56 protein-coding genes and 1 pseudogene (2 of these 57 running past the window's edge) are annotated in these 55,540 nt (G+C 64.2%); 37 read left to right on the top strand and 20 right to left on the bottom strand.

The window, feature by feature from the left end:
- The 4 genes in view from dprA to ASC75_RS15420 are tightly spaced (at most 28 nt apart) and all read right to left on the bottom strand, a layout consistent with a single transcriptional unit that may run on beyond the window.
- Positions 1–396 carry the beginning of a DNA-processing protein DprA gene (gene dprA, locus ASC75_RS15435; RefSeq protein ID WP_055977139.1) on the bottom strand. The gene continues 738 nt to the left of window position 1, outside the view, so 396 of the gene's 1,134 nt are visible here — the first part of the coding sequence; the start codon lies at positions 394–396; the stop codon falls past the left edge of the window.
- Positions 393–1,004 (bottom strand): glycerol-3-phosphate 1-O-acyltransferase PlsY, encoded by a 612-nt coding sequence (gene plsY, locus ASC75_RS15430; RefSeq protein ID WP_055977135.1) that lies wholly within the window; start codon positions 1,002–1,004, stop codon positions 393–395. The genes dprA and plsY overlap by 4 nt, the downstream gene beginning before the upstream one ends.
- A 28-nt stretch (positions 1,005–1,032) precedes the next feature.
- On the bottom strand, positions 1,033–2,319 hold the full coding sequence (locus ASC75_RS15425; protein ID WP_055977131.1) for a dihydroorotase: 1,287 nt from the start codon (positions 2,317–2,319) through the stop codon (positions 1,033–1,035).
- On the bottom strand, positions 2,316–3,281 hold the full coding sequence (locus tag ASC75_RS15420) for an aspartate carbamoyltransferase catalytic subunit (protein ID WP_055977128.1): 966 nt from the start codon (positions 3,279–3,281) through the stop codon (positions 2,316–2,318). Before ASC75_RS15420 ends, ASC75_RS15425 begins: the two co-directional genes overlap by 4 nt.
- A 185-nt stretch (positions 3,282–3,466) precedes the next feature.
- On the opposite strand from ASC75_RS15420, the gene ASC75_RS15415 reads away from it, so the two are divergent.
- A complete protein-coding gene (locus tag ASC75_RS15415) occupies positions 3,467–5,095 on the top strand; it encodes an acyl-CoA dehydrogenase family protein (RefSeq protein ID WP_055977702.1) in 1,629 nt (542 codons plus the stop codon).
- Positions 5,096–5,294: 199 nt separating this feature from the next.
- Positions 5,295–5,606 (top strand): DUF6105 family protein, encoded by a 312-nt coding sequence (locus ASC75_RS15410; protein ID WP_055977699.1) that lies wholly within the window; start codon positions 5,295–5,297, stop codon positions 5,604–5,606.
- Here the strand turns inward: ASC75_RS15410 and ruvX are convergent.
- Complete coding sequence (gene ruvX, locus ASC75_RS15405) at positions 5,573–6,058, bottom strand: Holliday junction resolvase RuvX (protein ID WP_055977126.1); 486 nt, start codon at positions 6,056–6,058, stop codon at positions 5,573–5,575. The two genes, ASC75_RS15410 and ruvX, sit on opposite strands and share 34 nt — an antisense overlap.
- A 132-nt stretch (positions 6,059–6,190) precedes the next feature.
- Between ruvX and ASC75_RS15400 the strand changes: the two genes are divergently transcribed.
- The 6 genes from ASC75_RS15400 to ASC75_RS15375 all read left to right on the top strand — a co-directional run bounded on the left by ASC75_RS15400 (position 6,191) and on the right by ASC75_RS15375 (position 10,988).
- Complete coding sequence (locus ASC75_RS15400; RefSeq protein WP_055977122.1) at positions 6,191–6,898, top strand: metal-dependent hydrolase; 708 nt, start codon at positions 6,191–6,193, stop codon at positions 6,896–6,898.
- A 27-nt stretch (positions 6,899–6,925) separates the two neighbouring features.
- Complete coding sequence (locus ASC75_RS15395; protein WP_055977119.1) at positions 6,926–7,345, top strand: hypothetical protein; 420 nt, start codon at positions 6,926–6,928, stop codon at positions 7,343–7,345.
- Positions 7,346–7,428: 83 nt separating this feature from the next.
- A complete protein-coding gene (gene gatC / locus ASC75_RS15390; RefSeq protein ID WP_055977116.1) occupies positions 7,429–7,716 on the top strand; it encodes an Asp-tRNA(Asn)/Glu-tRNA(Gln) amidotransferase subunit GatC in 288 nt (95 codons plus the stop codon).
- A gap of 69 nt (positions 7,717–7,785) precedes the next feature.
- Positions 7,786–9,351, top strand: a complete 1,566-nt coding sequence (locus ASC75_RS15385) for an amidase family protein (RefSeq protein ID WP_055977113.1) — start codon at positions 7,786–7,788, stop codon at positions 9,349–9,351.
- Between the two features lie 80 nt (positions 9,352–9,431).
- A complete protein-coding gene (locus tag ASC75_RS15380; protein ID WP_055977110.1) occupies positions 9,432–10,148 on the top strand; it encodes a YEATS-associated helix-containing protein in 717 nt (238 codons plus the stop codon).
- A 42-nt stretch (positions 10,149–10,190) separates the two neighbouring features.
- On the top strand, positions 10,191–10,988 hold the full coding sequence (locus ASC75_RS15375; RefSeq protein WP_055977107.1) for a YdcF family protein: 798 nt from the start codon (positions 10,191–10,193) through the stop codon (positions 10,986–10,988).
- On the opposite strand, the gene ASC75_RS15370 is transcribed toward ASC75_RS15375, so the two are convergent.
- Positions 10,937–11,674: a DUF599 family protein gene (locus tag ASC75_RS15370; protein WP_244487848.1), complete on the bottom strand. Its 738-nt coding sequence runs from the start codon at positions 11,672–11,674 to the stop codon at positions 10,937–10,939. The two genes, ASC75_RS15375 and ASC75_RS15370, sit on opposite strands and share 52 nt — an antisense overlap.
- 308 nt (positions 11,675–11,982) lie before the next feature.
- On the opposite strand from ASC75_RS15370, the gene ASC75_RS26890 reads away from it, so the two are divergent.
- From ASC75_RS26890 to ASC75_RS15350, 5 genes are all read left to right on the top strand, one after another.
- On the top strand, positions 11,983–12,114 hold the full coding sequence (locus ASC75_RS26890; protein WP_256371676.1) for a hypothetical protein: 132 nt from the start codon (positions 11,983–11,985) through the stop codon (positions 12,112–12,114).
- Positions 12,115–12,311: 197 nt separating this feature from the next.
- Positions 12,312–13,715: an L-serine ammonia-lyase gene (locus tag ASC75_RS15365; RefSeq protein WP_055977104.1), complete on the top strand. Its 1,404-nt coding sequence runs from the start codon at positions 12,312–12,314 to the stop codon at positions 13,713–13,715.
- Between the two features lie 59 nt (positions 13,716–13,774).
- On the top strand, positions 13,775–14,212 hold the full coding sequence (locus tag ASC75_RS15360) for a DUF1489 family protein (protein WP_055977101.1): 438 nt from the start codon (positions 13,775–13,777) through the stop codon (positions 14,210–14,212).
- A gap of 66 nt (positions 14,213–14,278) precedes the next feature.
- On the top strand, positions 14,279–15,010 hold the full coding sequence (locus ASC75_RS15355; protein WP_055977099.1) for a hypothetical protein: 732 nt from the start codon (positions 14,279–14,281) through the stop codon (positions 15,008–15,010).
- Positions 15,007–15,702, top strand: a complete 696-nt coding sequence (locus tag ASC75_RS15350; protein WP_055977097.1) for a DnaJ domain-containing protein — start codon at positions 15,007–15,009, stop codon at positions 15,700–15,702. Before ASC75_RS15355 ends, ASC75_RS15350 begins: the two co-directional genes overlap by 4 nt.
- Before the next feature lie 43 nt (positions 15,703–15,745).
- Here the strand turns inward: ASC75_RS15350 and ASC75_RS15345 are convergent, their stop codons facing one another.
- Positions 15,746–17,179, bottom strand: coding sequence for a D-alanyl-D-alanine carboxypeptidase (locus ASC75_RS15345; RefSeq protein WP_082496629.1), 1,434 nt, complete (start codon positions 17,177–17,179; stop codon positions 15,746–15,748).
- Between the two features lie 326 nt (positions 17,180–17,505).
- Here ASC75_RS15345 and ASC75_RS15340 point away from each other — a divergent pair, with 326 nt between their 5' ends.
- From ASC75_RS15340 to clpA, 3 genes are all read left to right on the top strand, one after another.
- Positions 17,506–17,835, top strand: coding sequence for a phasin family protein (locus ASC75_RS15340; RefSeq protein WP_055977092.1), 330 nt, complete (start codon positions 17,506–17,508; stop codon positions 17,833–17,835).
- Positions 17,836–18,110: 275 nt separating this feature from the next.
- Positions 18,111–18,440, top strand: a complete 330-nt coding sequence (gene clpS, locus ASC75_RS15335; protein ID WP_055977693.1) for an ATP-dependent Clp protease adapter ClpS — start codon at positions 18,111–18,113, stop codon at positions 18,438–18,440.
- A gap of 8 nt (positions 18,441–18,448) precedes the next feature.
- Complete coding sequence (clpA, locus tag ASC75_RS15330; protein WP_055977083.1) at positions 18,449–20,920, top strand: ATP-dependent Clp protease ATP-binding subunit ClpA; 2,472 nt, start codon at positions 18,449–18,451, stop codon at positions 20,918–20,920.
- A 39-nt stretch (positions 20,921–20,959) separates the two neighbouring features.
- Here the strand turns inward: clpA and ASC75_RS15325 are convergent, their stop codons facing one another.
- Entirely contained in the window at positions 20,960–22,210 is a 1,251-nt protein-coding gene (locus ASC75_RS15325) for a GGDEF domain-containing protein (RefSeq protein ID WP_055977081.1), read from the bottom strand.
- A gap of 173 nt (positions 22,211–22,383) precedes the next feature.
- On the opposite strand from ASC75_RS15325, the gene ASC75_RS15320 reads away from it, so the two are divergent.
- From ASC75_RS15320 to ASC75_RS25595, 4 genes are all read left to right on the top strand, one after another.
- Positions 22,384–23,130: an AzlC family ABC transporter permease gene (locus tag ASC75_RS15320; protein ID WP_055977079.1), complete on the top strand. Its 747-nt coding sequence runs from the start codon at positions 22,384–22,386 to the stop codon at positions 23,128–23,130.
- On the top strand, positions 23,127–23,477 hold the full coding sequence (locus tag ASC75_RS15315) for an AzlD domain-containing protein (RefSeq protein WP_055977076.1): 351 nt from the start codon (positions 23,127–23,129) through the stop codon (positions 23,475–23,477). Before ASC75_RS15320 ends, ASC75_RS15315 begins: the two co-directional genes overlap by 4 nt.
- A gap of 119 nt (positions 23,478–23,596) precedes the next feature.
- A complete protein-coding gene (locus tag ASC75_RS15310) occupies positions 23,597–24,568 on the top strand; it encodes a phosphatase PAP2 family protein (RefSeq protein WP_082496614.1) in 972 nt (323 codons plus the stop codon).
- A gap of 23 nt (positions 24,569–24,591) precedes the next feature.
- The gene (locus tag ASC75_RS25595) at positions 24,592–25,701 is read left to right on the top strand and encodes a phosphatase PAP2 family protein (protein ID WP_162244933.1); all 1,110 of its coding nucleotides are present in this window, start codon (positions 24,592–24,594) and stop codon (positions 25,699–25,701) included.
- A gap of 6 nt (positions 25,702–25,707) precedes the next feature.
- On the opposite strand, the gene ASC75_RS15300 is transcribed toward ASC75_RS25595, so the two are convergent.
- A complete protein-coding gene (locus tag ASC75_RS15300) occupies positions 25,708–26,142 on the bottom strand; it encodes an HIT family protein (RefSeq protein ID WP_055977070.1) in 435 nt (144 codons plus the stop codon).
- 88 nt (positions 26,143–26,230) lie between these two features.
- On the opposite strand from ASC75_RS15300, the gene ASC75_RS15295 reads away from it, so the two are divergent.
- Positions 26,231–26,560: a multidrug efflux SMR transporter gene (locus ASC75_RS15295; protein WP_055977068.1), complete on the top strand. Its 330-nt coding sequence runs from the start codon at positions 26,231–26,233 to the stop codon at positions 26,558–26,560.
- 3 nt (positions 26,561–26,563) lie between these two features.
- Here ASC75_RS15295 and ASC75_RS15290 read toward each other — a convergent pair whose 3' ends face one another.
- The 3 genes from ASC75_RS15290 to ASC75_RS15280 are packed head-to-tail and all read right to left on the bottom strand — an operon-like array spanning position 26,564 to position 29,011.
- A complete protein-coding gene (locus ASC75_RS15290; protein ID WP_055977066.1) occupies positions 26,564–27,769 on the bottom strand; it encodes a GNAT family N-acetyltransferase in 1,206 nt (401 codons plus the stop codon).
- A gap of 40 nt (positions 27,770–27,809) precedes the next feature.
- Entirely contained in the window at positions 27,810–28,538 is a 729-nt protein-coding gene (locus tag ASC75_RS15285; protein ID WP_055977064.1) for a glycerophosphodiester phosphodiesterase, read from the bottom strand.
- Positions 28,539–28,546: 8 nt separating this feature from the next.
- Positions 28,547–29,011 (bottom strand): RidA family protein, encoded by a 465-nt coding sequence (locus ASC75_RS15280; RefSeq protein ID WP_055977061.1) that lies wholly within the window; start codon positions 29,009–29,011, stop codon positions 28,547–28,549.
- 143 nt (positions 29,012–29,154) lie between these two features.
- Between ASC75_RS15280 and ASC75_RS15275 the strand changes: the two genes are divergently transcribed.
- From ASC75_RS15275 to lpxB, 15 genes and pseudogenes are all read left to right on the top strand, one after another.
- Complete coding sequence (locus tag ASC75_RS15275) at positions 29,155–29,982, top strand: cell envelope integrity EipB family protein (RefSeq protein ID WP_055977058.1); 828 nt, start codon at positions 29,155–29,157, stop codon at positions 29,980–29,982.
- 10 nt (positions 29,983–29,992) lie between these two features.
- Positions 29,993–30,265, top strand: a pseudogene (locus ASC75_RS15270) (DUF4031 domain-containing protein); the annotation flags it as partial.
- Positions 30,266–30,635: 370 nt separating this feature from the next.
- Positions 30,636–31,418, top strand: a complete 783-nt coding sequence (gene rpsB, locus ASC75_RS15265; RefSeq protein WP_055977053.1) for a 30S ribosomal protein S2 — start codon at positions 30,636–30,638, stop codon at positions 31,416–31,418.
- Positions 31,419–31,539: 121 nt separating this feature from the next.
- The gene (tsf, locus tag ASC75_RS15260) at positions 31,540–32,460 is read left to right on the top strand and encodes a translation elongation factor Ts (RefSeq protein ID WP_055977051.1); all 921 of its coding nucleotides are present in this window, start codon (positions 31,540–31,542) and stop codon (positions 32,458–32,460) included.
- Between the two features lie 110 nt (positions 32,461–32,570).
- On the top strand, positions 32,571–33,293 hold the full coding sequence (pyrH, locus tag ASC75_RS15255; RefSeq protein WP_055977048.1) for a UMP kinase: 723 nt from the start codon (positions 32,571–32,573) through the stop codon (positions 33,291–33,293).
- Between the two features lie 43 nt (positions 33,294–33,336).
- Positions 33,337–33,891, top strand: coding sequence for a ribosome recycling factor (frr, locus tag ASC75_RS15250; RefSeq protein ID WP_055977045.1), 555 nt, complete (start codon positions 33,337–33,339; stop codon positions 33,889–33,891).
- Positions 33,892–33,903: 12 nt separating this feature from the next.
- Positions 33,904–34,641 carry an isoprenyl transferase gene (locus ASC75_RS15245; RefSeq protein WP_280137969.1) on the top strand — a complete coding sequence of 246 codons (738 nt, stop codon included), beginning with the start codon at positions 33,904–33,906 and terminating at the stop codon, positions 34,639–34,641.
- Between the two features lie 11 nt (positions 34,642–34,652).
- Positions 34,653–35,483, top strand: a complete 831-nt coding sequence (locus ASC75_RS15240) for a phosphatidate cytidylyltransferase (protein WP_055977042.1) — start codon at positions 34,653–34,655, stop codon at positions 35,481–35,483.
- A gap of 77 nt (positions 35,484–35,560) precedes the next feature.
- Positions 35,561–36,700, top strand: a complete 1,140-nt coding sequence (gene rseP / locus ASC75_RS15235; protein ID WP_055977039.1) for an RIP metalloprotease RseP — start codon at positions 35,561–35,563, stop codon at positions 36,698–36,700.
- A gap of 220 nt (positions 36,701–36,920) precedes the next feature.
- Positions 36,921–39,287 carry an outer membrane protein assembly factor BamA gene (bamA, locus tag ASC75_RS15230; protein ID WP_055977036.1) on the top strand — a complete coding sequence of 789 codons (2,367 nt, stop codon included), beginning with the start codon at positions 36,921–36,923 and terminating at the stop codon, positions 39,285–39,287.
- Between the two features lie 67 nt (positions 39,288–39,354).
- Positions 39,355–40,410 (top strand): UDP-3-O-(3-hydroxymyristoyl)glucosamine N-acyltransferase, encoded by a 1,056-nt coding sequence (lpxD, locus tag ASC75_RS15225; RefSeq protein WP_055977033.1) that lies wholly within the window; start codon positions 39,355–39,357, stop codon positions 40,408–40,410.
- A complete protein-coding gene (gene fabZ, locus ASC75_RS15220; RefSeq protein ID WP_055977031.1) occupies positions 40,403–40,867 on the top strand; it encodes a 3-hydroxyacyl-ACP dehydratase FabZ in 465 nt (154 codons plus the stop codon). The genes lpxD and fabZ overlap by 8 nt, the downstream gene beginning before the upstream one ends.
- A 10-nt stretch (positions 40,868–40,877) precedes the next feature.
- Positions 40,878–41,714: an acyl-ACP--UDP-N-acetylglucosamine O-acyltransferase gene (lpxA, locus tag ASC75_RS15215; protein ID WP_055977028.1), complete on the top strand. Its 837-nt coding sequence runs from the start codon at positions 40,878–40,880 to the stop codon at positions 41,712–41,714.
- Positions 41,701–42,594, top strand: a complete 894-nt coding sequence (lpxI, locus tag ASC75_RS15210; RefSeq protein ID WP_055977025.1) for a UDP-2,3-diacylglucosamine diphosphatase LpxI — start codon at positions 41,701–41,703, stop codon at positions 42,592–42,594. The genes lpxA and lpxI overlap by 14 nt, the downstream gene beginning before the upstream one ends.
- Positions 42,591–43,754 carry a lipid-A-disaccharide synthase gene (lpxB, locus tag ASC75_RS15205; RefSeq protein ID WP_055977022.1) on the top strand — a complete coding sequence of 388 codons (1,164 nt, stop codon included), beginning with the start codon at positions 42,591–42,593 and terminating at the stop codon, positions 43,752–43,754. The genes lpxI and lpxB overlap by 4 nt, the downstream gene beginning before the upstream one ends.
- Positions 43,755–43,808: 54 nt before the next feature.
- On the opposite strand, the gene gltA is transcribed toward lpxB, so the two are convergent.
- Together gltA and gltX are read right to left on the bottom strand one after the other, a co-directional pair.
- Positions 43,809–45,098 (bottom strand): citrate synthase, encoded by a 1,290-nt coding sequence (gltA, locus tag ASC75_RS15200; RefSeq protein WP_055977019.1) that lies wholly within the window; start codon positions 45,096–45,098, stop codon positions 43,809–43,811.
- A gap of 179 nt (positions 45,099–45,277) precedes the next feature.
- The gene (gltX, locus tag ASC75_RS15195; protein WP_055977688.1) at positions 45,278–46,702 is read right to left on the bottom strand and encodes a glutamate--tRNA ligase; all 1,425 of its coding nucleotides are present in this window, start codon (positions 46,700–46,702) and stop codon (positions 45,278–45,280) included.
- Positions 46,703–46,804: 102 nt separating this feature from the next.
- On the opposite strand from gltX, the gene ASC75_RS15190 reads away from it, so the two are divergent.
- Positions 46,805–49,282 carry a ComEC/Rec2 family competence protein gene (locus ASC75_RS15190; protein ID WP_082496611.1) on the top strand — a complete coding sequence of 826 codons (2,478 nt, stop codon included), beginning with the start codon at positions 46,805–46,807 and terminating at the stop codon, positions 49,280–49,282.
- A 34-nt stretch (positions 49,283–49,316) separates the two neighbouring features.
- Here the strand turns inward: ASC75_RS15190 and lexA are convergent, their stop codons facing one another.
- From lexA to ASC75_RS15160, 6 genes are all read right to left on the bottom strand, one after another.
- Positions 49,317–50,033 (bottom strand): transcriptional repressor LexA, encoded by a 717-nt coding sequence (gene lexA, locus ASC75_RS15185; protein ID WP_055977011.1) that lies wholly within the window; start codon positions 50,031–50,033, stop codon positions 49,317–49,319.
- A gap of 104 nt (positions 50,034–50,137) precedes the next feature.
- A complete protein-coding gene (gene glp / locus ASC75_RS15180) occupies positions 50,138–51,343 on the bottom strand; it encodes a gephyrin-like molybdotransferase Glp (RefSeq protein WP_055977008.1) in 1,206 nt (401 codons plus the stop codon).
- A gap of 2 nt (positions 51,344–51,345) precedes the next feature.
- A complete protein-coding gene (moaC, locus tag ASC75_RS15175) occupies positions 51,346–51,828 on the bottom strand; it encodes a cyclic pyranopterin monophosphate synthase MoaC (RefSeq protein ID WP_055977005.1) in 483 nt (160 codons plus the stop codon).
- Position 51,829: 1 nt separating this feature from the next.
- Positions 51,830–52,642 (bottom strand): indole-3-glycerol phosphate synthase TrpC, encoded by an 813-nt coding sequence (gene trpC / locus ASC75_RS15170; RefSeq protein WP_055977002.1) that lies wholly within the window; start codon positions 52,640–52,642, stop codon positions 51,830–51,832.
- Between the two features lie 4 nt (positions 52,643–52,646).
- Positions 52,647–53,657 carry an anthranilate phosphoribosyltransferase gene (gene trpD, locus ASC75_RS15165; RefSeq protein ID WP_055977000.1) on the bottom strand — a complete coding sequence of 337 codons (1,011 nt, stop codon included), beginning with the start codon at positions 53,655–53,657 and terminating at the stop codon, positions 52,647–52,649.
- On the bottom strand, positions 53,654–55,540 hold the 3' portion of the coding sequence (locus ASC75_RS15160; RefSeq protein WP_055976997.1) for a SurA N-terminal domain-containing protein. It continues 12 nt past the right edge of the window; only the last 1,887 of its 1,899 coding nucleotides appear in the window; its start codon lies off the right edge, out of view; the stop codon is at positions 53,654–53,656. Before ASC75_RS15160 ends, trpD begins: the two co-directional genes overlap by 4 nt.

Here is a 55,540-nt window from a genome sequence, read left to right as displayed (position 1 = left end):
GCCGGCGAGAGAGGCGTTGCGTGCGCCGACGATCGCCACCGGCGGCAGGCCGAACACCGCGCCAGTGCCCTTGATGGCGAGCAGCGGCGGGGGATGGTCCATGCGCTTGAGGATCTGGGGATAGTCCGGCTCGCCGAGCGCCACGAAACGCGCGCCGCATCGGCGCGCCGACGCCATTTCGGCTTCGGCCTCGGCGAGGGAAGGTATCTTGACCAGCCGGTTGGCGCCGCCCGCCATCATGATCTCGGGCAGCATCTCGATCGCGGTTTCGGCCGATCCGAAGCGGTTGATCAGGTCGCGAAAACTGGCCGGGCCGACATTCGGCGTGCGGATCAGGCGCAGCCAGTGGAGCCGCTGCCGGTCGCTGAGATGCGGCCCGGCGGCGGGTTGGTTCATCCCTTGGATCCGATCCGCGATTCCGTGCCGGCGAGCAGGCGCGAGATGTTGGCGCGGTGGCGGATGAAGACGATGACGCTCATCAGCGCCAGCAGGCCTGCCGCCTTGGGCATGTCGGTCATGTAAAGCACGATCGGCACCACAACCGCTGCCGTCAGGGCAGCAAGCGACGAATAGCGGCTGACGAAAGCGATAAGCAGCCAGGTGACGGCGAAGGCCAGGGCGCCGAGCCCCGACAGGCCGAACAGGACGCCGAGATAGGTGGCAACGCCCTTGCCGCCCTTGAAGCCGAGCCAGATCGGGTAGAGGTGCCCGATGAAGGCGCCCAGGCCTGCGGCAAGCGCTGCGTCGTGGCTCCAGCGCGCGGCGATGACCACGGCCACCGTGCCCTTGAGCGCGTCGAGCAGCAGGGTTGCCGCGGCCAGTTTCTTGTTGCCCGTGCGCAGCACATTGGTGGCGCCGATGTTGCCCGAGCCGATCTTGCGCACGTCGCCCAGGCCGGCTGCGCGCGTCAGCAACAGCCCGAACGGAATCGAACCCAGGAGATAGCCGAATACGGCGGCTGCAACGAGCACGTGTAGAGCCGTCGGAAAAATGTCATCCGGCATCAAGGTATTGCTTCTCCCCCCGTGGCCGTCAGGCCGAGAACACTGTGCGTCCGGCGACCAAGGTTTTCAAGACCTTGCCCTGAAGGCGCGCGCCCTCGAAGCAGGTGTTCTTGGAACGCGAGCGGATATCGGCCTCGCGCACCACCCACGGCTCGCCGAGGTCGACGAGCGCCAGATCCGCAACCGCGCCCGGTTTCAGCGTGCCGCCGGACAGGCCGAACAGCCGTGCCGGAGCGGTCGAAAGCGTATCGACGATGCGCAGCAGCGGGACGTCGTCATTGTGATGCAGGCGCAAGGCGACGGCGAGCAGCGTCTCCAGCCCGATGGCGCCGGCGGCGGCGTCGGCGAAGGGCAGGCGCTTGGTGTCGACGTCCTGAGGATCATGCGACGACACGATCACGTCGATGGTGCCGTCCTTCAGCGCCTCGACCATGGCGACGCGATCTTCCTCGGCGCGCAGCGGCGGCGCCAGCCGGAAGAACGTGCGGTATTCGCCGACGTCGTTTTCGTTGAGCGACAGGCTGTTGATCGAAACGCCTGCCGTCACCCTGGCGCCGTCCGCCTTGGCGCGCGAAACGGCACTGGCTGCCATGGCGGTCGAGATCTTGGCGGCGTGATAGCGGCCGCGCGTCAGGCGTGCGAGCGCCAGGTCGCGTTCGAGCGGAATGGTCTCGGCCTCGCGCGGGATGCCCGACAGCCCCAGCCAGCTGGCGTAGAGCCCTTCGTTCATGACCCCGGACGAGGCGAGATCGGCATCCTGCGTCTCATGCGCAATCACGGCATCGAAATCGCGGGCGTAGGTGAGCGCCCGGCGCATCATGAGCGAATTGGCGATGGTGTGGCGGCCGTCGGTGAAGGCGACGGCGCCCGCTTCGCGCAGCAGGCCGAACTCGGTCATCTCGTGGCCTTCAAGGCCCCTGGTGATGGCAGCGGCAGGAAAGACGTTGACGGATGCGGTTTCCTTGGCCGTGCGCAGCACGAATTCGACAAGGGCGACGTTGTCGATCACCGGATCGGTGTCGGGCATCATGACGATCGAGGTGACGCCGCCGGCAGCCGCCGCAACGCTTGCCGAGGCGATCGTTTCGCGATGCTCGCCGCCGGGTTCGCCGATGAAGACACGGCCGTCGATCAGGCCGGGGATGATCGTCTGGCCGGCACAGTCGACGACTTCGGCGCCGCCGGGAATGCCCTGGTTGAGCGCGTCGGCACCGGCAGCGACGATCTTCTTGCCGTCGACGATCACCGAGCCGGTCTCATCGATGCCGCGCGAGGGGTCGACGATGCGGGCGCGCTGGAAAACCGTGATGCTCATGCGTTCTGTCCATCGCGGTTGCGGCGCGGGTCGAGCAGCGCTTCCATCACCGCCATGCGCACGGCGACGCCCATCTCCACCTGTTCCTGGATGACGCTTTGCGGCCCGTCGGCGATCTCCGAGGCGATCTCGACGCCGCGGTTCATCGGGCCGGGATGCATCACCAGCGCGTCGGGCTTGGCCGCCTTCAGCTTTTCGGCATCGAGGCCGTAGTAGCGGAAATATTCGCGCACCGAGGGCACGAAAGCGCCGGCCATGCGCTCGCGCTGCAGGCGCAGCATCATGACGACGTCGGCATCCTTGAGGCCATCGGCCATCGACTGCGTTACCTCGACGCCCATCTGGGCGATGCCCGAGGGAAGCAGGGTCGAAGGTGCCACGACACGGACGCGCGCGCCGAGCGCGTTGAGCAGCAGGATGTTGGAGCGCGCAACACGCGAGTGCAGGATGTCGCCGCAGATCGCCACCGTCAGCCGGGCGATGCTGCCCTTGGCGCGGCGGATCGTCAGGGCGTCGAGCAGCGCCTGCGTGGGGTGCTCATGCGCACCGTCGCCGGCATTGACCACCGAGCAACCGACCTTCTGCGCGAGCAGAGCGGCGGCACCCGCCGACTGGTGACGGATGATCAGGATGTCGGGCCGCATGGCATTCAGCGTCATCGCCGTGTCGATCAGCGTTTCGCCCTTCTTCACGGAAGAGCTCGCCACCGACATGTTCATGACGTCGGCGCCGAGGCGCTTGCCGGCGAGCTCGAACGACGACTGCGTACGCGTCGAGGCTTCGTAGAACAGGTTGATCTGGGTGCGTCCGCGCAGCCTCGACGTCTTTTTCTCCGGCTGACGCGAGATCGACACTGCTGCATCGGCCCGGTCGAGTAGCAATTCGATGTCAAACGGAGAAAGGTCGCGGATGCCAAGAAGATGGCGGTGCGGGTAGGGCGGCAGGGACGAAAGGTCTGTCATCTCAAGGCGCTGCTATAGGCTGTGCTTAAGTGGCCCGCAAGCCGGCAATTCGATCATGAAAGTTCTCCCACGGGATTTTCGTCGTCTGCAAGCTGGGTCATAAGCTATCGATAAGCATTTCGGCTATAAAGCCGGCCAATGGCTGCGGATTCGTGCCCGTCGCCCACACCGATGAAGGACAAGGCGTGACGCAGGACGTGCCGAACCAGCCCCCTCCGCTGACGGGCAGCAATGCCTGGCGCGGCGACCCGCTGCTGATCCAGATTGCGGAGAGCTTTTCCGAGCCGGTCCGGCGCGACCTCGACGGCCTCGGCCGTTTCGTGCTGACCCATGAGGCGCAGGACCTGGCGCGGCTCGCCAACAGCGAGGTGCCGAAGCTCAGGACACATGACCGCCAGGGCCGCCGCATCGACCAGGTCGAGTTTCATCCGGCCTATCATGCACTGATGCGCCGCTCGGTCGCGGGCGGGCTGCATTCGTCCGTCTGGGAAAACGGTGGCACGGAAGTCGGCCGGCGCCACCAGGTCCGGGCCGCGCGCTTCTACCTGACCGCGCAACTGGAATGCGGGCATCTGTGCCCGATCACGATGACCAACGCGTCGCTGGCAGCGCTGATGGCGAGCCCGAAGCTGTTCCGCGAATGGGCACCGCGCGTCACCACCCGCAAATACGACCAGGCGCAGAAGCCGCCTGTCGAAAAGGCCGGGCTGACGCTGGGCATGGGGATGACCGAGCGGCAGGGCGGCACCGATGTGCGCGCCAACACCACCAGGGCAGAACGCGCCGGCGGCAGCTTCTATCGTCTCAACGGCCACAAGTGGTTCATGTCGGCGCCGATGTCGGACGCCTTCCTGATGCTGGCGCAAGCGCCGGAAGGGCTGTCGTGCTTTCTGGTTCCGCGCATCCTGAGCGACGGTTCGGCCAACGGGCTGCAGTTCCAGCGGCTCAAGGACAAGCTCGGCAACCGTTCCAATGCCTCGTCCGAGGTCGAGATCCAGGGTGCCCTCGGCGATCTGGTCGGCGAACCCGGCGGCGGCGTCAAGACGATCATGGACATGGTGACGCTGACGCGCCTCGATTGTGCGGTCGCGTCGTCGGCGATCATGCGGGCAGGGCTCGCGGAAGCGGTCCACCATACCCGCCACCGCCAGGTGTTCGGTGCCAATCTCGTCGACCAGCCGCTGATGCAGCGCGTGCTGGCCGACATGGCACTCGATGTCGCCGGGGCGACGGCACTTGCTTTCCGCCTCGCGCGCTCCTTCGACGAAGCGGCTTCCGACCGCGGCGAGGCGGCTTTTGCACGCGCCATGACCCCGGTCGTCAAATACTGGGTCTGCAAGATCGCGCCGCCGCTCCTCTATGAGGCGATGGAATGCCTCGGCGGCAATGGCTATGTCGAAGAGGCGCCGCTGGCGCGCTATTATCGCGAAGCGCCGGTCAACGCGATCTGGGAAGGCTCGGGCAACGTCATGGCGCTCGATGTGCTGCGCGTGCTGGGCCGGGCGCCGGGACTGTTCGACGACGTGCTGGCGAGCATCGAGCGCGATCTCGGCGCAGGCGGCCGGAGCATCCTGGGCGTGTTGCGTGCGGCGATGCAGGTCGCAAGCTCCGACGAAGGCTCCGCGCGCATCCTGACCGAACAACTGGCGATTTCGGCTGCGGCCGCCGAGTTGCGCCGCATGGGGGCAGGGCGCATCGCCGATGCCTTCATCGAGACCCGGCTCGCCGGGCAGTGGCGCGGCACTTATGGAATGCTCGACGCCCGCCACGATTCGCGGCTGATCATCGATACGCTCTATCCACAGGTCGGCTGACCCGCCGTGCTGCCGGTTTTACGGCAGCACCGGGGTCGCGCCGCCTCGCGCCTGTTAACCTTAACAAATGGTTTACGTTGCGCCGCGCAATCGAAGAGCCCACTGTCTTTTGCAAAGTAGTGGGAATCCCGATGCGGGTGTTGTTGAACCAGTTGCCAGACATTGCTGCGACCTCGCCATGTGCTCGGAGGAACGCCTGATGCGCTACATCCTGGCCCTCTGGGCCGCGCCGCTGGTGCTTTTCTGGGGCTGGTACTTCCTGTCGATCTACGACATGCATTTCGGCTACTGGATGCTGTCGCGCCGCTTCAACCTTGCCATCTTCGAACTCTACGGCGAGATCCTCGGTGTCGATCCGGTGACGATCCCGTGGATGATGGCCAAGGCGTTCGTCATCGACACGCTGCTGATCCTGGCGATCTGGGCGTTCCGGCGCCGCAAGCAGATCGCGGAAAAGGTCAGGACGTTGCGGGCGCGCTATGCTTCGGCGGAATCGGCACCCAGCGTCTGAAGCCTGTCCAATACGCCTTGCAGGATAAAGGCGGCGGCGGCCGAATCGATCCGCCCGTCGCGCTTCTTGCGCGAAACGTCCATCTCGATCAGCGCGCGCTCCGCCGCCACCGTCGACAGCCGCTCGTCCCAGAACACGAACGGCAATGCGGTTAGATTGGCCGCGTTGCGCACGAAGGCGCGCGATTTCTGGGCGCGGGGCCCCTCGGAGCCGTCCATGTTGATGGGCAGTCCGATCACGATCGCGCCGGTGTTTTCCTTGGCCAGCATGGCGAGCAAGGCTGCGATGTCGAGCGTGAACTTCTTGCGGATGATCACCGGGCGGGGATGCGAAAACGACAGGCCGCGATCGGACACGGCAACGCCAATCGTCTTGTCGCCGAGGTCAAGACCGGCCAGCGTCTTGCCACCAGCCAGCAGCTCAGGCAGTTGTTCAATCGTAGCGATGGCCAAGCGGCGTTCCTTCTGACTTGAGGCGAGCGTGCGCTGGAAGCGCTAACACCTTGAATTTGCGTATCGGCCCTTTGAAAGGCGCTTGGTGCGTTCTATCCTTTGGCCAACGAAATTGCGAGGAACGCCGAAACGATGAAACTGACCTGGTACGGACACTCGGCATTCCGCATCGAAGTGGCAGGCGCCACGATCCTGATCGACCCGTTCCTGAGCGGCAATCCCTCTTGGGGCAAGTCGTGGGAATCTGCGGCCGAAGGCGTCACCCATGTGCTTCTGACCCATGGCCATGACGACCATATCGGCGATGCCGCCGCCATCCTGAACCACACCGGCGCCATGCTCGTCGCCAACTTCGAGATCTGCATGTATCTCGTCGGCAAGGGCGTCAGCGACAAGGTGATCAATCCGGGCAACATCGGCGGTACCGTCGACTGCGGCGGCTTCACCACCACCTTCGTTCCCGCGCAACATTCGTCCTCGGCCGGCGGCCCCGGCGGCATCAATGTCTATCTGGGCAATCCCGGCGGGCTGGTGCTGCATTTCGCCGGCGAACGTACGCTCTACCACATGGGCGATACCGACATCTTCTCCGACATGGCGTTGATCAACGAACTGCACCAGCCGGCGATCGGCCTCGTGCCCGTCGGCGACCGCTTCACAATGGGCGGTGCGGTGGCGGCTCTCGCCTGCCGGCGCTTCTTCAAGTTCGAGACGGTGGTGCCGTGCCACTTCGCTACCTTCCCGATCATCGACCAGACGGCGCAACAGTTCGTCGATGGCATGGATGGTTCGGGAGTCGATGTGGTGCAGCCGAAAATCGGCGTGGCGATTGATATCTGACCGATCGCCGGGAGGGAGGGACGAAGCATGAGGCACTGGCGAGGTTCCACTGCAGTTTTCCTGCTCTGGCTCGGCATTTCCGACGCAAGCGCCGAGGACTTCATCAAGGGCGTCTATCTCCAGTCCGAAGAACTCTGCGCCCAGGCCAAGAAGGATTCGGTTCAGACGGTGGTCGACGCAGGCGGCCTGATCCTGTCTGCGCAAGGCATCGAAAGCGTCGAGTACAATTGCGAGTTCCTCAATGTCACGCGGGCCACGCGTGCGCCGGCTTGGGCGGTGACGGCGCTCTGCCAGGAGCCCGGCCACCTGTTCCCGGACACGCTTTCCATCCTCGAGCTCAGCCCGACGCAACTCGATCTCGTCTCTGTCCGCACGGTCGATGCCGAGGGTGGCCAGACCAACAATGCCGGCACCTATTATCTGTGCGACGGCGTCACCATGCCGTGAGGCCGATCATCGATGTTGCGCTGCGCGCGCGGCGCCGTTATAGCCCGACCTGACCATTTTCCCGGCTTTCCGGAGTTTTTTCGATGTCCGTTGATCTCAAGACCGTCAAGCGCGTTGCGCATCTCGCCCGCATCGCGGTGAGCGAAGACGACGCCCAGCGCATGACCGGCGAATTGAACGCCATCCTCGGCTTTGTCGAGCAACTCAACGAGGTCGACGTCTCGGGCGTCGAGCCGATGACGTCGGTCACGCCGATGGAGATGAAGAAGCGCGTCGACGCCGTCACCGACGGCAACAAGGCCGCCGACATCGTCGCCAATGCGCCGGCGACCGACGAGAATTTCTTCCTCGTGCCGAAAGTGGTGGAGTAGGCCCTGGCCGTCCATTCCGCATTCCATCAAAAGCAGCTTTCGGCTGCCTGACACCGAAGTGATTTCGCCATGACCGATCTGACCCGACTGACGATTGCCGAAGCGCGCGAGAAGCTGCGCGGCAAGGAGATCACCGCCTCCGAACTGACCGAGGCCTATGTCTCGGCCATCGAGCAGGCCAATCCGACCTTCAATGCCTATGTCGCCACCACGCCCGACAAGGCGCGCGACATGGCCAAGGCATCGGACACCAGGCTCGCCAGGGGCGAGGGCGGTGCACTCGAAGGCATCCCGCTCGGCATCAAGGACCTGTTCGCCACCGAGGGCGTGCACACACAGGCCTGCAGCCATGTGCTCGACGGCTTTGAGCCGCGCTACGAATCGACCGTCACCGCCAATCTCTGGGCCGATGGCGCGGTCATGCTCGGCAAGCTCAACATGGACGAGTTCGCCATGGGCTCGTCCAACGAGACCTCCTATTACGGCCCGGTGGTCAATCCGTGGCGGCGTTCGCGCGTGCAGACCACCGTCAAGCCGACCTTCCACGATGGCGGCAGCGGATTTGTCCAGCCCGGCGGCGTCGAGGAAAGCCGCAGCTACGACAACATGCAGCTGGTGCCCGGCGGCTCGTCAGGCGGCTCGGCTGCCGCGGTTTCGGCCTTCCTGTGCGCCGGTGCCACCGCCACCGACACCGGCGGCTCGATCCGCCAGCCGGCGGCCTTCACCGGCACCGTCGGCATCAAGCCGACCTATGGCCGCGTCTCGCGCTGGGGCACGGTTGCCTTCGCCTCGTCGCTCGACCAGGCCGGCCCGATCGCCCGCGACGTGCGCGACGCCGCCATCCTGCTCAAGTCGATGGCTTCGGTCGATGCCAAGGACACCACCTCCGTCGACCTGCCGGTGCCGGACTACGAGGCGGCGATCGGCAAGTCGCTCAAGGGCATGAAGGTCGGCATTCCCCGGGAATACCGCGTCGACGGCATGCCCGACGACATCGAGGCGCTGTGGCAGAAGGGCATTGCCTGGCTCAAGGACGCCGGCGCCGAGATCGTCGACATCTCGCTGCCGCACACCAAATACGCGCTGCCGGCCTATTACATCGTGGCGCCCGCCGAGGCGTCTTCGAACCTCGCCCGCTATGACGGCGTCCGCTACGGCCTGCGCGTGCCGGGCAAGGACATCATCGAGATGTACGAGAACACCCGCGCCGCCGGCTTCGGCCGCGAGGTCAAGCGCCGCATCATGATCGGCACCTATGTGCTGTCGGCCGGTTACTACGACGCCTACTACCTGCAGGCGCAGAAGGTGCGCACGCTGATCAAGCGCGATTTCGAGCAGGCCTTCGCCGCCGGCGTCGACGTTATCCTGACACCGGCAACGCCGTCGGCCGCCTTCGGCATCGCCGACCAGGACATGGCCGCCGATCCGGTCAAGATGTACCTCAACGACATCTTCACGGTGACGGTCAACATGGCCGGCCTGCCGGGCATTGCGGTTCCAGCCGGCCTCGACGGTCATGGCCTGCCGCTCGGCCTGCAGCTCATCGGCCGGCCGTTCGACGAGGAAACGCTGTTCCAGACGGCGAACGTCATCGAGCAGGCTGCTGGCCGCTTCCAGCCGGAGAAGTGGTGGTAGACGCATAGGCCGCGCCTGAGCGGCAGGCTCCATAGTCTCGCAACTGTAAGTAGATTGTTGAATTTTACGCAACTTCCGATATGCTGAATGGCATTTCGGGAGGGGTTGCGATGCTCTTCGGCTTGGTCATTGCGATGCTCGCGTCCGGCTGGCTGGGATGCTGCGCCAGATACGCCGCCAATTTCGAGTCGGCAAAAGAGCCCGAGATAGCCGGGCGGCCCTGGGATCTGAACACCGTCTGGTCGGTGCTGGTCCTCGGGGCAGCGGCGGCGCTGGTGGTTCCGCTGTTTCTGTCGATCGCCAACAACAACATCATGACCGACATCCTGACCGCGCAGTCGCTTTCGTCTGTGGCCGGCAAGATCCTCATCGTCGCCGGCTTCTGTGTCCTGGCCGGGGCTACGGCCCCGAATTTCATCGAGAGCCTGGCGCAAAAGGCGCTGAATCTTGCCAAGAAGAATGAATCGAAGATCGAGAAGGTCAGTGAAAAGGCCGAAAGCAATCTGGAGCTGATTTCCGAGCAGATCGAGGCCGGCGACCAGGGCATGCCGGGCGCGAAGATCCAGGCAGTCAAGCCGCCGGCGGACCTGCCTCCGATGTCGGCCGACGAAAAGCAGATCGTGGCGTCGCTGAACAACATGGCTTACCGGCGCCGTACGATCACCGGAATCTCCAAGGAAACCGGCATGAGCAAGGAGAGGGTAAGGGAACTTCTTGCCGCCCTGGTGCAGGCAGGGCACGTGACGCAGCTGATGTCGTCTAGGACCGGGGTCGTTCTTTACGAACTCGCGATGTAATAAATTTGCCGTCGAGACTCACAGCACAGGCGGCAATACGATTTGTTTTTCTATCTGTCCAAGATCTTCTGGTTCTTCGCCCAGCCGCTCAATCTTGCAATCCTTCTGCTGCTGGCCGGGCTGGTCGTCAGCTACTTCGGCCGGCGGCGCCTGTTTCGTGCTGCGACACTGTTTGCGGCACTGCTCCTGGCAGCCGCTGCCTGGACGTCGCTTGGCGCACTCATGCTCAACCCGCTCGAAGAGCGGTTTCCGCGCCCGCCGGTTCCCGAACAGGTCGACGGTGTCGTTGTGCTCGGCGGTGGTTTCGAGGGTGCCATCAACCTTGCGCGCGGTGGCTACGAACTCAACAGCGGCGGCGACCGCTTCGTCGAGACGGCCATATTGGCCCGTCGTTATCCCGCGGCCAGGATCGTGGTGTCGGGCGGCAGCGGCGCACTGATGCTGGACGGCGAGGGCGACGCCGACACGGCTCCACGCCTGCTCGAGGCGCTCGGCGTTTCACGCGATCGGCTGATCCTCGAGAACCGTTCACGCAACACCTATGAGAATGCGCTGTTCTCGAAAGAACTGGTCACGCCCAGGTCCGGCGAAACCTGGCTGTTGGTCACCTCTGCATTCCACATGCCACGGTCGATGGCGTTGTTTGCCAAGGCGGAGTTCTCCGTCGTTGCCTGGCCGGTCGATTATCGCACGTCGGGCGAGGAGGGCGTCGGCCTGTTCACCGACAACCCTGCCGATTCACTCCAGAACACGACGATGGCGGTGCGCGAGTGGATCGGGCTCGTGGCCTATTGGCTGTCCGGCCGGATCGACAGCCCGTTGCCAGGCCCGGAGTCCTGAACCAGGACCGCCTTGCGCGCCTCGGAGAAGAACTGGCGTCGGATCAGCACGCCGAGCAGAATGACCGTGGTGAGGAAAAACACGCGCGGGTCGATGAACCAGCCGAGATAGCCGATCGAGAAGAACACACCGCGCAGGCCGGCGTTGAAATGCTTGCCGGCGAGCTGGTTCATGCGCGTCGCCCGCAACACCGCGGTTTCGATCTCGGCGTCCGGTTCGCTGCGCGAGCCGAGCTGGGGCACCGCGCCGATCAGGATCGAGCAGTAGTTGAACAGCCTGTAGGCCCAGCCGAACTTGAAGAACGAATAGGCCAGGATGATGATCAGGCCGATGACCTTGATCTCGAACAGGGGACGCGCGGTGGCGCCCGCCAGGGGCACGTCGCTCAGTATGGCCAGCACGCGGTCGGAGGCGCCAAGTAGGGCGAAGCAGCCGCCGACGGCGATCAGCGAACTCGAGGCAAAGAAGGCGGTGCCTTGCTGCAGGCCGTTCATGATCGACGTGTCGACGATCCTGACCTCGCGCCGGGCCATCGTTGCCATCCAGGCGGCTCGCTGGGCATTCATGGCGCGGGTCAGCGACAGGCGCCTGACGATATGCCCCTCGGCGCCAAGTGCATGGAAAATCCAGCCGGCGAGGAAGAACGCCAGCGCCGCAATGTCGAGGCCGCTCAGGGGGCCGGTCATGGAGAAGGAATCGCCGATCATCGGCTTCAAGCTAGCATGGCGATAGGCAGGAATTCGAGGGCGCCTGTTCGCCGTGGTGCCGCCACAGGAGTTTAAAATCCGTGAATGGCTGATTTGGCATAAGTTACTGATTTGATTAAAATTGGATTGATGGCTGCATGGCTGGTATGCGCATTTCGCCACGCTTTGGCCATTTTTTGCAGTTGCGAACGCGCCGGCAAAGTCGTATCCAGCAGTCCCACTCGGAAAGAGCTGGAATGGCGGATGTACCGCCTGCTCGCCGAACGAAAAGGGTCTTGCGATACATCATGGATGACGGCGTTCAGAAATCCTGCTGGGGCCTCACGGCCAAGGCAGTGGTTGGCTTTGCGGTTTTTCTCCTTCTTGCCTGGCTTGTCAGCGGTGGCGCCGAAAAGGCGGCAGTCGTGGCAGGCGGCTGATCCCTTACCCTCAGGATTGGATACAAAAAGCGCGGCATGGCCGCGCTTTTTGCGTTTATGGCCTTGCGCAAGCTCGGCATTTTTCCAAATGTCGCGCGCTGAGCAAACAGCGTCGGATCGCGCTTAGCGACAGACGTGAAAACGACGGAATGATCGTATACATATGCGACTGAAGCCGCCGTCGCAGGGAGTGAGATTTGTTTCTTTCGGTATTCGACCTGTTCAAGATCGGCATTGGTCCGTCGAGTTCCCACACGATGGGGCCGATGACGGCCGCCGCGCGCTTCCTCGACGAGATCTTGGGCGGCGACTGGCCGCGCCCGGCGGGTGCCAAGGTCGACCGCGTCGGTGCCAGCCTGCATGGCTCGCTGGCCTATACAGGCGTCGGCCACGGCAGCGACCGTGCCGTCGTTCTCGGCCTGACCGGCCTTACGCCCGTCACAGTCGATCCTGATACCTCCGACGCCATCGTCGAGCAGATCGGTCGAGACAAGCACGTCTCGCCGCCCGGACATCCATCCTATCGCTTCGATCCGGCCGTCGACCTCGTGCTCGACAAGAAGACGCCGCTGCTCGGCCACGCCAACGGCATGGCCTTCTATGCCTATGACGGCGGCGATCGGCTGCTGCTCAAGCGCATCTATTACTCGATCGGCGGCGGCTTCGTCGTCTCCGAGGAGGAACTGCAGCGCATGAAGGCCAAGAGCGCGACACCCGCAGCGGGCAAGCGCGTGCCTTATCCATTCGCCAATGCCGTCGACATGCTGGCCATGGCGTCGCGCAGCGGGCTTTCAATCGCCGAGATGAAGCGTGCCAACGAAGAGACCCAGATGCCGCGCGCCGACCTCGACGCCGGCCTGGATGCGGTCTGGGACGCGATGAGCCGCTGCATCGACCGTGGCCTGTCGCAGGACGGCATCATGCCGGGCGGGCTGAAGGTCCGCCGCCGCGCTCGCCAGCTCCACGACAAGCTGCAGGAGCAGTGGAGCCAGAACCGGCCGAACCCGCTGCTCGCCAACGACTGGCTGTCGATCTATGCCATGGCCGTCAACGAGGAGAACGCCGCGGGCGGCCGCGTCGTCACGGCACCTACCAACGGTGCCGCGGGCACGCTTCCCGCCGTGCTGCGCTACTGGCTGCATTTCCATGTCGAGGCCGACAAGGACAGCATCCGCGACTTCCTGCTGACGGCGGCTGCCGTCGGCGGCATCATCAAGACCAATGCTTCGATCTCAGGCGCCGAGGTCGGCTGCCAGGGCGAGGTCGGCTCGGCCTCTGCCATGGCGGCTGCCGGGCTGTGCGCGGTCATGGGCGGGACACCCGAGCAGGTGGAGAACGCGGCCGAGATCGCGCTCGAGCACCATCTCGGCATGACCTGCGACCCGGTCGGCGGCCTCGTCCAGGTGCCGTGCATCGAACGCAATGCGCTTGGCGCGGTCAAGGCGGTCACCGCGGCGTCGCTGGCGATCAAGGGCGACGGCAAGCACTTCGTGCCGCTCGATGCCGCCATCGAGACGATGCGCCAGACAGGCATGGACATGAGCGAGAAGTACAAGGAAACCAGCCTGGGCGGCCTCGCGGTCAACGTCGTCGAGTGCTGAGCCTGTGCAAAACTCCTGCCGGCGTTGAATGCGCCGGCACGAGGCACTAGTTTCGGGCCATGTCACTGAACCTGATCAAGCTCTGCGTCGGTTGCGACAGCGTCGAGGATCTCGAGGAATGGATCGCCTTCCGCCTCGACGAGCGCCGCCGCGCCGGCGAGCCGGTGGAGCAGTTCCACACCACGCGCATGGTGCCGACGCGCGCTGCCGAGTTGACCGATGGCGGGTCGCTGTATTGGGTCATCAAGGGCAATGTGCAGTGCCGCCAGCGCCTGCTCGAAATCCGTCCCTTCACCGATGCCGAGGGCATCGGCCGTTGCCACCTCATCCTGGAGCCGACCGTCGTGCGCACCGACTGGCAGCCGCGCCGCGCGTTCCAGGGCTGGCGCTACCTCAAGATCGCCGAGGCGCCGGTGGATCTTGGCCAGGGCAATGCCGCACTCGCCGAGATGCCACCCAAGCTACGGCTTGAGCTCGCGGAACTCGGCCTGCTTTAGCCGGCTCGGGCCATCTCGCAAAGACGGGCTTGCAAGCAAACGCGCGCCGCCACATCTTCTTTGCTGATGAGCGACGAAAACAGGCCCCCGGTTACGTCCGCAAATCGTCCGCCGGCAGAGCGCCGTTCGGACGCAGCAGCCATCGATGCGTTTGTTCGCCAGGCGCGCGCGCTCGCGCCGGGCAAGGCGGGCGGGCGGCTCATCCTCGCGCTCGATGCGACGATGAGTCGGCAGCCGACCTGGGATCTCGCCTGCGAACTCCAGGGCCAGATGTTCGATGCCGTCGGCAAGACCGGCAGGCTCAACGTGCAACTGGTCTATTTCCGCGGGCTTGGCGAATGCCGGGCATCGAAATTCGTCGCCGAGACGGGCTCGCTGAAGAGCCTGATGACCTCGATCCAGTGCCGCAGCGGCCAGACGCAGGTCGGCAAGGTGCTGGCCCATGCGCTCAAGGAAACCTCCACCGCCAAGGTCGATGCGCTGGTCTATATCGGCGATGCGATGGAAGAGAACATCGACGAGCTGGCCGAGAAGGCCGGTCGGCTGGGCCTGCACGGCTTGCCGGCTTTCGTCTTCCAGGAGGGGCATGACGCCGAGGCTGAACGGGCCTTCAAGGAGATCGCCCGGCTGTCCAAGGGGGCCTGGTTCCGCTTCGACAGCAAGGCGGCGGCGACCTTGTCGAAGCTGCTGTCGGCAGTCGCTGTCTTTGCGACCGGTGGAATCAAGGCGCTGCAGGCGAGGGGGCGTCCCGAGGATATGCTGATGATCGAGCATTTGAAGAGCGGCAAGGCGCCATGACAGTTTTTGCCGTCATCGCGGCTGTCCTGGTCTTTTCCGGCCTTGTGGCCACCGCCTTCCTGCGCGCCGACGCGGGTCAGCTCGCACGGGCGCTGAAGCTGGCCGGGCCGGTCGTGCTGGGGCTCGTCGGCGTGGTCTTGCTGTTGCTCGGACGGGCGGCCATCGGTGGTGGCCTGATCTCGGCGGCGCTGGCCTGGTATGCGGCTGGCGGCAGGGGGCGTTCAGCCGGCAAGACGCCGGGGAAACGCTCGACGGTGCGTACGGCAGCTCTCGAAATGGAGCTGGATCACGACAGCGGCGGCTTGCAGGGCGTGGTGCTGGCCGGGCGCGAGGAAGGCAAATCGCTGGCCTCGCTGGGGTTGGTCGAACTCAAGGCGCTGTGCAGGGAGCTTTCCGGCGACCCGGAAAGCCTCCAGCTACTTGAGACCTACCTTGACGGCAGGTTTCCCGCCTGGCGCGAAGACCCGAAGCCTGACGGTGACGACGGGCTGCGTGTTCCGCCAGGTTCTGGCGCCATGACTAAGGAGGAGGCCTACAAGGTCCTTGGTCTTGAAGCGGGGGCCGCCGCGGCGGATGTCCGCAAGGCGCATCGACGACTGATTCAGCGCCTGCATCCCGACCTGGGTGGCTCGTCTTTCCTCGCGGCGAGGATCAACGAAGCCAAGGACGTCCTTCTCTCCGATCATCACTAACTCTCCTTCGACACACTACTTTTCCAGGAGGTTGGCAGGGCGCCTACTGCGCGACCGCGTAGCAGGCGATCTTCTTCTTCTTCAGGGCGTTGCAGGCGTTCCAGGCTGAATCCTTGGATTCGAACCCGGCAAAACGGGCACGGAAATAGGTCACGCCGCCCTTCTCGAAGGGCACGGTGTAGGCGGACGCGTCGGCAAGAACCTGCGGCACACGCTTGGCGGTCTTGTCGAGGATCGCGCGGGCTTCGCCGTCACTCGGCGAGGACGCGACCTGGATGGCCCAACCCGAGGGGACCGAGGCGGTCTTCATCTGGTCGAGAGCAGCCACGGCGGGAGCCGGCTCGGCATAGGCCTGTTCGATGGCTTCCGCGGTTGGAGCGCGATCCTTCGGCTTGCGGATCTGGAAGGGTATGTTGCCGCCGAAACGCTCGGCCGAGGCCATGGCGATCTTGGGCTTGCTGGCAAGCCCGATGGTCGGCTTGGTGGCCGGCACCGCGGCTGCAACGACGACTTCTTCCTCGATGGCCACTTCGTCGTCGGAGATGGCTTCCGCCACCTCGACAGTCTCGGCGACAGGGCGGGTATCTGGTGTCGGGATGTCGCGCTTGGGAAGGGCAACCTTGGCCAGTGTCACTTCGGGCATCGGCGTGTCGGTCTTGGCGATCAGGTCGCCACCGCCGCGCCTGGAGGCCTGCGGCAGGTAGGTCTTGATCAGGCCGGCCATCTTGTTGTCGCGGCTGGCGCCGCTGGTGCCGCCAAGAACCACGGCGACCAGGCTGCGATTGCCGTCCTGGACCGAGGAAACGAGATTGAAGCCCGACGCGCGGGTGTAGCCGGTCTTGATGCCGTCGACGCCCTTCACCCGGCCGAGAAGCCGATTGTGATTGGCGATGCGCTGGCGGCCGAAAGCGAAGCTGCGGGTCGAGAAGTAGCCGTAGTACTGCGGATAGTGCTCGCGCAGCGCGATGCCGAGCTTGGCCATGTCGCGCGCGGTGGTGAACTGCGCGGTGTTCGGCAGGCCGTTGGCGTTGCGGAAAACGGTGCCCTTCATGCCGAGGCTGCGCGCCTTGGCGGTCATCATCCGAGCAAAATTCTCCTCGGAGCCGCCGATCATCTCGCCAAGAGCCGTCGAGGCGTCATTGGCCGAGCGGGTGATCAGCGACAGGATGGCGGCTTCGACGCTGATGGAACCGCCAGCCTTGACGCCGATCTTGGTCGGCGGTTCGGCAGCTGCGTTCTTCGAGAAGACGACCCTGCTGTCCTTCTTGATCCGGCCCTTCGAAAGGGCCTCGAAGGTCAGGTAAAGCGTCATCATCTTGGTCAGCGATGCCGGATAGCGACGGGAATCCGCGTTCGACGAGTAGAGCGTCTCGCCAGTGTTGGCATCGATGACGATGGCCGCGGAGCGGCTGTCTTTCGCGGCGGAAGAGGGCGCCACCGACGACAGGCCAATGGCTGCTGCGAGGGTGAAAACCATGAATGATTTGATGGAGATGGCCGACTTCAGAACTTTGCCCGGCAACGCTTGACGCACTGTTACACCCTTGAATTATTGTTGCATGGGGCGGCAAAGGTTCCTGCCCCGTATCGATGCAACGTAGGGCTACAGCGTTACCAATCCGTTTATGGTAACCGGCTCGTTCACACTTTTGCTCGGGCTTTAGTCTAGTTTTAGGGAATCGGGTTTGTGCGGCGCGCTCTGCACATGACGCTGGGTCAGTTGACATTTTGTGCGTTGCACAATATCTAGGCTGCATCGCACAATCACATAGCGCAGCGCTCCCAACCCGAAAGGATGCAGCGATGACCCAGACCTATGAAGATTTCAGCAAATACGGCAAGGAATTCGTCGACACCGGCCTGAAGAGCTTCGCATCGCTCTCCAAGGGCGCGCAGGCGATCGCCACCGAGACGACCGACTATACCAAGAAGAGCTTCGAAGCTGGTGCAGCCACCGTTGAGAAGCTGCTCGGCGTGAAGTCGCTCGAGAAGGCCGTCGAGATCCAGACCGACTATGCCAAGCAGGCCTATGAAGGCTTCGTGGCAGAAGCGACCAAGCTCGGCGAGCTTTATGCCGAACTGGCCAAGGACGCCTACAAGCCGTTTGAGTCGCTCGTCGCCAAGGCGAAGTGACAGGCTGACACCTGATTTCAGGTAGGCTGGTCGAAAGATCCGCCAGAATTGACCCGGTTGCGTCCGCGCAGCCGGGTTTTTTGTTTTTCTTTTGCGTCGCTAATTCACGTTTCTGGCAAATCGGGCCCGCTAGCCGTGGTCGCCATATTGTCAGCACGTCAGAAGGGCTTAAAATCCTTCCGATGACACCTACATGACGAGGTGTGTCGGAATTGATGAAGGGCAGAACCAGATTGACGACCGGCTTGGAGGCCACACGGCTCGACGTGGCGCGGATGCAGAACGGTGACGAGGGCGGCAACGGTCCAGGCCGAGGCACGGCGGTCATCACCCGTACGAAGACCAAGACCAAACGGCCGAGCCTCTATCGCGTGCTTATCCTCAACGACGACTATACCCCGATGGAATTCGTCGTGCATGTGCTCGAACGCTTCTTCCAGAAGGACAGGGAGGCCGCTACCCGCATCATGTTGCATGTCCATAACCATGGCGTCGGCGAATGCGGGATCTACACTTTCGAAGTGGCCGAGACCAAAGTGTCCCAGGTCATGGATTTCGCCAGACAGAATCAGCATCCGCTGCAATGCGTGATGGAGAAGAAGTGAGGTATTGAATGCCGGCTTTCTCCCAAGGCCTCGAAAAGGCGCTGCACCAGGCGCTGACGCTCGCCAATGAGCGTCATCACGAATATGCAACGCTCGAGCATCTGCTGCTCGCCCTCATCGACGACACCGAAGCGGCCGCCGTCATGCGCGCCTGCAACGTCGACCTCGACGAGCTCAAGCAGACCGTACTGACCTATATCGATACCGAACTGGACAATCTCGTCACCGGTTACGACGAGGATTCCAAGCCGACCGCCGGTTTCCAGCGCGTCATCCAGCGCGCGGTGATCCATGTGCAGTCGTCCGGCCGCGAGGAAGTGTCGGGCGCCAACGTGCTCGTCGCCATCTTCGCCGAGCGCGAAAGCCACGCCGCCTATTTCCTGCAGGAACAGCAGATGACCCGTTACGACGCGGTCAACTACATCTCGCACGGTATCGCCAAGCGGCCCGGCGCCACCGAGACCCGTGCGCCGCGCGGTGCGGACGAGGAGCAGCACGGCTCGAACGGCGAGGCAGGCGAGGAGACCGGCAAGGGCAAGAAGCAGCAGGACGCCCTGACGGCCTATTGCGTCAATCTCAACACCAAGGCACGCGCCGGCAAGATCGACCCGCTGATCGGCCGCGAGTCCGAAATCAACCGCACCATCCAGGTGCTGTGCCGCCGCTCGAAGAACAACCCGCTCTATGTCGGCGATCCCGGCGTGGGCAAGACGGCCATCGCCGAGGGCCTTGCCAAGCGCATCGTCGAAGGTGACGTGCCTGAGGTGCTCGAGGATGCCACCATCTTTGCGCTCGACATGGGCACGCTGCTCGCCGGCACGCGATATCGCGGCGACTTCGAGGAGCGCCTGAAGCAGGTCGTCAAGGAGCTTGAGGAGTATCCGGGCGCGGTCCTGTTCATCGACGAGATACACACCGTCATCGGTGCGGGTGCGACGTCGGGCGGCGCGATGGATGCGTCCAACCTGCTCAAGCCGGCGCTGTCGTCGGGTGCCATCCGCTGCATCGGTTCGACCACCTACAAGGAGTTCCGCCAGTTCTTCGAAAAGGACAGGGCGCTCGTCCGCCGCTTCCAGAAGATCGACGTCAACGAGCCGACTGTCGACGACGCCATCGAGATCATGAAGGGCCTCAAGCCCTATTATGAGGACTTCCACAAGGTGAAGTTCACCAACGAGGCGATCAAGGCCGCGGTGGAGCTTTCGGCGCGCTACATCAACGACCGCAAGCTGCCCGACAAGGCGATCGACGTGATCGACGAGACCGGTGCGTCGCAGATGCTCCTGCCGGAAGGCAAGCGCAAGAAGACCATCGGCATCAAGGAGATCGAGGCGACGATCGCCACCATGGCCCGCATCCCGCCGAAGACGGTTTCGGCCGACGACGAGAAGGTGCTGGCCGGCCTCGAGGTCGAGCTCAAGCGCGTGGTCTATGGTCAGGACACCGCGATCACCGCCTTGTCCTCGGCGATCAAGCTGGCCCGTGCCGGCCTGCGCGAACCGGAAAAGCCGATCGGCTCGTACCTGTTCTCCGGCCCGACCGGCGTCGGCAAGACCGAAGTGGCAAAGCAGCTCGCTTTGTCGCTCGGCGTCGAACTGATCCGCTTCGACATGTCGGAGTACATGGAACGCCACACGGTCAGCCGCCTGATTGGCGCGCCTCCCGGCTATGTCGGCTTCGACCAGGGTGGTCTGCTGACCGACGGCGTCGACCAGCATCCGCACTGCGTGCTGTTGCTCGACGAGGTCGAGAAGGCCCATCCGGATCTGTTCAACATCCTGTTGCAGGTCATGGACCACGGCAAGCTGACCGACCACAACGGCAAGCAGATCGACTTCCGCAATGTGATCCTGATCATGACCACGAATGCGGGCGCCTCCGATATGGCCCGGGCCGCTATCGGCTTCGGCTCGTCCAAGCGCGAGGGCGACGACATGGAAGCGATCAACCGGCTGTTCTCGCCGGAGTTCCGCAACCGTCTCGATGCCATCATTCCGTTCGGCTCGCTGCCAGTGCCGGTGGTGCATCAGGTCGTGCAGAAGTTCGTCATGCAGCTGGAGACGCAGCTCTCCGAGCGTGGCGTCACCTTCGATCTGTCGGAAGAGGCGATCGCCTGGCTGGCCGAGAAGGGCTACGACGAGCGCATGGGTGCGCGTCCGCTCGGCCGCGTCATCCAGGAGCACATCAAGAAGCCGCTGGCCGACGAGGTGCTGTTCGGCAAACTCAGGAAGGGCGGCACGGTGCGTGTCACCGTCGAGAAGAAGGAAACCGGCGAGACCGGCCTGAAGCTCGAGACCCTGGCCGACGAACTGCCGGTCAAGCCGAAGAAGGAAGAGCCGGCCGACCGTCCGAAGCTCAAGAAGGCGGCGGCCAAGAAGCCGGTCGCCAAGAAGGCTGTGGCGCAGAAGCCGAAGTCCGACCCCAAGGGCAAGGATGGCGGCAAGCGCAGCCTGGTTCCACAATTGCCCCGAAAGGGTTGATTGCAAACGAAGAAGCCCCGGAGACGGGGCTTCTTTTTATCAGCCGGCAGGCGCGCTCTCGACGCGGTTTCGCCCCTGTCTCTTGGCGCTGTAGAGACGCGCGTCGGCATCCCTGATCATTCGCTCCGTCGACACCGGACCGCCATCCGCGGTGGTCACGCCGATGCTGACGGTGGCGCGCACGCCGGCTTCGACAAAGGTGGTGGCCTCGACATTGGCGCGCAGCCGCTCGGCCAGCGTTGCCGCATCGGCTCTGTCCAGGTCATGGCAGATGGCTACGAATTCCTCACCGCCGTAGCGGAACAGGCGGTCGCCGCTGCGCAGCGAGCCTCCGAGCGAGCGCGCGACATCCTTCAGGACGTTGTCGCCGGTCACATGGCCGTGCTGGTCGTTGATGTTCTTGAAATGATCGATGTCGATCATCAACAGGCTGACGGGTTTGCCCTCGGCCAAGGCCCGGTCGATCAGCGACTGGGCGAGGGCCTCGAACTGGCCGCGATCGCTCGTGCCGGTCAGCATGTCCTTGCCGGTCTTCTGCAGCAGGTCCTCGTAGCGGTGGCGGAAGGTCAGGCGGTCGAAGACCTGGAGCAGGGGTTCGGGTCCGGCCAGGGTTGGCTTGGTCTCGATGTAGCGGAGGTAGCCCACGAGCAGTGCGCTGTAGAGCGCTGCCACTGCCATCTTGGCGATCCAACCTCCATACAGCGCGCTGACCGGCACGCCGGAGACCAGGTGAAGCCCGATGAAGAACATCAACTGGTCGATGGTCAGTACGATCGCGGCGCTGAGGAAGATGCGCCTGAACAGCGTATTGGCGATGCGCTGCCCGAGCTTTTCGTAGATCAGGATGAGGGCGATGCTGTCGAGGAACAGCAATGCCGTGCCCCAGATCATCAGGATACCCATGTCGTCGAGGAAGGTGAGGTCCGGCCGATAGCCCGGCAGTTCGGCGACGCCGCCATAGAGGCGCAGGATCAGCGCCAGGACCACCATCAGGCAGTTGCCGACGAGCAGCCCGTAGATGGGTTGCCGAACGGTTTCCGCGTCCTCCTTGATGTAGAGCAGCAGGAACATCATCAACTTGCCGGAGAACATCACGGTCGAGCCGGGCGAAATCAGCCCGAATGGCAATTGCACGAAGAAGACAGCCGCGAGATAGGTCTCGAGGAAGTGCATCACGCCCAGGACGCAGACGAAGATGCCGATGCCGAACTGGTGGCGCGCACGGAACACAGCAGCCATGGTGACGAAATAAATGACCGCCTGCAGAATGAGCAGAAGTGCACCTGTCATGGTCCGGCCGTTCCTCCCGCCCTCACTACGTCTAGCTACACATTCGCCGTGGCCAAATGGTTAAGGAAACCTCTTCGCCCGCCGGATTTGATGCGCCTGTGAGCGCAGCCGTGATGCATCTGGCCGCCCTGGGCCGCTGACTTGGCGGGAAAGCCATGCTATGCGCGTCGGCAATGCCCGCTGACGACGCTTCTCCCATTCCGGATTTTTCGATACGCCGCCTCTGGTACCTGCGTGGCGTCCGGGCCGCATTCTCGGTTCCCGGCCTCATCCTGGCCAGCGCCTTCATTGGCTTTGCCGGTCTAGCCAAGGAAGCGGGGCTGACGCTGGTGCAGACGGTATTCATGGTTGGCATGGTCTGGGCCTTGCCGGCCAAGGTGGTGCTCGTCGGCGCCATCCTGTCGGGGACATCGCTGCCAGCCGCCGCCTTCGCCGTGGCGTTGTCGTCCATCCGGCTGGCGCCAATGGTGGTGGCCCTGGTGCCCGAAATGCGCGGGCCGAGAACACCGCGCTGGGTGCTCTATTTCCTGTCGCATTTTGTGGCTGTCACCTCATGGGTGCTGGCCATGGAGCGGCTGCGTGGCATCCCGCGCGACGTCCGCACCAGCTATTATGCCGGGCTCGGCTCGACGCTGGTGCTCGTCAACATGGTTGTCGTGGGCGTTGTCTATGTCCTGGCCGACAGCTTGCCGCCGGTGGTGTCGGCAGCCCTTTTCCTGCTCACGCCGATGTATTTCCTGACCTCGTTGTGGGGATCGGCGCGCGAGCGGGCAGGGCATGTGGCGATGGCCATCGGCCTCGTCCTCGGGCCGTTGCTGCATCTCGTTGTTCCCGGCTTCGACCTGCTCGGTGCCGGGCTGATCGGTGGCAGCATCGCCTTCGCCTTTCATCTGCTCTCGCGGCGGAGAGCCAAGCGATGACCTTCGATGCGCTCGACACCTGGTGGTGGCCGTTCCTGTTCATCCTCGTCGGCGGCTGGCTTGCCACCGACGCCTGGCGCTTCCTCGGCGTCTATCTCGGCGACCGCATCTCCGACGATTCCGATCTTCTGGTGCTTGTGCGGGCTCTGGCCACGGCGCTGGTCGCCGCCGTCATCGGCAATCTGATCGTCTTCCCGAGCGGCGCCTTGGCCGACATGTCGCTCGCCCTGCGCCTCGGCGCAGCCGCCGGCGGTTTTCTTGCCTATCTCTGCCTCGGCCGTAAGGTGCTGGTGGGCATCGTCGCGGCGGAGGTGATCCTGCTGGCGGGGCTGTGGATTTGGCGCTGAAATCGCGGGTGCGACTTCAGCGCGATTTGGCGTCGATCCGCTGTCGCAGGTTGTGGATTCACGTCAACTTAACCGCTGTTTCCTAACCTGCCGGCCTGCCGCGGGTTAGGGTGAGGGGCATGACTGATTTTCAAGCGACGTCGACGCATGTGCCCTTGCGGGCTGCGAGGCTCGACAGGCAACTTGTAATGAAGATCGCGATTATCATCGCGGTCTTGCTCACTGATGTTGCGTGGATTGCCGGAACCGATTTCCAGTTCGACATGGCTAGCGCGGCCAAGGCCGCCGTTGTGACGGTCGTGCTTGTCTCGGTCGCCTGGTTCTATCGGGTCAAGCGGCCGATGAAGCGGTTCGAGGTGCTTTGCACGGAAACCGCTGTCTTGTTGGTATTTTCGACCTCGGCAGCCGTGTTCAGCACCTTGATGACGTCCACCAACCTGCCGACGACCGACGATCAATTGATGGCCTTCGATGCGGCCATGGGATTTGACTGGTTGTCTTATGTCGGCTTCGTCAACGAGCGGCCGTGGCTCGGAAATCTGTCATCGATCGTCTACATAACGACGCTGACCCAGGTCGCGCTTACCGTAGTGGCCCTCGGCTTGATCGGCAAGATCGTGCGCGTTCAGCGTTTTGTCCTTGCCGTGATGCTGGGCGCGCTGACCTGCATCGTGATTTCGGCGATCTTGCCGGCGGCCGGGGCGCTCGGCACCATTCGTCCTCCGGTCGAATTCACGATGATGAACAATCCGATCGTCGACCTTGAGTACAAGCAGGCGTTTTTCGATCTCCGCAATGGCCTGGGGCGCTTCATCTCGCTTGACGAACCGCGCGGTCTCATTGCCTTCCCATCCTACCATGCCACGCTTTCGGTGCTCATCATTCTGGCATTTGTCGGCGTGCGCCTTTGGTTCTGGCCCGTGCTCGTGCTCAATATCGCAGTGATCCTTTCCACTCCGGTGGACGGTGGCCATCACTTGGCTGACATCGTCGGGGGGATTGTCGTGGCGGGGATGGTGTGGCTCGCTGCGGGTAGGATTCAGGATAGAAGTCGGCTTAGCAGCTCTTCTCCGGCGGTTTTCGAACGATGAACCAGTGTCGCGCACAAGATGCAATGGTTGAAACTGGCGCTCTCGGTTTTCGACCGATCCGCAATGCCACGAATTTACTTGGTCAGCTGTTTGCGGCTCTCAAGCTAAATGCTCGGGTCCAAGGTGTGCTGTTGGTGGCATCGGCGCTGGTCGTCGCAGCACGACTTGTGCTTTTGCCGGACGCCGTGGCAATGATCTCTGCGACTTGGCTGCAAAGCTTGCGCCCTTTCATTGCATCGTGGGCCATCGCCATATCCTTCTACCTTTTGCTAAAGACCGTCCGGACAGGATCGTTGTCGGTAAGTTTTGGTTTTATTTGGTCGGATGTTCTCACGTGGAGAAACGTAATCGTTGCCGTTCCTGCTGCCCTGTCGCTAGGTATGGTAATGAATTCATTTAGTCATTTCAAATCCAACATCCCGGAGCTTAATCCTTATTACCTAGATATTGTCTTGGCGTATGTAGATCGCTCAATCCACTTCGGAATTGATCCATGGCAGGTCTCTGGCTACGTTTTCAAATATGGCGTGGCAACGTTTATTTTGGACAAGATTTATTATCTCTGGTTTTTCGCGATTTACATTCCCACAGCAATTGTCATCGGCATGCCCGACCGCTTTGGAATCCGCCATCAGTTCCTGCTGAGCTACGTTTTTGTCTGGGGCATCCTCGGCATCGTCGGCGCGACCGCGATGTCTTCCGTCGGCCCGATCTACTATGACAGGGTCTATGGCGGTCCGTCGCCCTTCACCGATCTGGTGCTGAATCTGGAGCACGTCGACAGTGCCTGGAGCTTGACCACCATGCAGGTGCGGGAGGTGCTCTGGGGCGCCTATGTCAACGATGCCGCAACGGTCATTTCAGGCATTTCGGCGATGCCGTCCATCCACAACGCCATGTGTGTGCTGCTGTTTCTGGCGGCGCGCCACGTCAATCGCTGGCTGGCCGTGGCGGCCGCGGTGTTTGGATTGACCATCTTCGTCGGATCGATCCACCTGGGATGGCACTATGCCATCGACGCTTACGTTTCTGCGATCGGCGTCATCCTGCTTTGGAAGCTTGCAGGCTATCTCACCGGCGATGCGGCCATGCGGTGCGTCAAGCGCGCCGCAACTGTCGATGCGCTGGCGTAGACTGCCTCAGCCTGTGCCCAGCGCGGCCCTGACCTTCTCTGCATTTGCCGCCAGCACCTCCGGCTTTTCCATCACGCCGCTGTGCGGCTTGAGCGCCACGCCTTCGAAGCGCGGTACGATGTGGACGTGCAGGTGGAAGACGGTCTGGCCGGCTGGCTCCTCGTTGAACTGGGTGACGATCACGCCATCGGCGGCGAATGCCGTCATGACAGCCCGTGCGACCTTCTGGACGACGGCCATGAGCTTGGCGAGCGTTGCCGGATCGGCGTCGAGCAGGTTGCGCGACGGCGTTTTCGGCACCACCAGCGTGTGGCCGGTGCCTTGCGGCATTACGTCCATGAAGGCGATGACGTCGTCGTCCTCGTAGACCCGGTGCGAGGGGATTTCGCCGCGCAGGATCTTGGCAAAGATGTTGTTTGGATCGTATTCGACGCTCGGCATGGCCTATCCCGTTTGATGCGGTTTCGTGGTGGATGTTTCGGCGCTGGTGTCGCCAACGTCAAGACGCGAGAGGCCGAGAGGAGCAGAGTTGACCTATATCTATCTGATCATCGCGGTGGCGTTCGAGGTCGTCGCCACCTCGGCGCTCAAGGAAACAAACGGGTTCACCAGGCTGCTGCCGTCGCTCGTCACGGTCGCGGGGTATGCCGCTGCGTTCTACTTCCTGTCACTGGTCCTGAAGGTGATGCCCGTCGGGATCGTCTACGCCATGTGGTCGGGGGCCGGGATCGTCTTTATCACCGCGATCGCCTGGGTGTGGTTCCGCCAGTCGCTCGACCTGCCGGCGCTGCTTGGCATCGGCCTGATCATGGCCGGCGTCATCGTCATCAACCTGTTCTCAAAATCGGTCGCGCACTGAAATTCAGCCGCGGCGGAACGGGCCGTGATCGTCGAGATAGTCGCCGATCTCGGCCACTTCCCGCCGTTCGCGCTCGAGATAGTCGCCCACGGCGCGCCGCAGCCCGGGGTGGACGATGTAGTGGGCCGACTGGGTCGTGACAGGGCGATAGCCGCGCGCCAGCTTGTGCTGGCCCTGGGCGCCAGCTTCGACGACCGCCAGCTTGCGCTCGATGGCGAAGTCGATGGCTTGGTGGTAACAAACCTCGAAATGCAGGAAGGGGTGGTCCTCTATGCAGCCCCAGTTGCGGCCATAAAGCGTGTCCGAGCCGATGAAATTGATGGCGCCGGCGATGTAGCGGCCACCGCGCCTGGCCATGACCAGCAGCACGTCGTCGGCCATGCGCTCGCCGACCAGCGAGAAGAACTTGCGGTTGAGGTAGGGACGCCCCCACTTGCGGCCGCCTGTGTCCATGTAGAAGGCGTAGAAATCGTCCCAATGCGCTTCGGTGATGTCGCGGCCGGTCAGTCGCTCGATCGAAATGCCTTCGGCGAGAGCCTCGCGCCGCTCCTTCTTCAGTGCCTTGCGCTTGCGCGACGCCAGGGTGGCCAGGAAATCGTCGTAGCTCGCAAAGCCTTCATTGATGAAGTGGAACTGCTGGTCGGTGCGACGCAGGAAGCCGGTGGCTTCGAGGATGTCGACCTCATCCGCCTCGGCGAAGGTGACGTGAGCCGACGACACGCCGACACCGTCGGCGACGCTTCTCAGCGCCGTTGCCAAGGCCGACTTGGCTTGCTCCGCACCGGCGCCGCTGACGGTCAGCAGGCGGGGGCCGGTCGCCGGTGTAAACGGCACCGAGGCCTGGAGCTTGGGGTAGTAGCGGCCGCCGGCCCGCTCGAAGGCATCGGCCCAGCCGTGGTCGAAGACGTATTCGCCCTGGCTGTGCGACTTGGCGTAACAGGGCAGCGCTCCGAGAAACGTGCCGTCTGCGTTCTCGAGACGGAGATGATGTCCCTGCCAGCCGGTCTTCGTGACGGCGCAGCCGGACTCTTCAATGATCGTCAGGAAATCGTATGAAACGAAGGGATTGTACCGACTTCCTGATGTCGTCTTGGAAGTGCCGGAAAGGCTGTTCCACTCGTCGCGGCTGAACTCGCCGATGCTTGAGACGACGCGGACGGCGTAACCGCCATCCGCATTCTTCGCCCCGGCATCGTTCGCAGTGCTCATGCGCTTTTACTTACGTTCGAAAGCTGGGGATGCAAGGGCCTCAGGCAACCGAAGCTGCATCCGGTTCAAATCCCTCGAACGTCATCTGGTCGGCCCGCGCAAAGGTGGTCCTCACCGCCTCCTCGTCGCGTACCGTCCAGGTGATGACGGGCATGGCGAGTTTTTCGCGGACGAAGCTGACGAAGCGGTTGGGCAGGTGGGTGACACTGTAGGAGACAAACGAAATGCCATGCGCCAGCATCGAGAAATGCGCCTCCAACTCATGATCCTGGTCGCCCCAGGCGGTCAGGCCGCTGGGGATGCCGGGCGCATGCCTGGAGAAGTCGCGGATCAGCCAGTGATCGAAGGACATGATCGCAGCTTTGCCCTTGTAGTTGCGCAAGGCGGCCGCCACCCGTTCGACGAGTTCGGCATCGTGCCCGGGGATGCCCTTGAGTTCGATCACCAGGGGGACACGGCCGTCGACGAGCCTAAGCAGTTCGGCGAGGGTAGGGACATGGTCGGCGGTGCCGCCGACGCGCAGCGCAGCCAGTTCACCCGCGGTCCGCTGCCAGATGTAGCCGTTGGTGCCCGTCAGCCGGTCCAGCGAATTGTCGTGGAAGACGACGACATCGCCGTCGGCGCTCAGATGCACGTCGCATTCGATGGCGTAGCCGCGCGCGGCTGCGCGTTCGAACGCCGAAAGCGTGTTCTCCCAGCAGGTCTTGTTGACGTCGTGCAGGCCGCGATGGGCGATCGGGCGGGCGGTCAGCCATGAAAGATCGGTCATAGGTCGGTTCACTCGGTCTCGATGATGGCTTCGATCTCGACTGCGGCATTGAGCGGCAGGCAGGCGACGCCGACGGCCGAGCGTGCATGCTTGCCGCGCTCGCCGAGGGCCGCGACGAGGAAATCGGAAGCGCCGTTGGCGACTAGATGCTGGTCGGTGAAATCGGACGACGAGGCGACGAAGACCGTGATCTTGACCAGCCGGCGGATCTTTTCGAGATCGCCGAGTGCTGCCTTGGCCTGGGCCAGGATGTTGACGGCGCACTGCCTGGCCGCTTCCTTGGCGGCGTCGGTGTCGACCTCGCGGCCCACCAGGCCGGAGGCCAGCAGCTTGCCGTCCTTGAGCGGCAACTGGCCGGCGGTGAAGACGAAATTGCCGCTGGTCATGAACGGCACGTAGTTGGCGGCCGGCGCTGCGGCTGCGGGCAGGGTGACCCCGAGATCGCCCAGCCGCTTTTCGATTGTTTCGCCCATTGTCTTTCCTTATCTCTGTGTCTCTGGTGGCAGGTGAGGCCGCGCCGAAAGTGCTATGTTTGCCTCGCTTCCGCCACGACTTTTTTTAAGGTGGACCATCATTCAAGGCGGCCTGACATGGCCGCGCCGATCGGAGCCAGTGTATGCGCGCAGCGCGCCTTGTTTTTCTTGCCAGCCTGTCCACCTCGGCGCTTTCGCTGGCGCCGGCTTTTGCCGCTCCGGTGCTCGCGCCCCATCGCGCGGTCTATGACCTGGTGCTCGACAAGGCCTCGGACCGGTCGGGAATCACCGGCCTTTCCGGCCGCATGGTCTACGAGTTCAATGGCTCCGCCTGCGAGGGCTATACGGTCAAGTTCCGGTTCGTCACCCAGATCGCGACCAGCGACAACACGCGGCTGACGGACCAGCAGACGACGACCTTCGAGGATGGCGAGGGCAAGACCTTCTCCTTCGTGACCAAATCCTTCGTCGATCAGAACCTCGACAAAGAGGTCAAGGGTACGGCGACCATCGAGGCGACCGGTCTCAAGGTGGCGCTGGAAAAGCCCGAGGCCGGCTCCGTCGACCTCGCCAAGACCCAGTTCCCGACCCAGCATCTGGTCGAACTGATCGAGAAGGCCGAGAAGGGCGAGACCTTCTACGAGACCAGCCTGTTCGACGGCTCCGAGGATGCCGACAAGGTGATGACGACCACCGTGATCGTGGGCAAGAAGAGCGAGGCACCGGAAGCCGACCCGGAGCGTCCGGCGCTCGCCGGCCTCGCCAAGGACAAGTACTGGCCCGTCGACATTGCCTATTTCGACGAAAGCAAGGGCGGCGGCGAAGAAGTGCCGGAATACCGCATCAGCTTCAAGCTGCACGAGAATGGCCTGACGCGCGATCTGGTCATGGACTACGGCGACTTCTCGATGACCGGGAAGCTGGTCAATCTGTCGCTGTTTCCGGCACCGCAAGCCGAATGCAAGCCGTAAGCAGGCATTCGTGGCGGTCTATGTCGATGCGGCAATCTGGAAGTGGGTGGGCCATCGCTGGTGCCACCTGCTTGCCGACGACACCGACCAGCTGCATCGCTTTGCCGCCCAACTCGGGCTGAAACGGTCCTCCTATCAGGGTCCGCCCAAGACGTCGGCCCCGCACTACGACATCACCGGCTTCGAGCGGGATCGCGCGGTGCGCCTGGGAGCTGTCGAATGCAGCCGCGAAGAGATCGTCGCCGTGTTCCGCCGTGTCCGGGTGCGCGACTTCAAACGGCGACAGCCGAAACCGGTGAAGCAAGAGACGAGGCAGGACGAGCAGGGCGTCTCCCGCTGGGCCGCCGGCAGTTGATCGGGACCCTGCGAGAGCCCGCGACGATCGGGATCGATTCCCGAGCGTGAAGCTTGAGGCGCAGTTCCCGGGAGCTCGTCTTGAGCCTCCAGTCGCGCGCAAAGCCTCGATTTGCGCAGCTTTCGGGCCCCTCTCGGGGTTGCGCTCGCCAGGCAATACGTCTATATGCCGCCGCATTCCACACACGGACTCAGGTTTCTGCCCGGGAGAAATCCGGCTGAGACCCCCCGGTGGCGTTTCGAGCAATCTCGCGAAAAGCGTCATGGTCCGTGGAGGCTAACCGGATAAGGAAAAAACGATGGCACTGCCTGATTTCAGCATGCGCCAGCTTCTTGAAGCTGGTTCTCACTTCGGCCACCAGACCCACCGCTGGAACCCGAAGATGGCGCCCTACATCTATGGCGCCCGCAATAACATCCACATCATCGACCTCAGCCAGACCGTGCCGCTGCTGCACCAGGCGCTGAAGCAGATCTCGGACACCGTTTCGCGCGGCGGCCGCGTCCTCTTCGTCGGCACCAAGCGTCAGGCTTCGGACATCGTCGCCGATGCCGCACAGCGTTCGGCCCAGTACTACGTCAACTCGCGTTGGCTCGGCGGCATGCTGACCAACTGGAAGACGATCTCGAATTCGATCCAGCGCCTGCGCAAGCTCGACGAGTTGCTGGCTGGCGAAGCCCAGGGCTTCACCAAGAAGGAGCGCCTGAACCTCGAGCGCGAGCGCGAGAAGCTGGACAAGGCCCTCGGCGGCATCAAGGACATGGGCTCGACGCCGGACCTGATGTTCGTCATCGACACCAACAAGGAAGCGATCGCCATCCAGGAAGCCAAGCGTCTTGGCATTCCGGTCGTCGCGATCATCGACTCCAACTGCGACCCGGACAAGATCGACTTCCCGATCCCGGGCAATGACGACGCTGCCCGCGCCATCCAGCTCTACTGCGACCTGGTCGCCAAGGCTGCGATCGACGGCATCGCCCGTCAGCAGGGTTCGCTCGGCGTCGACATCGGCGCATCGGCCGAAGTTCCGGTTGAGCCTGCGCTCGACGCGGCTCCGACGACCGAAACGCCGCAGGCGTAATCGCGAAGGCCGGGCAACCTGCCTTCCTTTTCAGGATTGGGCGCACCTCGCGCCGGCGTTCGGCGCATCATCGAACCCTCGGTGGTGCGCTCGCGCATTTTGAAGCAAAGAGGCCACCACAATGAGCATTTCGGCAGCACAGGTTAAAGAACTCCGCGAACTGACGGGCGCGGGCATGATGGATTGCAAGGCGGCTCTCAACGAGACCGGCGGCGACATGGAAGCCGCAGTCGACTGGCTGCGCAAGAAGGGCATCTCCAAGGCCGACAAGAAGGCTGGCCGCACGGCTGCCGAAGGCCTGATCGGCGTCGACGCCGGCGTGCGCGAAGCTGTCGTCGTCGAGGTCAACTCGGAGACCGACTTCGTTGCCCGCAACGCGGCCTTCCAGGAGATCGTCAACAACGTCGCCAAGGTCGCGCTGGCTTACGGCAATACCGAGGCTGTTGCCGCCGCCAAGTATCCGGGTTCGGACAAGTCGGTCGCCGACACCATCAAGGATGCCGTCGGCACCATCGGCGAGAACATGAGCTTCCGCCGTTCGGCCAAGCTTTCGGTCTCGGAAGGCGTCGTCGCCACCTACGTGCACAACTCGGTTGTCGACAATCTCGGCAAGCTCGGCGTTCTGGTCGCCATCGAGACGACCGGCAACCATGATGCGGCCCGTGCCTTTGCACGCCAGGTCGCCATGCACGTTGCCGCGACCAATCCGCTGGCCCTGACCCCCGACGAGGTCGATGCGACCCATGTCGAGCGTGAAAAGGCGATCTTCGCCGACCAGGCTCGCGAGTCGGGCAAGCCGGAGAACATCATCGAGAAGATGGTCGAAGGCCGCATGCGCAAGTTCTACGAGGAAGTCGTTCTGCTGAAGCAGGCCTTCGTGCTCAACCCCGACCTGACGGTCGAGGCGGCACTCAAGGACGCCGAGAAGCAGATCGGCGCGCCGGCCAAGATCACCGGCTACATCCGTTTCGCGCTCGGCGAGGGCATCGAGAAGGAAGAAAGCGACTTCGCAGCCGAAGTTGCCGCAGCCGTTAAGGGCTAAAAAGTAGCGCTGCATCAAGCGCTTCCTGAGGATAGCCGAAGGGCGCCGCGTGACATCGCGGCGCCCTTCGTGTATCGGAACTCCCGATCTTCAACAGCCGCGAGGAACTCATGACCGACAAGCCGCTCTACCGGCGCGTACTGCTTAAGGCGTCGGGCGAGGCCCTGATGGGCGAGCAGCATTTCGGCATCGATGTATCGGTGGTCGACCGCATCGCTTCCGACATTGCCGAGGCGAGGGCGCTCGGCGTCGAAGTTGGCGTGGTCATCGGCGGCGGCAACATCTTCCGCGGCGTGGCGGTCGCCTCCAAGGGCGGCGACCGGGTCACGGGCGACCACATGGGCATGCTCGCCACCATCATCAATTCGCTGGCCCTGCGGACATCGCTCCACAAGCTTGGCGTCGATGCCGTCGTGCTGTCGGCGATCGCCATGCCGGAACTCTGCGAAAGCTTCTCGCAGCGCCAGGCAACGGCCTACATGGATGCCGGCAAGGTCGTGATCTTCGCTGGCGGCACGGGCAATCCGTTCTTCACCACCGATTCGGCAGCAGCGTTGCGCGCAGCCGAGATCGGCGCCGATGCGCTGTTCAAGGGCACCCAGGTCGACGGTGTCTATTCGGCAGATCCCAAGAAGGACCCGGCCGCGACGCGTTTCGAGCGCATCACGCATAAGGAAGTCATCGCCCAGGGGCTGTCGATCATGGATACGGCGGCAATTGCCCTTGCGCGCGAAAACAACATTCCGATAATCGTCTATTCGATCCATGAAAAAGGCGGTTTCGGCGAAATATTGAAGGGTGGCGGTCGCTGCACGGTTGTTGCGGACGCCTGACAATTGGAACGATGGCCCCGGAACCGGGACCAAGGAGACTGCTATGAGCACCGATTACAACGACCTTCAGCGCCGCATGGAAGGCGCCATCAACGCGTTCAAGCATGATCTTGCTTCGCTGCGCACGGGCCGGGCCTCGAGCAACCTTCTCGATCCGATCCAGGTGCAGGCCTATGGTTCGGCCATGCCGCTCAACCAGGTGGCGACCGTGTCGGTGCCGGAGCCGCGCATGATCTCGGTCTCGGTGTGGGACAAGTCGATGGTCGGGGCGGTCGATCGCGCCATCCGCGAATCGAATCTCGGCTTCAATCCGATCGTTGACGGCACCAACCTGCGCATTCCGCTGCCGGAGCTCAACGAGCAGCGCCGCAAGGAACTGGTCAAGATCGCCCACACCTATGCCGAGAACGCCAAGGTGGCGACGCGCCACGTGCGCCGCGACGGCATGGAAGCGTTGAAGAAGGCAGAGAAGGACGGCGACATCAGCCAGGACGACCAGCGCGTCCAGTCCGAAAAGGTCCAGAAGCTGACCGACGACACGATCAACCAGATCGACAGCTTGCTTGCAGGCAAAGAAGCCGAGATCATGCAAGTTTAAGCCAAGCAGAGGCTGGCCGAAAGCGAACGGATGACTACGCCCGCGCATGTCGCGATCATCATGGATGGCAATGGCCGTTGGGCGAAGGCCCGGGGCCTGCCGCGCGTTGCGGGGCATCGGGCCGGCGTCGAGGCGCTGCGCCGCACCGTTCGTGCCGCCGCCGACCTCGGCATTTCCTGGCTGACGGTCTACGCGTTCTCTTCGGAAAACTGGTCGCGGCCCAAGTCCGAGGTCACCGATCTCATGGGCCTGCTCAAGATCTTCATTCGCCGCGATCTGGCCGAACTCCACAACAGCGGCGTGCGGGTGCGCATCATCGGCGACCGCGCGACGCTGCAGCCGGACATTCGCTGCCTGCTCGAGGAAGCCGAGACGCTGACCGCCGGCAACGAGTCGCTGACGCTGGTGATCGCCTTCAACTATGGCGGGCGCGACGAGATCTCGCGTGCCGCGAGCCGGCTGGCGGAAGCGGTCAAGCGCGGCGAACTCTCGAGCGAGGAAATCACGCCGGAGTTGTTTGCCGAAAACCTCGATACCGCAGGCATACCCGATCCCGACCTGGTGATCCGCACCAGCGGCGAGGTCAGGCTTTCCAATTTCCTGCCCTGGCAGTCGGCCTATAGCGAGCTGGTGTTCCAGCCCTGCTACTGGCCGGATTTCAATCGCGACCATCTGGCCGACGCCTTGCGCGAATATACCGGCCGCGAGCGCCGCTTCGGCGGGCTTGCCACTCGCGACGTCGCTTTGTGACGGCGGAGCGCATGAGCAATCTCCAGCTTCGGACAATCTCGGCAATCGTGCTTGCGGCAGCGGTGCTCGGCCTTACCTGGGTGGGCGGCCTGCCGTTTCGCTTGCTGTCGGCGGCAATCGTTCTCGCCATTTTCTTCGAATGGTCGGCCATGTCGCGACCCAGGACCGATTCGGCCTGGGCGATGGGTGGCCTCGGCATCCTGCCTGAAGTCGCGGTCCTGCTGTTTGCCGGTGCGCTCGTCGCCGGCGTGCCGGCGCTTGCCCTGATCGGCCTGGTGGCCGTCTTCACGCTGATTCTCTGGATCGTGGGAAGGATGCGGGGGGTGGCGGCATGGGAAGCCGCCGGATTCGGCTACGCGGCACTCTCCGGCCTGTCGCTGGCGCTGCTGCGCGGCAATGACGCATCCGGTCTGGTCGCCATCCTGTTCCTGTTCGCGGTCGTCTGGGCGACCGACATCTTCGCCTATTTCGTCGGCCGCAAGGTTGGCGGGCCGAAGCTCGCGCCTGCCATCTCACCCGGCAAGACGCGCAGCGGCGCGCTTGGCGGAGCCGTTGGCGGCGTCGTGGCCGGGCTTTTGCTCGCAGGCAGCGCCGGCAGTGGCAGTCTTCCGCTGCTGGCAGCGGTCGCGCTGTTGCTTTCGGTCATTTCCCAGGCAGGTGACCTGTTCGAATCCTGGGTCAAGCGCCGGCACGGATACAAGGACTCAGGCTCGCTGATTCCCGGTCATGGCGGCGTCATGGACCGGGTCGACGGGCTTGTCGCGGCGGCATTTGCCCTATACGTCATCGGCTGGTTGTCCGGTTCGGCCGATCATCCGGCGCAGGGGCTGTTTCCAGCCTGAGCGGCGAAGCGCGGCGCAAGCGTCGGGCAAGGCAAGTCGGCTCGAATGGGCTCGATGGTACTGGTTGAGGACTTGATTTGAACGAGTATCTTCCCGCCTTCCTGAGTACGGACGGCCTTTTGATCGGCACCATCGTGCCGTTCCTGTTCGTGCTGACCATCGTCGTGTTCGTGCATGAGATGGGCCATTATCTCGTCGGCCGCTGGTGCGGCATCGGCGTGAAGGCCTTCTCGATCGGATTCGGCCCGGAATTGCTCGGCTTCAACGACCGCCGCGGCACGCGCTGGAAGCTCTGCGCGATACCGCTGGGCGGCTACGTCAAGTTTGTCGGCGACATGAGCGTCACCAGCAGGCCGGACAGCGCCGAGGACGACAGTCTCAGCGCGTCTGAGCGCAAGATAGCCTTCCACACCCAGCCGGTGTGGAAACGCGCCGCAACCGTGGTTGCGGGTCCGCTGTTCAATTTCCTCCTGACGATTGCGGTCTTTACCGTGCTGTTTTCGGCCTATGGCCGCTACGTCATGGAGCCGACGGTGGCGGAGGTGAGGGCGGCAAGCCCGGCCGCCAACGCCGGCATCCTGCCCGGCGACCGATTCGTCAGCGTCGATGGCAAGCCGGTGGAAACCTTCTCCGACGTCCAGCGCCTGGTGTCCGGCCGTGGCGGCGATGCGATTGCCTTCGTGATGATGCGCGACGGCAAGGAGATCGCGCTGACGGCGACGCCGGAAATGATGGAGCAGAAGGATGCCCTCGGCAATTCGGTCAAGGTGGCCGTCATCGGGGTGGTCAACAACGAGGAGCTGGGTCAGCCGCGGCTGATCAGCTACAGCCCGGGCGGGGCCTTCGTCCAGGCGGTTGCCGAGACCGGCCACATCATCCAGCGGACCGGTCAGTTCCTGAAGCGTTTCGTGGTCGGTCGCGAGGACAAGTGTCAGCTCGGCGGACCGGTCAAGATCGCCGACATGGCAGGCAAGGCGGCCCAGCTGGGCTTCATGTGGCTGGTTCAATTGGTGGCGTTGCTGTCGGTCGGCATCGGTTTTCTTAACCTATTGCCGATTCCTCCGCTGGACGGCGGCCACTTGGCATTCTATGCCGTCGAGGCAGTGATCCGGCGTCCCGTTTCGGAACGGGCAATGGAAGCGGTCTATCGTGTGGGGATGATTCTGGTTCTTGCCTTCATGGGCTTCGTTTTCTGGAACGACCTGTTCGGCTGCTGAAATCATGAAGAAATTTGGGACGGGCAGGGGGCCCGTTGAGGGAGCGTTTACCATCCGGGGCGATATGAGTGACGCGAAAGTCACGCTCGCAGGGTAAGTAAATACAAATTAACTAGAAGCCTTGCGTGTAGGGAAAATCCGGTTATTACGGTACGGGAAATTTACCGCGACGTCCGGTTTTCTCGCCGTGGGGACTTCGAGAAAAAGGTTATAAAGCCCGATGAAGGCAGCATTGAAGTTTGCGAGCGCCGCGTCCGCGGTAGCTCTGTCCGCCGCACTGGCCGTTCCTGGCGCCGTGGCGGTCCAGTTTGTTGCCGTGTCCGCCGCCGAGGCGGCTGTGGTCAACCGGGTCGAGGTGCGCGGTAACCAGCGCGTCGATGCGGACACCGTTCGCAACTACATCTCGATCAAGCCCGGCAAGTCGTTCTCGAACGCCGATATCGACGAGGCAGTGAAGGCGCTGTTCGGCAGCGGCCTGTTCTCCGACGTCCGTATCAACCAGGTCGGCTCGACCCTGGTCGTCCAGGTCTCCGAATACCAGGTCGTCAACAACGTGCTGTTCCAGGGCAACAAGAAGCTCAAGGACGCGGCACTCGGTGGTGCCGTCCAGCTCAAGCCGCGCGGTGCGTTCTCGCAGGCGGCGCTCGAAGCTGACGCCCAGGCGATCAAGGAAGCCTACAAGCGCGTCGGCCGTGACGACGTCACCGTTGGCACCAATGTCATGGATCTCGGCGAAAACCGCGTCAACGTGGTGTTCGAGATCAACGAAGGCGGTCGCACCAAGATCGCGGCCGTCAACTTCGTCGGCAACGACGCCTATGGCGACCGCCGCCTCGCTGATGTCATCTCGACCAAGCGTTCGTCGTTCCTGTCGTTCATGCTCCGCGATGACATCTATGACGAAGATCGTCTGCGCGCCGATGAAGAGGCGCTGCGCCGCTTCTACTTCAATCGCGGTTACGCCGACTTCCAGGTCGTTTCCGCCTTTGGCGAACTCGACGAAGCCACGAACCAGTACACCATCACCATCACCGTTGACGAAGGCCAGCGCTACACGTTCGGCGACGTCACGGTCGAGAGCACGATCCCCGAGGTCGACGGCGCGACGCTGCAGTCGCTGGTCGAGACGCGCAAGGGCGATGTCTACAGCGCCAAGGACGTCGAGGATTCGATCATCGCGATCACCGAAAACGTTGCCGGCAAGGGCTATGCCTTCGCCAAGGTAACGCCGCGTGGCGACCGCAATTTCGAAAGCCGCACGATCAATGTCGTCTACACCGTCGACCAGGGTGCCAAGGCCTATGTCGAGCGCATCGAGATCCGCGGCAACGAGCGCACCCGCGACTTCGTGATCCGTCGCGAATTCGACGTCAGCGAAGGCGATGCCTTCAACCAGGTGCTCATCCAGCGTGCCAAGAAGCGTCTTGAGGCGCTGAACTTCTTCGAGCGCGTCGAAGTGTCGACCGCTCCGGGCTCGCAGCCTGACCAGGTCGTGCTGGTTGTCGATCTGGTCGAGAAGTCGACCGGTGAGTTCTCGATCGGCGCCGGCTATTCGACCGGTGGCGACAACGCCGGCCCGTCGGTGGAAGGCTCGATCACCGAGCGCAACTTCCTCGGCCGTGGCCAGTTCATCAAGTTCTCCGCCGGCGGCGGCAAGAACTCGCGCGACTACAGCTTCTCGTTCACCGAGCCGTATTTCCTCGGTCGCCGTATCGCTGCCGGTTTCGACGTGTTCCGCCAGACGCGCGAATACGACGAATACAACAGCGACGTTACCGGTGGCACGATCCGCTTCGGTCTGCCGATCACCGACAACATCTCGACGCAGCTCGCCTACAACCTTTCGCAGGAAGAGTATGAGCTGTCGGACGAATGCGATCCCGATGGTGATGGCGTCCCGCTCGTATCCTGCAATGTTTCGCAGGCAATTGTTGACGGCGTCGCTGCTAGCCCGTGGATCAAGTCGTCGGTCAGCGGCACGCTGGTCTACAATACCATCGACGACATGAAGAACCCGCATGGTGGCATCTATGCCAACTTCACGACGGAAGTGGCCGGTCTCGGTGGCGACGCAAAGTTCGTGAAGGTTACTGGCCGTGCCAGCTACTACCAGACGCTGTCGGAAGAGCTCGATATCGTTGGCCTCGTTTCGGCGGGTGGCGGTCACATCCAGGGCTTCGGCGACGACGGCCTGCGTGTCTTCGATCACTTCAAGAACAACGACCGCATGATCCGCGGCTTCAAGTACAACGGCATCGGCCCGTATGATAACGACACCGATGATCACCTCGGTGGCACGACGTATTTCAATGCTTCGGCCGAAGCCCAGTTCCCGATCCCTGTCGTGCCGGAGAGCTTCGGCCTGCGTGGCGCGGTGTTTGCCGACGCAGCGACACTGTATGGCAGCAAGGTCGAAAACGTCACGAATCTGGTCTCGACCGACATGCAGTGGCGTGCCTCCGTGGGTATCGGCCTGCTCTGGGCGTCGCCTTTCGGCCCGCTGCGTATCGACTACGCGGTCCCGGTCCAGAAGGAAGACACCGACGATACGCAGGAATTCAATTTCGGTATCTCGACCCGCTTCTAATCTCGCGGAACGATGCTTCCGGGCCATCCTGGCCCGGAAAGCCCCGGCCTAGCTGGAACAGCATTTCATGACGGATCCGGTATTTTTTGTGCCGTCACGCCGCTATTCGGTTGGCGAGGTGGCCGGGCTTACCGGGGCCGTGCTCGCCGATCCCGGCCATTCCCACATCGAAATTCTTACCATCGCCTCCGCGACCGAAGGTGGCGAGGGCGCGCTGGTGTTTGTCGACGGCAAGCGTAACGCGACATCCCTCGCCACGCTGCATGCGGCAGCGGTTCTTTGCACGCCCGACGTCGTCGGGTTGGTGCCGGCTGGTATCGCCGTTCTCGTGACACCTCGTCCGCAGCAGGCTTTCGCACGCGTCGGCCGCCTGCTTTACCCCGACGCGGAACGCCCTGTCGGCGCTACCGGCGAGACAGGCATTTCACCCTTTGCGCATGTCGATCCCACCGCCCATGTCGAAGCTGGCGCGGTTGTCGAAGCGGGCGCGGTCATCGGGCCGAACGCAGGCGTCGGTGCCGGCACGGTGGTTGCCGCCAATGCGGTTATCGGCCGCTCCTCGCAGGTCGGCCGCGACTGCTATTTAGGCCCGCATAGCTCGGTCCAGTACGCGCTGGTCGGCAATGGGGTCATCATCCATGCCGGTGCCCGCATCGGCCAGGACGGTTTCGGCTTCGCCGGCGGCGCGCGCGGACCCGAGCGCATTCCCCAGATCGGCCGGGTCATCATCCAGGACAATGTCGAGATCGGCGCCAATTCGACGGTCGATCGCGGCGCGATGGCGGATACGATCATCGGTGAAAACACCAAGATCGACAATCTCGTCCAGATCGCCCACAACGTGCGCATAGGCCGCAATTGCGTCATTGCCGGACTTACGGGTATTTCGGGCTCGGTCGTCGTCGGCGACAATGTCATGATGGGCGGTGGCGTCGGGCTGGCCGATCATCTGACGGTCGGTGCCGGGGCCAGGCTCGCGGCGCGCAGCGGCTTCATGCACGACGTGCCTGCGGGTGAGATCTGGGCCGGCTTTCCGGCCAAGCCGATGAAGGACGCAATGCGAGAGTTCGCATGGCTCAAGAAGATGGCCAAGACAAAGAAGGACGGCGGGGGCAATGACTGACCAGACGACCAAGACGCTCGAATCCGTCGACATCCTCGGCCTGTTCAAGCTTCTGCCACATCGCTATCCGTTCCTGCTGATCGACCGCATCGTCGAGATCGACGGCGACGATTCCGCTGTCGGCATCAAGAACGTCACTTTCAACGAGCCGCATTTCCAGGGCCATTTCCCCGGCCAGCCGGTGATGCCGGGCGTGCTGATCATCGAGGCGATGGCGCAGACCGCGGGTGCGATCTGCCTGCGCCTGGTGGTCGACGAAAGCCCGTCGCTGGTCTATCTGATGACCGTCGACGCTGCCAAGTTCCGCAAGCCGGTCGTGCCTGGCGACCAGCTCAGGATTCATGTCAAGAAAATCAAGAAGCGCGGCAACATCCTCAAATTCGCCTGCGACGCGCAGGTCGATGGCGTGACCGTGGCCGAGGCCGAGGTGGCTGCGATGATGGTGCCGAAGGAATAGCAAGACTTTCATGCAGACCGAAACTTTCATCCATCCCGCCGCCGTCGTTGAAACTGGCGCAAAGCTCGGCGCGGGCGTCCGCATCGGCCCGTTCTGCCATGTCAGCGCCGATGCCGTCATCGGCGACAGGGTCGAACTGATCAGCCATGTCGCCGTCATGGGCGCCACCACCCTTGGTGAAGGCTGCAAGGTTTTCCCGCAGGCGACGCTCGGAGCGGCGCCGCAGAACAACAAGCACAAGGGCGGCCGCACGACGCTCGTCGTCGGCAAGAACTGCACGATCCGCGAAGGCGTGACTATGCATCTCGGCACTGACACGAGCCGCGGCGCGACCACCGTCGGCGACAACGGGCTGTTCCTCGCCTATGCGCACATCGCTCATGACTGCATCGTCGGCGACAACGTCACCATGGCCAATGTCGCGACGCTCGGCGGCCATGTCGAGGTCGGCAACAACGTGACGCTTGGCGGGCTGTGCGCGGTCCACCAGATGACGCGCATCGGCCATCATGCCTTCGCCGGCGGTGCTGCCATCATCGATGGCGACATCATTCCTTACGGCATGGTGATGGGCAACCGCGCGCGCCTGCGCGGGCTCAATGTCATCGGCATGAAACGCTCGGGCCTGCCGCGCGCCGAAATCTTTGCGTTGCGCAAGGCCTACAAGATGATCTTCGATCCCGGACGCGCCGTCGCCGAGAACATTCCGGCCGTCGAGCGCGAGTTTCAGGGCTCGGCCATCGTGCGCGACATGCTCGATTTCATCCAGGCGCGCGGCAAGCGTCATTTCACCGTCCCGCCGCTTCGAAACGCCGTCTCCGACGACGCTGCCGATGACGAAAGCTGAGGGCGGAAAGAGGATAGACCTTTCCGCGACCGACCGGATCGCTGTCGTTGCCGGCAGCGGCCGTCTTCCCGTCAACGTCGCCGACAGCCTGGCCGATGCGGGCCATGCGCCCTTCATCGTCCTGATCGATGGCGAGACCGATCCCGGCACGAGCCTTTGGGGCTATGAAGGCAAGGCGCTGGCGATCGAGCAGTTCGCCTCGCTCGTGCCGCTGCTCAAGCGCGAGCGCATCACCCATCTCGTGCTCGCCGGCGGCATCAGCCGCCGCCCGGTCTGGCGCGCCATCCGTCCCAGCGTTTCGCTTTTTCGCATCCTGCCGCGGGCGCTGGCAGGGTTGGCGCGCGGCGACGACGGTTTGCTCCGCACATTGGTCTCCCTGATCGAGGACAACGGCATCAAGGTCGTCGGTGCGCATCAGGTCGTGCCGAACCTGCTCGCCACCGAAGGCAGGATCGGCGCGCATGCACCCCAGGATGGCGACTGGGCCGACCTCCGCGCCGGCCTGGAGGCTGCCCGGGCCATTGGGGCTCTCGACATCGGCCAGGCTGCCGTTGCCATTGGCGGGCGTGCCATTGCCCTTGAAGGCGTCGAGGGAACCGATCTTCTGCTTGAACGTGTCCGCGACCTGCGTACCAACGGCCGCATCGCCGGCCGCAAGCGCGGCGTGCTGGTCAAGTGCGCCAAGCCCGGCCAGGAAATGCGCGCCGACCTGCCGACCATCGGCCCAGCGACCGTGGACGCGGCCCATGCAGCGGGCCTGGCTGGAATCGGCGTTGAAGCCGGCCGCTCGTTCGTGCTCGATGTCGGCGATGTCGTGGAACGGGCCGACCGGCTCGGCCTGTTCGTCGTCGGCGTCACGGGTGAAAGGGGCAACACGTGACCCAGCCGCCGCTCAAGGTCGCCATCGTCGCCGGTGAAGAGTCGGGCGACCTGCTCGGCGCCGACCTGGTGCGGGCGCTGCAGCGGCTGACCGGCCGCGAGGTCCGGCTTGTCGGCACCGGCGGCCGGCATCTGCAGCAGCTCGGGCTTGCGCCGCTGTTCGATGCCAGCGAGATCGCGCTGATGGGGCTGACGGCGATCGTCCGCGACCTGCCGCGCCTGATGCGGCGGATCGGCCAGACGGCGCGGCTGGTGGCTGCGGAGAAGCCGGATTGCCTGATCACCATCGACAGCCCCGATTTTTCGCTGCGCGTGGCCAGGAAGGTGCGGGCGCTCGCGCCCCAAATTCCAATCGTGCACTACATCTGCCCGAGCGTCTGGGCGTGGCGGCCGGGCCGCGCCAAGGCGATGAAGCCGCATGTCGACGAAGTGTTGTGCATCCTGCCTTTCGAACCCGCCGAGCTTGCCCGGCTGAACGGTCCCCCAGGCACCTTCGTCGGCCATCGGCTGGTCAGCGATCCCGGTATTGCGGTGGCCGCCGCCATGCAGGAGGGCAAGGGCACGCTTTCGCCGGATCGCGAGAAGACACTCCTGCTCCTGCCGGGATCGCGCCGCAGCGAGGTGCGTGGCCTGATCGGGCCATTTGGCGAGACCGTTTCGATCCTGCGGGCGCGCGGCCATCGCTTGCGCCTGCTGCTGCCGACGGTGCCGCATGTGGCCAGCCTTGTCGAAGACGCCGTCTCTGGCTGGCCGGACAAACCCGAGATCATCCTCGACCCGCAGCGCAAGTGGCAGGCCTTCGGCGAGGCTGACGCGGCCCTGATCGCGTCGGGGACGGTGTCACTGGAGCTTGCACTCGCTGGCGTGCCGATGATGTCGAGCTACAAGCTCGACGCCTTCATGCGCATGGTGCAGGGCCTGATCACCATCTGGAGCGCGTCGCTGCCCAATCTCATCGCCGACAGGCCGGTGGTGATCGAAGCCTACAACCAGTATGTGCGGCCGAAATGGATGGCGCGGCACGTCGAGGGCCTGTTCGACGACACCGGCCTCAGGCGCTGGCAGAAGGACGGCTTCGCCGAGATCATCAGGCGCATGGCGACCGATCGCCCCTCCGGCGAACTTGCAGCCGAAGCCGTCCTCAAACACATCGCAAAATGAAAAACGCCCGCCCGGCACACGCCGGACGGGCGTTTTCGTCTGGTTGGCCGGCGCTTAGCGCTTGGCGATCGGCAGGTAGTCGCGCTCGGCAGCGCCGGTGTAGAGCTGGCGCGGACGGCCGATCTTCTGGCGCGGATCCTCGATCATTTCCTTCCACTGCGCGATCCAGCCGACGGTGCGGGCGAGCGCGAACAGCACGGTGAACATGGTGGTGGGGAAGCCCAGCGCCTTCAGCGTGATGCCGGAGTAGAAATCGATGTTCGGATAGAGCTTCTTTTCGATGAAATATTCGTCGGTCAGCGCGATGCGCTCGAGCTCCATCGCAACGTCGAGCATGGGATCGTCCTTAATGCCGAGCTCGCCGAGCACTTCATGCGTGGTCTTCTGCATGATCTTGGCGCGCGGATCGTAGTTCTTGTAGACGCGGTGGCCGAAGCCCATCAGGCGGAACGGATCGTTCTTGTCCTTGGCGCGGGCGACGAATTCCGGAATGCGGTCGACATGGCCGATTTCGCTCAGCATGTTGAGCGCTGCTTCATTGGCGCCGCCATGGGCAGGGCCCCAAAGGCAGGCGATGCCTGCGGCGATGCAGGCGAACGGGTTGGCGCCCGACGAGCCGGCGAGACGGACGGTCGAGGTCGAGGCGTTCTGCTCGTGGTCGGCATGGAGGATGAAGATGCGCTCCATGGCGCGGGCGAGCACCGGATTGACCTTGTACTCCTCGCACGGCACGGCAAAGCACATGTGCAGGAAGTTGGCGGCGAAGTTCAGCTCGTTCTTCGGGTAAACGAAGGGCTGGCCGATATGGTACTTGTAGGCCATCGCCGCGATCGTCGGCATCTTGGCGATCAGGCGGATCGAGGCGACCATGCGCTGGTGCGGATCGGAGATGTCGGTCGAGTCGTGATAGAAGGCCGACAGGGCGCCGACCACGCCGCACATCACCGCCATCGGGTGGGCGTCGCGGCGGAAGCCGGTGAAGAAGCGCGACATCTGCTCATGCACCATGGTGTGGCGCGTGACGCGATGGTCGAAGTCGTCCTTCTGGGCCTTGGTCGGCAGTTCGCCGTAGAGCAGCAGGTAGCAGACCTCGAGGAAGTCGCCATGCTCGGCGAGCTGGTCGATCGGGTAGCCGCGGTGCAGCAGGATGCCGGCATCGCCATCGATGAAGGTGATCTCCGACTCGCAGCTCGCCGTCGAGGTGAAGCCGGGATCGTAGGTGAAGGCGCCGGTGGTAGCGTAGAGCGATGCGATGTCGATCACATCTGGTCCGACCGTTCCGGCGCGCACCTTGAACTCGTGGGTCTGGCCGCGGAACTCCAGTTTGGCGGTCGAATCAGTCATCGCATACTCCTTAGTGCTGAGTTGCCGCCACGGGCGGCGCAATCTTCATAACAAGGCAACCCGTTAGGCCCGGAATGCCCGAGCCACCAGCTTCCCCGCTGCTTTCAAATTGACCTGTTGCCGCAATGTTGCACCGCAAAAGCCTCATTTCAATGCAAAACTAGGAAAGCACTGCTGACCTAATCGATTTGATCGGAAATGCGGGCTAGACTTTCGTCGCGCCCCAGAACGGCCAACACATCGAACACTCCGGGCGACGTGCTTTTGCCCGTCAGGGCTGCACGCAGAGGCTGTGCGACGGCACCCAGTTTCACGTTTTCGCGCCCGGCATACTCGCGGATCGCTGCCTCCGCCGTAGCGGCGCTCCAGTCTGAATTGACGCCTGCCAGTGCGGCATGCGCGCCCTTGAGCACGTCCTTGGCCGGGCCGGCAAGCAGCCCCGCGGCCTTCTCGTCGAGCGGCAAGGGACGCTCGGCAAACAGGAAGCCCGCGCCGTCCGCAAGCTCGATCAGCGTCTTGGCGCGCTCCTTGAGGCCGGGCATGGCGGCAAGCAGCTGTGCCTTGCGCTTGTCATCGAGCTTGCCGAGGACTGCGTCGCCACCGGGCAGGTAGGGCAAGGTGGCGACGAAGATGTCGAACAGCTTGTTGTCGTCCATCTGGCGCATGTGGACGCCGTTCAGCGCCTCCAGCTTGGCGAAGTCGAAGCGGGCCGCGCCCTTGTTGACGTCCTCGATCTCGAACCAGCCGATCATGTCCTCGATGCTCATCACCTCGTCGTCGCCATGGCTCCAGCCGAGGCGGGCAAGATAATTGAGCAGCGCCTCGGGCAGGTAGCCCATGGCGCGGTAGGCATCGACGCCGAGTGCGCCGTGGCGCTTGGACAGCTTGGCGCCATCGGCACCATGGATCAGCGGGATGTGCGCCATGACGGGCACGTCCCAGCCCATGGCGTCGTAGATGACGGTCTGGCGCGCGGCGTTGGTCAGATGGTCGTCGCCGCGGATGATGTGGGTGACGCCCATGTCATGGTCGTCGACGACGACGGCATGCATGTAGGTCGGCACGCCGTCCGAACGCAGGATGATGAAATCGTCGAGATCCTTGTTGGGGAAGCGCACGTCGCCCTGCACGCGGTCGCGCACCAGCGTCTCGCCCTCGCGTGGCGCCTTGATGCGGATCACCGGCTTGACGCCTTCGGGTGCCTCGGATGGGGCGCGGTCGCGCCAGCGGCCGTCATAGCGGGGCGGGCGGCCCTCGGCGCGTGCCTTCTCGCGCATCTCCTCGAGTTCGGCCTGCGAGGCGTAGCAGTGATAGGCCTTGCCCGCGCGGACAAGCTCTTCGGCGACTTCGCGGTGACGTGGCGCGCGCTCGAACTGCGAGATCGGCTCGCCCTGCCAGGTCAGGCCGAGCCAGGTCAGGCCTTCGAGGATTGCCGCGGTGGCGGCATCGGTCGAACGCTCGCGGTCGGTGTCTTCGATGCGCAGCAGCATGGTGCCGCCGGTGTGGCGGGAATAGAGCCAGTTGAAGAGGGCCGTGCGCGCGCCACCGATATGCAGATAGCCGGTGGGCGAGGGGGCGAAGCGGGTGACGACGGACATGGCGATTTCCAACGGAGGCATGGCGCGCTTGGCCGAAGACCGGCGGCGCATGGCGTTTCGGTGGCGCTGATGTAGCATAGAAGGTCTGGGGCGCAAGGGGCAGGCCCGATGGGCGAGCGCGTGCGGGAGGGGGAAACCGGTAACAATCCGGTGGTCGAGACCGGCGAGCGCGCCTTGCTGGGAGGGGCGGCCGTGTCCTCGGTGGCATGGGTGAGGCCGACTGTACCCAGCGCGGAAGCCACGGAAATCGCCGTGGTGCCGGTTCCGCAGCCTTATTTTCCCCGGCTGCCGGCATGGTCAGGCGCCGCCGCCAGTGTTCGTTCATCGACGCGGGCCATGCGGGTGGCCATCGAAACCGAGCTCGAACGAGGCGCTGCATTCCTGCTCGTGCCGGTCTTCCTGGCCATCGGCGCGCTTGGCTATTTCAGCTTTCATGCCGAGCCGCCTTTTGCGCCGCTGGTCACGGCTTTCGGGCTCCTGGCCGTGCTCGCCTTTCTCATGCGTACGAACAGGCTGGCCCACTACGCGCTCGCCGCCGCGGCCATCTGCCTGCTCGGCATGGCCATGGCCAAGATCGAAACGGATAGGATGGCGACCAGGATGCTCGGCGCGACGATATCGGCAGGCATCACCGGGCGGGTGGTCGAGATCGACAGCCTCGACAACGGCCGTCAGCGCCTGACCCTCGACATCCTGGCGACGGAGCGTCCGGTTCTGCGCTATGCGCCGGATCGCGTGCGGCTGACCGCGCGCAAGCTCCCCGATGGCGTGACCGCCGGCTCGCTGGTGACGGGCTATGCCCGGCTGATGCCGCCATCCGGCCCGGTAAGGCCGGGAAGTTACGACTTTTCCTTCGAAAGCTATTTTGACGGCATCGGCGCCAGCGGCTTCTTCATGAAGGGGCCGGAGCTTGTTGCGTCCACCGACCCGTTGCCGGCCACGAGCCAGGCCGCGGCCTGGGTGGCAAATGCGCGCGACCGCATCGCACAGCGCATTCGCGATCGCGTCGGCGGCGCGGAGGGCGAAATCGCTGCAGCCCTCGTCGTCGGCGTGCGCGGCGGCATCCCGGAAGACGTCAACGAGGCGCTGCGGCGCACCGGGCTCTACCACATCATTTCGATCTCGGGCCTGCACATGGCGATGGTCGCCGGGACGGTGATGCTGCTGACGCGGCTGGCCTTTGCCGCCTTTCCGGCGTTCGCGTCGCGTCGTCCGGTGAAGAAATATGCGGCAAGCGCCGCATTGGCCGCGACAGGGGGCTATCTGTTCATTTCGGGGGCCGAGGTCGCCGCGCAGCGCAGCTTCATCATGCTGGCCGTGATGCTGACGGCCGTGCTGTTCGACCGGGCTGCCTTGACCATGCGCAATCTGGCGATCTCGGCCATCGTCGTCATCGTGATTTCGCCGCACGAGGTGGTTGGACCGAGCTTCCAGATGTCGTTTGCAGCGACAGCGGCACTTGTCGGTGCCTATGCCTGGTGGTCCGACCGGCGCGAGCAACAGGCGCAGCCCGTCGTCCAGCGGTCGTTGCCGTCCAAGCTGTGGCGCTGGCTGGCGACCGTTGCGGCCGGGCTCGTCGCGACGTCGCTGATCGCCGGGCTTGCCACCAGCGTCTTCGGCGCCTGGCATTTCCAGCGCATCTCGCCGCTCAGCCTTGTCGCCAACCTGGCGGTGATGCCGATCGTCTCGGTGCTGGTCATGCCGTTTGCCGTGCTCGCCGGCCTGTTCATGCCGTTGCGCCTCGACGGCATCTTCCTTGACACCATGGGGGCCGGCCTGACGGCCATGATCGCGCTGGCGACGTGGTTCTCCGAGCGCTCGCCCGTCGATGCGGTCGGGCTGATGTCGACCCATTCGGTCGTCCTCGTCACCTTGGCGCTGGTCATAGGCTCGATGGCGACGACCTGGCTGCGACTGGCGGCGCTGCCGATTGCGACCCTGGCTCTGCTGCTGCTGATGAACGCGGAAGCGCCCGACGCGTTCGTCTCGGAGGATGCGCGCCTGGTGGGCGTGCCGGTTGGCGAAGGCAAGCTTGCCGTCAATCGGACCCGGCCAAGCCAGTTCACCGTCGACAATTGGAAACGTGCCCTGGTGTCGGAAGACCTGATCGGCCCCGCGCGCGTCGCCCCGGCAAGCGCTGCAAACCCGAAGCAGAACATCGGCCAGGGCGGTTCGGGCCGGTCCGGCGGTGATGCGGCCTTTTCCTGCACCGACGGGCTGTGTCTCATCGAGCACCCCTCGGGCATGCACCTGGCCCATGCGGAAAACGCGGCAGCCGCCAGGCGAGCCTGCGGCATCGCCAACCTTGTCGTCGTGAACGACGCCACGGCACGCAATCCGTGCGGCAACGCTGCTGTTGTCGTGCTCACCAGCCGCGCGTTGGCTCGCCTGGGAAGCGCGGCGATATTCTTGAGGCCTGCCCAGGACGGCGCGCGCCAGGATGTCGAGATCCGCCACGCCGTGGCCACGCCATACCGACCCTGGCATGTGCAGCGGGCATTCTCGCGCGAGGCGAGGGGACTGCCGCCCTATCGGCGAGACAGCAGGCGTCCGGGCGCATCAGAACCGGCATCGCCAGCCCGATAGGCCGTGCGCATGCGCGCCAGGTTGCCTGCAGGGATTAGTACCGGCGGATCAGCCCGACGAGCTTGCCCTGAACCTTGACCCGGTCAGGTCCGAAGATGCGGGTTTCATAGGCCGGATTGGCGGCTTCCAGAGCGATCGAGGCGCCCTTGCGGCGGAAGCGCTTGAGCGTCGCTTCCTCGTCGTCGACCAGTGCAACGATGATCTCGCCGGGGTTGGCGATGTTGGAACTGCGGATAACCACCGTATCGCCATCGAAGATGCCGGCCTCGATCATCGAGTCGCCCTTGACCTCGAGGGCATAATGCTCGCCGCCCATGATCATGTCCGGCGGCACCGAAATGGAATGGGTCTTGTGCTGGATCGCGTCGATCGGCACGCCGGCGGCGATGCGCCCCATGACCGGGATGGTGACGGCAGCAGCGACATCGTCGTCATTGCCGGCCGAGAACGATCTCGATGGCTCCGGCTTGCGGCCAAGGCTGCCCTCGATGACGCTCGGCGAGAATTTTCGTGCCGCATTGAGGCCGGGTGCGATCGAATCGGGCAGTCGCAACACTTCCAGCGCGCGTGCCCGGTTGGGCAGGCGGCGGATGAAGCCACGTTCCTCGAGCGCGGTGATCAAGCGGTGGATGCCGGATTTGGAGGCGAGATCCAGCGCTTCCTTCATTTCGTCGAAGGATGGCGGAATGCCCGCTTCCTTCAACCGCTCATGAATGAACAGCAGAAGCTCGTGTTGCTTGCGCGTCAGCATGGTCACCCCCGAGGAATCAGAAGAAAAACAAACCCAGAACAAACACTATCTGTTCCAGTTGTGTTCCGCAACTGTTTATATTTCGTGAAGGGGGTTGGGTATGCTCAGCGCAGCATCAGCACGCGGCACGGGTTGCCACGTTCGGCAGCCGGTGCGAAGGGGGCGCGCATGATCGCGCAGTTGGCGTCCGCCAGCGTGCGCAGCATCGACGAATCCTGGATGGTGTAGGGCGTCACCACAAGGCCGTCGGCGGTTTCGCGCGCGAGGGCGCGGACGAAGTCCTGGCGCAGGTCGTTGGCGGTCATCGCGGCGTCGAGGATGCCAGTGCGAATGTCAGGCGAATAGGGCCGCCCGCCAAGAGTTGCCAGCAGCGGCTTGAGGAAGATGTGCGCGCAGATCAGGCTGGCGACGGGATTTCCGGGCAGTCCGATGCAGCGCGTCTTGCCGAGGCGGCCGAACATCAGCGGCTTGCCGGGGCGCATGGCGATCTTCCAGAAATCGAGATCCATGCCGAGCCCGGTCAGCACGCGGTGCACCAGGTCGTGGTCGCCGACGGACGCGCCGCCAAGCGTGACGATGACGTCCGCCTGCGCATCGAGCGCCTTGCCGACGAGGGTCGCGATCGCATCGGTGCGGTCCGGTGCGATGCCGAGGTCGAGCACGCGCGCGCCGACGGATTCGGCGATGGCGGCGACACCATAGGCGTTGGAGGCAATGATCTGGCCGGGGCCGGGGTTGCTGCCGGGCGGCAGAAGTTCGTCGCCGGTGGCGATGATCGCGATCAGCGGCGCCTTGGCGACCTGCAATTCGGGATGATTGGCCGCGGCAATGAGCGACAAGCCTGCCGGATCGAGCACGCGCCCGGCGTCGAGGATCAGGTCGCCCTGCCGGAAGTCCAGGCCCTTGGCGCGGATGTTGCGGCCCGGCGCCGTCGGCTCCACGACCTCGATCTCGCCATTGCCGAGGTCGCGCACGTTTTCCTGGATGACGACGGTGTCGGCGCCCTCGGGCACGGGAGCGCCGGTGAAGATGCGCACCGCCTGGCCTGGCGCCAGCGTTCCGGTGAACTGCCTGCCTGCCGGAGCCTCGCCGATGACCGACAGCCTTGCCGGCAGCGATGCTATGTCGTCGGCGCGCACGGCATAGCCATCCATTGCCGAGGCAGCGAAGGGAGGCTGCGTGCGCAAGGCGTGCAAGGGTGCGGCAAGGACACGGCCCGCCGCTTCCCGCAGGCCGACCGTTTCAGAACCGCTCGGTTGAGCGCCGTCGAGAAGGCGCGCCAGCGCTTCGGAGACTGGAAGCAAAGCCATGGCTATTCGCCTGCCTTGTAGTCGCCCGACTTGCCGCCGGTCTTCTCGACCAGGCGGATGCCGGAAATCACCATGCCGCGGTCGGCGGCCTTGGCCATGTCGTAGATGGTCAGGCAGGCTACGGAAGCCGCCGTCAGCGCTTCCATTTCGACGCCGGTCTTGCCGCTGACGCGGGCAAGGGCCGTGACGCGAAGGCCGGGCAGGGCCTCGTCGGGCTCGATCTCGACCGAAACCTTGGTCAACAGCAGCGGATGGCAGAGCGGGATGAGTTCGTGCGTGCGCTTGGCCGCCATGATGCCGGCAATGCGCGCGGTCCCCAGCACGTCGCCCTTCTTGGCATTGCCCGACAGGATCAGGGCAAGCGTTTCGGGACGCATCGCAATCGAGCCTTCGGCGATGGCCGTGCGCGTCGTCTCGGCCTTGTCGCCGACATCGACCATATTGGCTTCGCCGGATGCGCCGATGTGGGTGAGGGTGGCGGCCATGTCAGGCACCGGCCGTCTGCGGAATGCCTTCGAGCAACTCCCGCGTGGCGGCCGCCACGTCGGCCTGCCGCATCAGGCTTTCGCCGACGAGGAAGCTGCCGATGCCGGATTTTTCCAGGCGCAGGCAATCGTCATGCGTGAAGATGCCGCTTTCGCCGACAAGCAGCCGGTCCGTCGGCACCATGGGTGCCAGCCGTTCGGACGTGGTGAGACTGACCTCGAAGGTCCTGAGGTTGCGGTTGTTGACGCCGAGCAGGCGCGACGTGAGCTTCAGCGCGCGCTCGGTCTCTTGCCCGTCGTGCACCTCGACCAGTGCGTCCATGCCGAGTTCGAAGGCGGTGTCTTCGAGCCGGCGGGCATCGTCGTCGGACAGGCTTGCCATGATGATGAGGATGGCGTCGGCACCCCAGGCGCGGGCCTCGTACACTTGGTAGGGCTCGAACATGAAGTCCTTGCGCAGCGCCGGCAGGGCGCAGGCTTGGCGAGCAGCCATCAGGAATTCGGGCGCGCCCTGGAAGGACGGCGTGTCGGTCAGCACCGACAGGCAGGCGGCGCCGCCTTCGGCATAGGCCCGGGCCAATGACGGCGGGTCGAAGTCGGCGCGGATCAGGCCCTTGGACGGGCTCGCCTTCTTGATCTCGGCAATCAGGCCGAAGCGGCCGTCGCTGCGCTTTGCCTCTAGGGCGGCAAGGAAACCGCGCGGCGCGGCCACGTCGCGCGCCTTGGCCTTGACCTCGGCGAGCGGCAGCAATGTCTTGGCGGCGGCGATCTCGTCGCGCTTGTAGGCTTCGATTTGGCGCAGGATGTCGGCCATGTCTTTATCCGTTCGAGACGCCGACGAGGCGCTGGAGCACGGCGAGAGCACGACCGCTGTCGATCGCATCCGCCGCGAGCTTCACGCCTTCGCCGATGGTCGCCACCTTGTCGGCGACAACCAGGCCGGCACCGGCGTTCATCAGCACCGTGTCGCGATAGGCGCCTGCAGTGCCTTCGAGCACGCGGCGCAGGGCGGCCGCATTGTATGCGGAATCGCCGCCGCGCAGCTCTTCGCGGGTGTGCCTGGCGAGGCCGACCTGTTCGGGCGTCAGGGTGAAGGTGCTGATGGCGCCGTCGGCGAGTGCCGCGACATGGGTTTCGCCCGTCGTGGTGATCTCGTCATACCCGTCGCCATGGACGACCCAGGTCGACTTGGCGCCGAGCTCCTTCAGCGTCTCTGCAACCGGCACGATCCACTCGGGCGAGAACACGCCGACCAGCTGGCGGTCGACGCCGGCTGGATTGGAGAGCGGCCCGAGCAGGTTGAAGATCGTGCGGGTGCCGAGTTCGACGCGCGTTGCGCCGACATGCTTCATCGCCGGGTGATGGGCAGGCGCGAACATGAAGCCGACGCCGGCCTCGTGGATGCAGCGGCCGACCGCTTCGGGCGGCAGGTCGATGTTGACGCCGAGCGCGGTCAGGACGTCGGCGGCGCCCGTCAGCGAGGACAGGCCGCGGTTGCCGTGCTTGGCGACCGGCACGCCGGCGCCGGCGATGACGAAGGCCGAGGCGGTCGAGATGTTGACGCTGTGCGAGCCGTCGCCGCCGGTGCCGACGATGTCGATGGCGTCAGCCGGGGCGTCGACGCGAAGCATCTTGTCGCGCATGGTGGCGACGGCGCCGGAGATTTCGCTGACCGTCTCGCCGCGCACGCGCAACGCCATCAGGAAGCCGCCGATCTGCCCCGGCGTCGCTTCGCCCGACATGATGATGTCGAAGGCCTCGCGCGCTTCCTCGAAGGTGAGGGCGGTGCCGCTGGCGACCTTGGCGATGTGGGGCTTGAGTGCGCTCATTGCGGCGTCACTGCGATCGCGCGGGCGATCGCAGCCTGGTCGATGGTGGCCTTGTATTCGCCCTGCAGCTGCGCCACCAGCTGATCGAGCAGATCGTCGGACATGCCCGAAGCGAAGGTCTTCTGCGCGTCCTCGGGCACGGCGCTTGCGTCGGCGCCGGCCGGCTCGAACACTTCGACGACCTTGAACAGGATCTGGGCGTCGCCGGCCGGTGCTGCGATAACGCCGGTGCCGCCTTCGCCCATGGCAAACATCGCGGCAGCGCCCTCGCGGCCGAAATCGGCGTCGTCGGCTTCGCGCTTGAGGCCGCGCTTGGTCTGCTTCTCGAGCTTGAGCTCACCCGCGATCACGTCCATCGCGGCGCCATCCGTTAGGCGCTTTTCAAGTTCCGTGGCCTTGTCCCTGAGGCGCTTGGTCGCCTCGGCTGCGGTCCAGTCCGCCACGACCTTCTCCCGAACTTCGTCGAGGGCGCGGTCGCGGGCCGGCGTGATGCCGTCCACTTCGTAGAAAACGAAACCGTTGGTGCCGATGTTGAGCGGCGGGTTCTCGGTGGCGGCTTCGGCCTCGAACAGTGCCTGGATCAGGTTGCGCGAGTCGGGAAGCGTATTGACGACGGTGCCGTCGGGCAGCTGGCCGGCGCGGTCGATGGCTTCGATCGTCACCACCTTGAGCTTGAGCTTGTCGGCGGTGGCGCGCATCGACTCGCCGCCGGCGCGTGCATCCTCGTAGGAATCGTGCACGTCGAGCAGGATGCGGTTGGCCTCGGCAAGGGCGAGATCCTTGCGGATCTGATCCTTGACCTCGTCGAGCGACTTCACCGCTTCAGGCGCGATCTCGCTGACGCGGACCAGCACCGGTCCGAACGAACCCTGGACCACGTCGCTGACCTGGCTTGCCTGCAGCGCGAAAGCCGCCTCGGCAACGGCCTTGTCGGCAATGGTGTCCTTGGACAGCGTGCCGAGAGCGACGTCGGCGGCCGTCTTGCCCTGGTCGGCGACGATCTTGTCGAACGCGGTGCCGGCCTTGATCGCATCGGACGCAGCCTTGGCGGCGTCGGCGCTCGGGAACACCAGCTGGTCGATCTTGCGCGTTTCGGCTGTCGTGAAATGGGACTTGTTCTTGTCGTAGTCCTGGCGCACCTGCTCGTCGGTGATCGAGCCGAGATCCATGATGTCCTCGGGCTCGAGCTTGACGTAGCTCAGCTTGCGGTATTCGGGTGCGGCGTAGTTCTTCTTGTTTTCCTCGAACCATGCCTTGAGAACGTCGTCGGCAGGCGCCGCGATCGGTTCGACAAGCGATTTAGGCAGCGGCAGGTAATCGATGGTGCGGTCTTCGCCGCGATAGAGCGCGACGGCACGCAGGAAGGTGTCGGGAGCCTTCATCCCGTCGGAGATGGCCTCGACGATCTGCTGGCGGACCGCCACCTGGGCGCGGTTCTTCAGATAGTCTTCGGGGCGCATGCCGATCTGGCGCAGGATGTATTCGAAAGCCTGGCGGTCGAACTGGCCGCTGGCGTTCTGGAAGGCAGGATCGTCCCAGGTCAGCTGGGCGAGGCTGTCCTTGGACAGCCCCAGGCCGAGCTTGCGCGCCTGTTCGTCGAGCACGGCGCCGGCGACGAGCTGGGAGGCGACCTGGTTGTCGATGCCGAGGGCGGTGGCCTGCTCGCGGGTCAGGCGCTGGCCGAACTGCTGCGACATGACGTTGACCTGGCGATCGTAGGCGAGGCGGTATTCGACCCCCGAGACCGAGGTTCCACCGGCGGTGACGACCTTGTCGCCGCCGACGCCGCCGAGCATCGAGCCGGAAATGCCCCACACGGCGAAGCTTACGACGAGCAGCAGAAGCAGAAGCTTAGCTACCCAGGTTCCCGCAGCACTTCGCAT

The sequence above is a fragment of the Aminobacter sp. DSM 101952 genome, from assembly GCF_001424795.1.
In the GTDB taxonomy this organism is placed as follows: Bacteria; Pseudomonadota; Alphaproteobacteria; order Rhizobiales; family Rhizobiaceae; genus Aminobacter; species Aminobacter aganoensis.
The sequence above is the reverse complement of the archived record's forward strand: the minus strand, read 5'-3'. Positions and strand labels throughout refer to the sequence as shown.

What these genes read in the sequence shown, in the direction of transcription:
- clpA (WP_055977083.1), top strand. Translation starts at nt 18,449, where the DNA reads ATGCCGGCTTTCTCCCAAGGCCTCGAAAAGGCGCTGCACCAGGCGCTG.
- lpxA (WP_055977028.1), top strand. Translation starts at nt 40,878, where the DNA reads ATGCAGACCGAAACTTTCATCCATCCCGCCGCCGTCGTTGAAACTGGC.
- tsf (WP_055977051.1), top strand. Translation starts at nt 31,540, where the DNA reads ATGAGCATTTCGGCAGCACAGGTTAAAGAACTCCGCGAACTGACGGGC.
- ASC75_RS15400 (WP_055977122.1), top strand. Translation starts at nt 6,191, where the DNA reads ATGAAACTGACCTGGTACGGACACTCGGCATTCCGCATCGAAGTGGCA.
- ASC75_RS15425 (WP_055977131.1), bottom strand. Translation starts at nt 2,319, where the DNA reads ATGAGCATCACGGTTTTCCAGCGCGCCCGCATCGTCGACCCCTCGCGC.
- trpD (WP_055977000.1), bottom strand. Translation starts at nt 53,657, where the DNA reads ATGAGCGCACTCAAGCCCCACATCGCCAAGGTCGCCAGCGGCACCGCC.
- lpxI (WP_055977025.1), top strand. Translation starts at nt 41,701, where the DNA reads ATGACGAAAGCTGAGGGCGGAAAGAGGATAGACCTTTCCGCGACCGAC.
- gatC (WP_055977116.1), top strand. Translation starts at nt 7,429, where the DNA reads ATGTCCGTTGATCTCAAGACCGTCAAGCGCGTTGCGCATCTCGCCCGC.
- ASC75_RS15290 (WP_055977066.1), bottom strand. Translation starts at nt 27,769, where the DNA reads ATGAGCACTGCGAACGATGCCGGGGCGAAGAATGCGGATGGCGGTTAC.
- ASC75_RS15240 (WP_055977042.1), top strand. Translation starts at nt 34,653, where the DNA reads ATGAGCAATCTCCAGCTTCGGACAATCTCGGCAATCGTGCTTGCGGCA.
- glp (WP_055977008.1), bottom strand. Translation starts at nt 51,343, where the DNA reads ATGGCTTTGCTTCCAGTCTCCGAAGCGCTGGCGCGCCTTCTCGACGGC.
- trpC (WP_055977002.1), bottom strand. Translation starts at nt 52,642, where the DNA reads ATGGCCGACATCCTGCGCCAAATCGAAGCCTACAAGCGCGACGAGATC.
- ASC75_RS15385 (WP_055977113.1), top strand. Translation starts at nt 7,786, where the DNA reads ATGACCGATCTGACCCGACTGACGATTGCCGAAGCGCGCGAGAAGCTG.
- plsY (WP_055977135.1), bottom strand. Translation starts at nt 1,004, where the DNA reads ATGCCGGATGACATTTTTCCGACGGCTCTACACGTGCTCGTTGCAGCC.
- ASC75_RS15325 (WP_055977081.1), bottom strand. Translation starts at nt 22,210, where the DNA reads ATGACAGGTGCACTTCTGCTCATTCTGCAGGCGGTCATTTATTTCGTC.
- ASC75_RS15320 (WP_055977079.1), top strand. Translation starts at nt 22,384, where the DNA reads ATGCCCGCTGACGACGCTTCTCCCATTCCGGATTTTTCGATACGCCGC.
- lexA (WP_055977011.1), bottom strand. Translation starts at nt 50,033, where the DNA reads ATGCTGACGCGCAAGCAACACGAGCTTCTGCTGTTCATTCATGAGCGG.
- gltA (WP_055977019.1), bottom strand. Translation starts at nt 45,098, where the DNA reads ATGACTGATTCGACCGCCAAACTGGAGTTCCGCGGCCAGACCCACGAG.
- ASC75_RS15310 (WP_082496614.1), top strand. Translation starts at nt 23,597, where the DNA reads ATGACTGATTTTCAAGCGACGTCGACGCATGTGCCCTTGCGGGCTGCG.
- ASC75_RS15410 (WP_055977699.1), top strand. Translation starts at nt 5,295, where the DNA reads ATGCGCTACATCCTGGCCCTCTGGGCCGCGCCGCTGGTGCTTTTCTGG.
- ASC75_RS15280 (WP_055977061.1), bottom strand. Translation starts at nt 29,011, where the DNA reads ATGGGCGAAACAATCGAAAAGCGGCTGGGCGATCTCGGGGTCACCCTG.
- ASC75_RS15360 (WP_055977101.1), top strand. Translation starts at nt 13,775, where the DNA reads ATGTCACTGAACCTGATCAAGCTCTGCGTCGGTTGCGACAGCGTCGAG.
- lpxD (WP_055977033.1), top strand. Translation starts at nt 39,355, where the DNA reads ATGACGGATCCGGTATTTTTTGTGCCGTCACGCCGCTATTCGGTTGGC.
- ASC75_RS15345 (WP_082496629.1), bottom strand. Translation starts at nt 17,179, where the DNA reads ATGGTTTTCACCCTCGCAGCAGCCATTGGCCTGTCGTCGGTGGCGCCC.
- ASC75_RS15300 (WP_055977070.1), bottom strand. Translation starts at nt 26,142, where the DNA reads ATGCCGAGCGTCGAATACGATCCAAACAACATCTTTGCCAAGATCCTG.
- ASC75_RS15355 (WP_055977099.1), top strand. Translation starts at nt 14,279, where the DNA reads ATGAGCGACGAAAACAGGCCCCCGGTTACGTCCGCAAATCGTCCGCCG.
- ASC75_RS25595 (WP_162244933.1), top strand. Translation starts at nt 24,592, where the DNA reads ATGGTTGAAACTGGCGCTCTCGGTTTTCGACCGATCCGCAATGCCACG.
- ASC75_RS15285 (WP_055977064.1), bottom strand. Translation starts at nt 28,538, where the DNA reads ATGACCGATCTTTCATGGCTGACCGCCCGCCCGATCGCCCATCGCGGC.
- rpsB (WP_055977053.1), top strand. Translation starts at nt 30,636, where the DNA reads ATGGCACTGCCTGATTTCAGCATGCGCCAGCTTCTTGAAGCTGGTTCT.
- ASC75_RS15380 (WP_055977110.1), top strand. Translation starts at nt 9,432, where the DNA reads ATGCTGAATGGCATTTCGGGAGGGGTTGCGATGCTCTTCGGCTTGGTC.
- fabZ (WP_055977031.1), top strand. Translation starts at nt 40,403, where the DNA reads ATGACTGACCAGACGACCAAGACGCTCGAATCCGTCGACATCCTCGGC.
- ASC75_RS15315 (WP_055977076.1), top strand. Translation starts at nt 23,127, where the DNA reads ATGACCTTCGATGCGCTCGACACCTGGTGGTGGCCGTTCCTGTTCATC.
- ASC75_RS15190 (WP_082496611.1), top strand. Translation starts at nt 46,805, where the DNA reads ATGGGCGAGCGCGTGCGGGAGGGGGAAACCGGTAACAATCCGGTGGTC.
- ASC75_RS15420 (WP_055977128.1), bottom strand. Translation starts at nt 3,281, where the DNA reads ATGACAGACCTTTCGTCCCTGCCGCCCTACCCGCACCGCCATCTTCTT.
- moaC (WP_055977005.1), bottom strand. Translation starts at nt 51,828, where the DNA reads ATGGCCGCCACCCTCACCCACATCGGCGCATCCGGCGAAGCCAATATG.
- frr (WP_055977045.1), top strand. Translation starts at nt 33,337, where the DNA reads ATGAGCACCGATTACAACGACCTTCAGCGCCGCATGGAAGGCGCCATC.
- pyrH (WP_055977048.1), top strand. Translation starts at nt 32,571, where the DNA reads ATGACCGACAAGCCGCTCTACCGGCGCGTACTGCTTAAGGCGTCGGGC.
- ASC75_RS15340 (WP_055977092.1), top strand. Translation starts at nt 17,506, where the DNA reads ATGACCCAGACCTATGAAGATTTCAGCAAATACGGCAAGGAATTCGTC.
- ASC75_RS15395 (WP_055977119.1), top strand. Translation starts at nt 6,926, where the DNA reads ATGAGGCACTGGCGAGGTTCCACTGCAGTTTTCCTGCTCTGGCTCGGC.
- ASC75_RS15370 (WP_244487848.1), bottom strand. Translation starts at nt 11,674, where the DNA reads ATGACCGGCCCCCTGAGCGGCCTCGACATTGCGGCGCTGGCGTTCTTC.
- bamA (WP_055977036.1), top strand. Translation starts at nt 36,921, where the DNA reads ATGAAGGCAGCATTGAAGTTTGCGAGCGCCGCGTCCGCGGTAGCTCTG.
- ASC75_RS15275 (WP_055977058.1), top strand. Translation starts at nt 29,155, where the DNA reads ATGCGCGCAGCGCGCCTTGTTTTTCTTGCCAGCCTGTCCACCTCGGCG.
- ASC75_RS26890 (WP_256371676.1), top strand. Translation starts at nt 11,983, where the DNA reads ATGGATGACGGCGTTCAGAAATCCTGCTGGGGCCTCACGGCCAAGGCA.
- clpS (WP_055977693.1), top strand. Translation starts at nt 18,111, where the DNA reads ATGCAGAACGGTGACGAGGGCGGCAACGGTCCAGGCCGAGGCACGGCG.
- ASC75_RS15350 (WP_055977097.1), top strand. Translation starts at nt 15,007, where the DNA reads ATGACAGTTTTTGCCGTCATCGCGGCTGTCCTGGTCTTTTCCGGCCTT.